The organism is Microbacterium daqui, assembly GCF_050408675.1.
Taxonomy (GTDB): Bacteria; Actinomycetota; Actinomycetes; order Actinomycetales; family Microbacteriaceae; genus Microbacterium.
On the sequence record NZ_JBNTKF010000007.1, the window covers coordinates 1 to 57671 of the forward strand.

A 57671-nucleotide genomic window follows, 5' to 3' on the forward strand; every position below is an offset into this window, starting at 1 on the left:
CGCCTGGTACAACACCGAACGTGTCTCACTCACGCTCGAGGGCATGAGCCCAATGGAATATCGCGCTCATGCCCTCGCAGCGTAATGCTTTAATTAAGTTGTCCAACTTCCGGGGAGCAGTTCACATCGGGAGCCGCCCTTTTACGAATACTGCGAAGCGCCTACTTCAGCGATTCGTACACTTCTTTGCACTGCGGGCAAACCGGAAACTTCTCGGGATCGCGGCCCGGAGTCCACTTCTTACCGCACAGCGCACGCACCGGCTTACCGGTGAGCGCCGACTCAAGAATCTTGTCTTTCTGCACGTAGTGCGAGAAGCGCTCGTGGTCGCCCGGCTCGATCGTCTCTTCCTGCAGCAGCTCTTCTAGCTCGCGGTCAAGAAGCGCGATACCACCGGTGTCTGGAGAATCTAGGGGCGTGCTCATGCGACAATTCTAAACCGTCTGCGAGCAGTTGGCGCGCCTAGGTTGCCTCAGCGAACTCCATGATCTGCATGCCACGGCGGTCAAAGATCAGCGCACCAATCACGATTCCGACCCCGAGCACGAAAACGCCAATGCCGATTCCGGCCCACAGTGCCGAGTTGGCCTTCGTGATGTCGTCCGTCAACGCCTTCACCGCGAGCAGAATGGTGGGCGTACTGACGGCAATCGTGCCGAGGAGGACGAGCGACTGTGCGCCGACACCGGAACCAGCACGTTGCGGCTGCTGGAACGGGCTGTCACCCGGGCGCGACACCGCATACGGCGCCACGACGCTTGAAATCGACGAGAGTCCGAGCCCCGCCAAGAACAGGTTGGCTGAAACACCAACGAGTGCGGGGGCAAATGCCCAGCGGCCGTAGAACGCAATCGATATCGGGATCGCGATGGCAAGAACCGGCACGGCGACCACAATGATCGGCACGAGGCGCCCGACGCGGTCGGCGATGCCGCGCACGCCAGAAACCACGTGCATCCAGACGGCGGTCGAGTCGTAGGCGATGTCGTTGTGCGGAATCCATCCGAAAAACAGCGCCATGATCGGCACCGGCAACAGCAGCACGATCCCGAGCGGTACACCGGCAATGAGTAGCGGGAGCGACGCGGCGACGGCGGCAATCGGAACCACGACAAGGTTGGCAACGTAGCGCCGGTCACGGAACCAATAGATCATGCTGCGCGCGGCCACGGCACCAGCCTGCGTGCGCGGGAACACCGAGAACCAGCCCATGCCCGCGCGCTCGCGCACGCTGATCGGCTTGTCGACGGTGTGCATCGCGTACGCGACGGCGATATCCCAGACGATCGCTCCGACGAGCACTGTGACAACCGCAATCGTGATGTACAAACCGGCGAGCGAGCTTCCGCTAGCGACGGCAAAGGGCACCGCCCACACCGCACCGAACGGCGTGAGGCTCGCAATATCGGCGACCTGCGCGAAGGCGGGCGGTATGCCGTCGCGCCAGTCAAGTGACGCGAGGAAGATGATGACCGGAACCACGAGGATGATTCCGATGACGAGGAAGGTACTTGTCAGCTCACGTGAGCGATGAGCCCGCCACAGCGTGCCTATCAGCATGCTGGTGCGCGCCATGAAGACGAAGGTCACGACCGCCATCGCCGTGAAGATGACGGTCAGGGCAACCGGGGCTCCGGCAGCCACGGCGTTGCCAGCGACAACAATAACGACCGCGATCAAAATCATGATCGGAATGCTGATTAACGAAGCCAGCATGGTCGACCAGGCCACCGCTCGCGGCGACGAACCGAACGACGCGAACTTGCGCGGATCCAGCTGGTCGTCAATCCCGCCCATCGCTGGCACGAGTGATGCCGCACCCAGCAGCACTGCACCGCCAACGATCGCCAGCGGAGGCGCATACGGGTGGCCGCGGAGAGCGAGAAGACCGACGATAACGCCGCCCGCAATCAGGAGCATCGCCGTGACCACAAACACGAGACGCGTCACTGCGCGGCGCGAGCCGCGCAGACCACCGAAGAGGAGCGCGAGCCTTAGGCGGAGTACGTGTGCAACCACTCCAGGCCCTCCGCATCGCTCACGCCGCCTGACAACTCGACGAAGCGTTGCTCCAGCGTGACGCCGCCACGCACATCTTCAATGGTTCCTTCGGCGAGCACTTGGCCCGCAACAATAACCGCGAGACGCGTGCACACGCGCTCAACGAGATCCATGCCGTGGCTCGAGAGAATGACCGTGCCGCCGTTATTGACGTATGCGGTGAGGATGTCGAGGATCACCGTTGATGACACCGGGTCTACCGACTCGAACGGCTCATCCAGAATCAACAGGCGCGGGCTGTGAATGAGCGCACCCGCCATCATGATCTTCTTCGTCATGCCGGCCGAGTAGTCCGACACCACGCGTCCGAGTGCCTCGGTGAGGTCAAAGGCCTGAGCGAGATCGGCCACGCGCTGATCGATCGTGCGGCTCGGTAGCCCGCGGAGCGCACCAAAGTACGACAACAGTTGCTTGCCGGTGAGGCGATCAAACGTGCGTAGTCGGTCGGGCAATACCCCAATGAGGCGGCGTACGGCACGCGGATCGCGCTGCGCGTTCGTTCCGTTCACGACGATCGTGCCCTCATCGGCCTTCAAGAGGCCGGCAATCATCGACAGCGTCGTGGTCTTACCAGCCCCGTTCGGGCCGACGATGCCATAAAAGGTTCCGGCTGGAACGGTCATATCAATCGCGTCGACGACACGTTGCCCGCCAAACGACTTGGTGAGGCCGGTGACCTGGAGCGCGATGCTTTCGGGCTGCTTCGGGGCAACGGTGGGTGCAGACGGCGCCGGAACCACTTCTATTGCGGGTGTTTCTGCCGCGGGCGCGGCGAGCGTCACCACCTGCTCGACAACGGGGGCCACAGGTTCCGGAACCACAGCGACGACGGTCTGCGGCTCAACGTCGGGAGCCTCGGGCTCGACCACGGAAACTTCGGGCTGATCTGCGGGGGCGTCGGGCTCAGCCGCGACTGTCTCAACCTCGGTTGTGTCGGCAACCGGAACCTTCACGTCTGCCACAGGAACAACCGGGTCGACGGGAGCGTCGGTGTCTGCGATTGCGACGTCAGCCTCATTAACGGGCGGCAGTTCCACGGGAGCATCGACGCCGCCGAGCGAGAGATCAGGGCTGTGGTCGATCGCCGGAACCGCGATGATGTCGGCCGTAACCGGCGCGTTCTGGGCCGCCGTTGGGAGTCGCTCGGGAGCAACCTTCTTCGCGGGAGCAACCTTCTTCGCGGGCGTCGCCTTCTTCGTAGGCGCACTCGATACCGACGTGTTCGCCGTAGCCTTCGGCTGCGCGGCCTTCGTCGACGCAGTCTTCTTCGCGGGCGTCTTCACAGCGGGCTTCGGCGTCGTCTTCACGGCCGATTTCGCCGCTGGCTTCGGGGCTGGTTTCTTCGTCAGTGGCGGCGTCGCGCTCTCCGCTGTTTTTACCTGGTTGGCCGCTTTCTGCTTGTGCGACGGCACGTCAGCATCCCCGTGGCTCATCGTCATCCCCCTGCCCTTGGGTAAGCCGCTGTCCCGAGTGCGGCCGTTCGCGTACCAACCTACCAACGAGGGCGACTGAGTTCGACCTGAAACCCCCGGAATTCCGCCCTCTCAGCGGACACTCAGGTGTTACGGTTCCACAACGTCAAGCCCAATTTTCAGGTTTGTTTACCTGCCCTTCGCTAATCTGTAACAGGCACGAAGGTGTGTCGAGCCGGAAAAATCCGGCAAGTACATCCTCACCAAGGAGCATTCGCAGTGACTCTTCAAACCGTTATCCTCGCAGCTGGCATGGGCTCGCGCCTCGGCCGTTCCCTTCCGAAGCCGCTGACTGAGCTGGGCGACGGCCGCAGCATCATGCAGCAGCAGCACGACAACATTCGTGCCGCCTTTGGTAGCGACGCACACATCACGACGGTTGTTGGCTACCGCGCTGAGACGATCGTTGAGGCTTTCCCGCAGGTTTCCTACGTTCACAACGAGCGTTACGACCAGACCAACACTTCCAAGAGCCTGTTGCGCGCACTCGCCGCAACCGGCAAATCGGGCGTGCTGTGGATGAACGGCGACGTGGTCTTCGACCCGCGCGTTCTGGGTCGCGCGATCGCACTGATCGAGGCTGAGCGTTCGTTCGTCACCGTCAACACCGCCAAGGTGAGCGACGAAGAGGTCAAGTACACCGTGACCGCTGAGGGCTACATCAACGAGCTCTCCAAGATCGTCAAGGGTGGCATCGGCGAGGCCGTCGGCATCAACTACATTTCGGCCGCTGACAAGAAGGCGTTCATGCGTCAGTTGCAGCGCGTCGACGACCAGGACTACTTCGAGCGCGGCCTGGAGCTGGCGATCGCTGAAGACGGTATCCGCATTCAGCCGCTCGACATCTCTGACCTGTACGCGGTCGAGGTTGACTTTGCCGAAGACCTGGAACGCGCAAACCTTTTCGTTTGATTCTCGATCGGCCCCCACTCGTGGCTGACCGCGTTCACAAGATTCATTCGCTGCCGTCAGACGCGCCCTGGCAGGGCGGTCTGCCGCCAGCAGGCTCGACCGAGCATCCCCTCCCGGTGCGCATGCTCGACAAGGTGCTGTTTCTGCAGCGCCCGGCTGTGCTCGCGCACTTGCGCAGCATTCGATTGCGTTACCCCGACGCGAACGCGGCAGAAATCTCGACGATCCTCGAGCGCCGCTATCTCGCCGCCGTTACGAGCGGAGGCGCGGCTGTCGGCGCAACAGCCGTGGTGCCGGCGATCGGAACCGGTGTGACGCTTGCGCTGTCGGGTGCAGAAACGCTCGGGTTCTTAGAGTCAACAACGCTGTTCGCGCAATCGATCGCCGAACTTCACGACATTCCAGTGACCGACCCAGACCGCGCCCGCGCGCTCGTATTGACGCTCATGCTGGGCTCTGAAGGCACGGCGCTCCTCAAGCAGCTCTCGAAGCAGTCGGGCGGTGCGGGAGTAACACGGCCCGAGTTTTGGGGTGAGCTGATCACAAAGTCGCTCCCTCAAGCCGCGATCGGCCCGACGGTTGACCGGCTGAAGTCGGCATTCTTGCACCGCCTGGCGACGCACGGCAGCGCGTCGATTGTGGGCAAGGCGCTCCCCTTTGGGATCGGTGCTGCTGTCGGTGCTAGTGGCAACTTCATTCTTGGCCGCCGCGTCGTCACGGGTGCACGAAAAGCGTTTGGTGTTCCCCCAGCCACGATCCCACCCGCGCTGAACCCGCGACCGGGCGCACGCAAGCTGGAGAGCCACGCCTCGTCAATCGTGGTGCGCACCGCAAAATCCGCAGCGCGCGTTGCGGGCGCTGTTTCTGGTTCCGCTCAGTCCGCAGCCAGTCGCGTCCTCGCGCGCACGCGCCGCGCTAAATCAGGCGCGGCAGATCCCGCTGTCACCGACGAGACGGCGACAGCACCGAGTCAGCGCGACGAAGACTAGTCTTCGTCTTCGGCTTCCGGGTCGTCCTCTGACTCTTCTTCCTCCGCCTGGCGGAGGTGCTCTTCGTAGCACGCTTCCCACGTCTGCATGAGTTCTTCAATCGCGCTGTGGAAGGCGGCGGTCGCGGAACCAGGGCTGGTGTCGCCGAAGTAGTGCTTGACCCAGAGTCCCAATCGCGCGGTCGACGTGGGGTCGTTGAGCACCCGATCAACTTCCGCAACGATGTCACCGGCGCCGTCGACCGTGAGCCACTCACAGTCAGACAGGTAGCCTGACTCATCGATCGAGGCCTTTTCGTCGCGCGGACGCGTCACGAAAAGCGGGCGACCGGCGGCGAGGCGGTCGTAAACCATGGCTGAAATGTCGACGATAGCCACGTCTGCGGCAGCGAGCTGCCACCCCAGCTCAGGCTTGTTGTCGTACACGTGCTGCGCGGTGGGGTCAGCGGCATTGGCCGCTGTAATCGCCGCGATGATGCGCTTGTTGGCCTCACCGTAGGGCGCGTACACGACACCCGAGCGCGGGTGCGGGCGATAAATCACACGGTGCTGACCGGTGGCGAGCAGAGCGTTCACGATCTTCTCGCCGTGCGAGTGCACCGAACCATAGTGTGCCGCAGGGCGGTCGCCCTCCCAGGTGGGGGCGTACAGCACTACCTTGCGGGTGTCTGGCGTGTACGGCAGAGTGCCGGAGTAGTGGTCAGCCTGCGGGCGGCCAATTTCGCGGGTCTGGCGATCGAGGTCGTAGTTCCACAGCACGCGGCTCAGGCGTTCACGCGCGGCTTGACCGGCGATGAAGGCGTAGTCGTACGCCTTGTACTGGTTCGTGGTCATGTACATCTTGTCGGACTCGCCGTGGTTGATGAACACATGCCAGCGGCGCCCGTACCGGAACATCTGGAAGTTGCGGGTGTTCTGGTTGACGTACAGCACGATCTTGAGATCTTGGGATGCCACGAACATCTCGAGGTCTTTGACCGTCGGCACAAAGGCCACCGGCAATGCGTCGTCAGCGATGAGCTCGCGCGCGCCGGTCGCCGTGCGCGACAGCACGATCACGGGGTGCGTCTTGGAAAGCTCCTGCAGAGGCTTGTACCACTGACGCATTTGGTACATGTTGACCGCACCGTCAGCGAAGTAGACGCCGATGCGGTAGTGCTTGCGCTCCGGCTTCGGGCGCGCGGCCAGGGTGCGGCGAACGCTCTGCACCGCCTGGCGGGATGTGAGTGCTTTGCGCAGCAGCGCGGTGGCCTTTTTAGCGTCAGAAACAATACTCACCCCTCTAGAATACCGAGGCCGCTCAGCTTCAACATGGCATGATCGAGGGGTGCAGTCTGATGACACCCCCACCCACGATCCAAAACTCGCGCCTGAGCGTGGTGTCACTTTTGTCATGCCCGTCTTAAACGAGGCCGATTACCTGGAAAACGCCGTAATGTCGGCGTTGGAGCAGGATGTCGATGGCCCGATGGAGCTGATTCTGGCTCTCGGCCCGTCGAGTGACGGAACCACGGAGATCGCGAGAACGATAGCGGATCGTGATGCACGTGTGCAGCTCGTCGACAACCCCGAAGCTGACATTCCCAAGGGCTTGAACGCGGCGATTCGCGCATCGATGTATCCGACAATCGTTCGCGTTGACGCGCACTCCGAACTGGCCCCCGGCTATACCAAGCGCGCCGTCGAAACGCTCGAGCGTACCGGCGCCGCCAATGTCGGCGGCATCATGCACGCGGAGGGCCAAAAACCCTTCCAGCGTGCTGTCGCTCGCGCCTACAATTCCCCCCTCGGCCTCGGCGGCGGTGCTTATCACAGCGGCGGCCCCGAGGGCGAAGCTGAATCGGCATACCTCGGTGTCATGAAGCGTGAAGCGATCGAACGCGTCGGACTCTTCGATGAGTCCATCCGTCGCGGCGAAGACTGGGAGCTCAACCTCCGCCTGCGCCAAGCGGGCTACACCGTGTGGTTTGACCCGCAGCTGTCGGTGACGTACTGGCCGCGTGAAAGCTGGACGCGACTTGCCCGCCAGTTCTTCGCGACCGGCACGTGGCGCGCCGAGCTGGTGCGCCGCTTCGGCCGCCGCAACTCGATCCGCTTCTTCGCACCGCCAGCGCTCTTGCTACTCGTGGTGCTCGCTGTCGTCGTCGGGGCGCTTCAACTGACCGGCGTTTTCAGCGGCGTTATGTCGCTCATCACGTCGCTCGTCTACGTGCCCCTCGCACTGTACGCCGTGCTCATCATCGGCATGGCGCTGACTTCAAAGGGCGGCGGCACAACGCTCGCCGACAAACTATGGACGATCGCGGTCGTGCCCACCATGCACGTCGCCTGGGGCGCCGGATTCCTCGCGGGCACAATCCGCGGCGCGGGTGAAACTGTCGACACGTCGCGCCTCGACGGCCGCAACACTCCGCTTCCGTAACCGTTCCGCGGCTCCAGCTGATGGTTCCGGAACCATCACTCGCGTCGCCGAGGAAAGGGGCGGCTGCCGAGATTAGTCGGTAGCGAGCCAGTTCTGGTCGATGAGGCGTGCCACGACGCGCTCGGAGGCGCGGCCGTCGTCACGACTGTTGAAGCGCTTGCGCCACGTCGCGTAGCGCTCGGCGAACAGCGTTTCGCGCTCGGGGTTCGCCAGCGCCATGTGTAGGTCAGACTGGCTCGATACCACGGGGCCCGGGGCGTGCGCGACGAGGTCGAAGTAGAAGCCACGCAGGGCTCCGCGGTAGTGCTCGATGTCGGGCACGAGGAATGACATGGGCTTGCCGGTGACCGAGAAGTCGAACATGACCGAGGAGTAGTCGGTGATGAGTTCGTCTGCGGCAAGGATCAGGCGCGACGTGTCAGGGAACGACGTGACGTCGATCACGCGGGGCCCCGCGGTATCACGGCCCGGCAGCAGCGTACGGGAGTGACCACGCACCAGCACGACAGCGTCGGCGGCGTGGGCGAGCGCGTCGAGATCGAGGAAGTCGACCATCTCGGTGCGGTCATCGCGCCACGTGGGCGCATAGAGCAGCACGCGCTCCGTCGGTTCGATACCGAGGATGTCGCGGACCTCGTTGCGATTGCCTGCGACGAGCACGTCGTTGCGTGGGTAGCCTTCGGTCCACAGCGCACCGCGGAACCGGTAGGCGGCTTTCAGAATTTTGGCGGCGTACGCGTTTTGTGCGAGCAGGCCGTCCCAGCGCCGTGACTCACGAATGACCGCGACCATGCGGCGGGGGTCGAAACCGGGGCGGTGCAGGGCGAGCCGCTTGAGCGGCGTGCCATGCCACGTCTGCAGCACCTTCTGGCCGGGGTGTCGCGCGAAGGCACGGCGCAGCCAGTCGTTGACGATGAGGAGGCGCGATTCGCCGCGGGCACGCCACCACTCGGGCGAGCCTTCAACGACAGCGATGGCGCCGCCAGGCACGTCGACGGAGAGGTCGACGACGCTCCAGTAGCGGGTGACGTTCGGCAGTCGGCGAGCGATCTCGCGATCGAGGGCGAGCGGGTTACAGCTGGCGTTTCGACCGTAGAAGCTCTCGAAGAAGACCGCGTTTTCGAGCTTTTCGCCGGATGCGGTGTAGCGACGCTCCAGCGAGCCTTGTCCGTCGGCGGAGCGGTAGACCGGGTCGATGGGGGCCGAAATCGTGACGACGCCACCGGCCACCTGCACGCGCATCACCGTGGCGTTGGTCTCTGCCAGCGTCACGCTGTCGAGGTCGGCATCGGTTTCGATGCGGTACTCCCCCGCAGGCAACGGCAAAACCGAACCACCCCAGCGCGACTGCGTGAGCGCGAAAACCAGCTCCGTGGTTCCGTCGACCTCATGAATGGTGCCCAGCACGCGCGCACGGGCACCCACCAGCTCAGCCTTCGTGGGCGGCACGGTGATGCCAGAAATAACGAGACTCGTATCGCGAACGAGTATCGAGGTCATAACGTGCCTTTCCGGGGCGAGAGTGACAATCGCCGTTGAATCTCACGGTACACACGTTGCGTGTTGTTTCCGTCGCGGAAGTCGTGAACACGCGAAGAAAGTTGTGCGGCGCGGGTGCGGCGCGCATCAAGAACGGCGTCGTCAGACAGCATCTCGTCGATCTGTGCGGTGGCTTCGTGCCACGTGGTGGCGTAGTCGGAGCCGGCGATGTCGCGGTAGGAACCATAAAATCCGCGGGTGCGCGCGTATTCTTCAACGTCGGGAGCGAGATAAACAACGGCAGACGGCGTGAGACCAACGTCGAAGAGCATTGATGAGTAGTCGGTGATGAGCGCGGTGACGGCCGGGAGCGCGGGCGTGATGTCACGAATCACGTCAGAACCGACCATGCGAACGCGGTCGGTGTCGAGGTCTGCGGGCGGCGTGTAGCGGCCAGCACCAAGCGGGTGCGAGCGCACGAGGAGCACGGTGTCATAGCGATCGAGCACGGCCACGATGTCACGCCAGTCGTCGCCGGTCGGAATCGCGGCATCATCGGTGCCGTCACGCCATGTCGGGGCGTACAGCAGCACGGTCTGCGGGAGGGCGCCGACAATCGGTTCGAGAATGCCGCGAGCGCGCGCGACGCGCGTTACGGCGTCATCGACGCTGAGCGGGTCGACGCGGGGTTCGCCCGTCACAATGACACGTTCGTCTGGCAGCCCGAAGGCAGATTCGAGACGCCCGCGAATCAACTGGGAAGCCGCAGGAATCACGGTAATCTGTGACGTGGTTCCGCGATACAACCGCGCCATCAGCCCACGTAGGAGTTTCGAGCCGTTGCCGAACGGGAGTTTGACGGTCTCTGGCGAATCCAGGCCAATGCGCTTGAGCGGAATACCGTGCCACAGTTGCGCGATGAAGGCGCCGCCGTTGGCGTAGCGGTTGACGTCGCCGAGGCCGTGGGTCACGACAAGCACGCCAGCGCGGGCGGTCAGCCAGAAGCCGCGGGCTGAGTGCTTGCGCACCGTCGGGACGCCGAGGGCACGAGCGTCAGCCTCGTCACGATCGCTATCGACTAACCAGACCGCATCGACCCGGTCGTTCTGGGCTGCATGCCAGAGGCGAAGGGCCCCGTCACCGATACCGGCGCCGCAGCCAAATACCCACTGTTGCCCGCGGGGAATCACGAGCGTGGCGATGCGCCCGAGCCCGTAGAGCGGGATGCGCAGGAGCTTGGCGACGTTGCCTGCGCCAAACGAAAAGGAAGCCACCCCGCGAGCCTATCGCGGGGTGGCTTCTGGTTCGGGCTCGTTATTTGAGCGAACCCAACGTCACGTCAACTTCAAAGGTTTCGCCACCGCGGATGTAGGTCACCGTGGTGTCGGAGCCAGCCGCGAGCGCACGCACCTGGGCAGTGAGGTCGATCGAGCTGCTGATGCGCGCATCGCCCAGCTTCGTGACGACATCGCCCTCCTTGAGCCCAGCCTCGTCGGCCGCACCGTTCTTCACGATCTCGGCGATGTAGGCACCGGCGGTCGTGGCATCCTTCATGGCGGAGGCATTGGTGACACTGGCGCCCAGCAGGCCGTGGCTCGCTTCGCCGTTCTCGATAATCTCCGTCGAGATGCGCTTCGCGATGTTCGACGGGATCGCGAAGCCGAGGCCGATGCTGCCAGCGCTGTCCGAGTTACCACCAGCGGTCGCGATGGCGACGTTGATACCGATGAGGTCGCCCTCACTGTTGACGAGCGCACCACCCGAGTTACCCGGGTTGATCGCCGCGTCGGTCTGGATAACCGCGATCGAGATGGACTCCTTCGGTGTCGACCCCTGTGCTCCTGGGACGTCGAACGTGAACGGCCCACCCTGCGAATCGTTGTTGTCGTTGGAGTCGCCCGAATCGGGCGTCGAGGGCGCTGCCGACGACGCGACGCTGATCGAACGGTTGAGTGTGCTGACGATGCCTTCGGTGACCGAGTTCGCGAGGCCGAGCGGCGCACCCAGCGCGACCGTTGTGTCACCGACGTTGAGCGCACCCGAGTCGCCCCACGTGATGACGGGCAGGTCGCTGGCGTCTTTCAGCTTGATGACCGCGAGGTCATAGATCGGGTCAGTTCCGACGACCTCAGCCTGGTAGATCGTGCCGTCGCTCAGCGTGACGCGCACGTCAGCGGCACCGGTCGCACCATCGAGGGTCACAACGTGCGTGTTGGTGAGCACGTAGCCATCTTCAGAAATGATGACGCCGGAGCCGGAACCGGCCGCCTGGTCAGTGCCCACGTCGATCGTGACAACGCTCGGCAGCGCCTCGGCGGCGATCGCCGTCGTCTGCGTGACTGATCCGGGGTTGTTGACCGTGATGGTTCCGCCGTCACTCGTCGTGACGGGAAGGGCGCCGTCATCGACGAATGAGTTGTAGGCCCACGAGCCGCCGAAGCCGGCGCCTGCCGCGATCAGCGCGGTTGCGGTGATCAAGCCGATCGTTGCGCCCGCGCGCTTGCGCGGCTTTTTCGCTGGTTCCGGAGCCGTGGGCTCACCAAATGTGTTCGACTGCGGCGGAATCGGGGCACCGGGCGGCAATGAGCCGCCGGTTGCGGCATAAGGGGTGGGAGTCGCTGCGGCACCGAAGGCGGCGCCGGGTGCAGCGGAACCATGAGTGTGGGTGGGAGCGGCGGAACCAGCGGTTGCGGGGTCTGCGGAAGCGTGCGACGTCGGCATGTGGGCGGTTGCCGGTGGCGTCTGAACAGCGGCGGGTGGCGTCCATGCGCCACCGAGCGGCGTCGTGGGCTGGTTGTCGGCGCGGAACGCGTTCGCCAGCTCAGGCGACAGCGGTGTCGTGGGAGCGTCAGCGGCCGGCATCACCGGTGGCGCGGGGCGCGGCGGAATAGCGGGGGTGGCGGCCGGCTGGTCGTTGTTGTTCGTATCGCTCATGATCTGCTCCTTCTGCAAGCTCCTTCAGGTTGCCGCGCAAGTCTGTGTTTTTCCTATGCCAGCGCCTGGATCCGGCTATGACTTAGTCTGACCACATGACTACTGTCCCCGGAGCCTGGCGTCGTGCTGTTGCAGGAGCGGGACTCCTCGCGCCTGACGGAACCATTGCTCAAACGATCTTCGCAGAGATGTCGGCCCTCGCGGCCCGTACCGGCGCGATTAATTTGGGGCAGGGTTTCCCTGACACGGATGGCCCTGCCGAGGTTCTGGACGCTGCACGTGCGGCGATTGCCAGTGGCGTGAACCAATATCCGCCGGGGCGTGGTTTTGCTGATCTGCGCGTCGCGGTCGCCGAGCACCAGCAGCGCTTTTATGGCCTGACCGTTGATCCTGAAACGGAGGTGCTGGTCACGGCGGGAGCAACCGAGGCGTTGGCTTCGGTTCTGCTCGGACTCGTTGACGGCCCCGACGATGAGGTTGTTGTTTTTGAGCCGTACTACGACTCGTATGCCGCATGTGTCGCGCTTGCTGGCGCAACGCTTCGCACGGTTCCGCTGGTGTGGCCGTCATTTCAGCCCGACCTTGATGCGTTGCGGGCGGCGGTGACCGATAGCACCCGGTTGATTCTGGTGAACAACCCGCACAACCCCACCGGAGCCGTCTTCTCGACCGAGGTGTTGACCGAAATCGTGCGGCTCGCGCATCAGCACGATGCCGTGATCGTGACCGACGAAGTCTACGAGCACCTTACGTTTGATGTGCCGCACGTTCCGGTGGCGACGCTGCCCGGGGCTGCCGAACGTACCCTCACGATTTCGTCGGCGGGAAAGACGTTCAACACCACCGGGTGGAAGGTGGGCTGGGTTTCCGGCCCCGCTGACCTCGTCGATGCGGTGCTCGCGGTGAAGCAGTTCTTGACGTATTCCGGCAGCGCCCCATTTCAGCCGGCGATCGCGACCGGGCTACGCCTGGGCGATGACTTTTACGCCTCAATTCGCACGGCGATGCAGAGTCAACGCGACATTCTGGTGGCGGGCTTGCAGGCCGCCGGGTTCGAGGTGTCGGTGCCGCAGGGTTCGTACTTCACGGTGGCCGATGCCGCGCCTCTCGGGTTTGACGATGCCACCGTTTTCTGTCGAGAACTCCCCCACCTTGCGGGCGTTGTCGCGGTTCCGGTGACCGCTTTCACCACCGAAGCGAACCGTTCGCAGTACGCTTCACTCGTGCGCTTCGCAGCGTGCAAGAAGCCGGAGGTGATCAGCGAAGCCGCCACGAGGTTGGCGACGCTGGCACCGCGGTAGGGGTGGAGCGTGAGGGGCACGCTCCAATAGATGGAGACGAGCGCAAGGGTGCGCCATAGGGGGCAACATGGCCAGCGACCGGTTCTGGAGCGCGTGGCGGTGGCTGGCGTGGGTGCTGCCGGCGCTGCTAATCGCGGTCAAGGTGATGCTCGGTCGCGGTGGGAGGTCTTATTCCTCCTGATTTACTCGCCGCTGGTCGTTGGCATCGTCGGGTTCTTGGGGTGGTTACCGCGGTACATCCTGAAGAAAAAGGGATTCACCACCGCACCCGCCCCGTTTGTCGTTCTTCTCCCCCTCTATTGGTCGAGCATGGCGTGGTACTTGCTCTCCATGACGGCGGTAGGAGCTTCATCAAGAACGCTGGCAAGCGCTTCAACAGAAGCTGATACCGCTCCGCGAGCGCATTGCCGAAGGGGGATGGTCACCGGCTGGGTCTCGTGGCCCAGCCGCGGTGGTCAATTGGCAGCCCATTGACCCCGACGGCACCAGCACGGAGAAATTCCGCTTCGACGAGTGGCCGCCGCTGCGCCCCGCTGGCTAAGTGCCGCGTTGCGCGAATGGACGCTAGCGCGGAACCACGCGGTAGCGTCGGGCGCTGAGTGACGGGTTGCGCTCGCGTACGGAGTCGATCATCGCGGCGCTAACGTGCGCGACGGCCACGCGGCGCTCGGCACCGATCGCCGCGATCTCCACGCCCGTCGGGTCGACGATCATCGAGTTGCCGACGCCGAGCGGCGGCATGTGATCGGCAGCGGCAACGTACACAGTGTTCTCGATCGCGCGAGCGTGCAGCAGCGTACGCCAGTGATGTTCTTTCAGGGGGCCACGCACCCACTCGGCCGGCACCAGCACAACCTGAGCGCCAGCGTCAACGATGGTGCGGGTGATCTCGGGGAACCGGAGGTCGTAGCAGGTCTGCATACCGAACGTCACGCCATCGACCTCGAAAGTCTGCGGGTCTTCAACGTCTCCGGGAGCAACCCAGTCAGACTCCTTCTGCCCGAACGCGTCATACAGGTGTTGCTTACGATACGTCGCAAGAATGCCACTGGGGCCAACGGCGACCGCGGTGTTGTGAACCCGCTCCCCCGATGCTTTCTCCAGCAGACCAACGACAATCGTGGTTCCAAGCCGCGCAGCAAGCGCTCGTACACCCGAAATGAACGGTCCGTCGAGGGTCTCGGCGTGCGTCACGAGAGTTTCATCGAACGGATTTGAAAAATAGCTTGTGTATTCCGGAAACAACACGACGCGCGCGCCCCGCTGGGAAGCTTTCGTGGCGAGCTCTTGAACGGCAGGCAGGTTATCGCCCGCGATCGGGGAAAACTGAGCGACGGCAATTCCGACGGCGTCATCCGACATGGCGTGAGGCTCCTGTTGGCTGGGCGACAAGGCGTCTGCTCACCCTACCGAGAACCCGCGAAAGCCGCCTCATGGTCTTTCGCACCTGAAACCCGTGATAGGCTATTTCATGTGCCGCGGGGTGGAGCAGCTCGGTAGCTCGCTGGGCTCATAACCCAGAGGTCGTAGGTTCAAATCCTGCCCCCGCAACCAAGAAAAAGGCTCCTGATCAGAGATTTCTGATCAGGAGCCTTTTGGTTTTCCCGCCCGCCCGTCGGCCAACGCCGCGGCGGCGGCAACGACAGCTAAACCATCTGCAGGTGAATCTCTTTCACGAGCGGGTAAACCTTCTGCCCCTGCGTCTTGATCGCCTTCGACAGCAGACCATGAAGGTCTTGCGGTCACTTCGCCTCTGCAAACGCTCGGTAAATCGCGGAGTAGTCCGAAGGATTCAATTTGAGATCTTTGACAGCGGTACACACGGCCCGTTTCGTCGCCTCGCTCGTTTGGGGTGCTGTTGCTGCCGTGCTCTTCGGGGCAGGCTTCACGGTGCCCTTCGGCGCTGGCTTCTGCACTGGATTCTGCGCTGGCTTCACGAGCGTCTCGATGTTGATCACCGGTGCGACAGCGATCGTCGGTCGCACCGCGATCGTGGTGTCTTTGCGTCGGTCAGCCCAAAAATCATTGGCCGCTTCAAAGCTGCGGTCTTTGCTGACGATCACGTACTCGGCACCCACTTTAGGGCTTCTGTTCCGCCGCTCCCCACGATATTGCACGCCATGGTTCCGCTCTATGCCCGTTATGCAGGAACACACGGGCCCTCCTGCGGGGCGTCGGGCACCACACGCCGCAGGTGCGGCGCTCGGTTCCTGCGTAACGGGATGCGGAGGGCACGGAACCACGTGCGGGCACCGGAACCGCGGTGCGGCTTGCGAGGGCACGCAGACACAACAGTGGGCGGGTACCCGGAGGTACCCGCCCACTGTTGTGCAGACTTACTGGTTTTCGAGTGCGAGAAGCTTCTCGATCGCCTCAGTCAGCTTCTTGTCCGCCTCGGCGTAGGCGACCATGTCGCCAGCCTCAAGTGCTGCCTGCTTGGCAGCCAGCGCCTCAGATGCGTCTTTCAAGAGCTGCGCCTTGTCGGCGGCCGGCTCGTCGGTGGCACCCGGGTCCGGCGTTGCACTCGGGTCGGGGGTGCTGCCGCCCTGGTCATCCGGGTCGGGTTCGGTCGGAGGCGTGGTCGGCTCGGTCGGCGTCACGTCACCGTCACCGGTCTGAGCACCAGACTCACCGCCGAACAAGTCGTCCAGAGCCGCAGCCAGGGTGTCTTCGAACGCAACCTCGTCACCGAATGCGACGAGCACCTTACGGAGCACCGGAAGCTTCGTGCTACCCGAGGACTGCACGTAGACCGGCTGCACGTAGAGCAGACCGCCACCGACGGGCAGCGTCAGCAGGTTACCGCTGAGCACCTGCGAGTTACCCTGCTTCAACAGGTTCAATGCCGACGAAATTGCAGTGTCAGAGTCGAACGAGTTCTGCACCTGACCGGGGCCAGGAACCGTCGTGTCCGAGTTGATCTCGAGGAGTCTGAGCTTGCCGTAGCCCTCAGCCGGCTTACCCGCCTCGGAACCGGCGTCAGAGTCGACCGCGAGGTATCCCATCATGACCGAGCGCGAGTTCTGGCTCGATGCCGACGGGATGAACGTGGTGAACATCGAGTAGCTCGCCTCGTCCTGACCGGGCATCTTCATGGTCAGGTAGTACGGCGACTGCAGGTTCTGGTCCTTCTGCGGGTCGTTCGGCGTCTTCCAGACGTTGTCACCGCGGTAGAACGATGCTGCCGACTCGACGTGGTAAACACCGAGCATCGAGCGCTGCACCTTGAACAGGTCAGTCGGGTAGCGCACGTGGCTCATGAGCTCACCGCTCATCTCGCTCATCGGCTTGATGGTTCCGGGGTAAATCTTCTGCCACGTCTGCAGCACCGGGTCTTTATCGTCCCACGCGTAGAGCGTGACCGAACCGTCGTACGCGTCGACCGTAGCCTTAACCGAGTTACGGATGTAGTTGATGTTGTCGATCGCGAAACGCGGCTGATCGTTCGACGAGTCTTGAATCGCATTCGACAGGCTCACGTGGCTCGAGTACGGGTAGTTCGCGCTCGTCGTGTAGGCGTCAACGATCCAGACGATGCGGCCATCAACAACCGAGGGGTACGGGTCAGAGTCAACCGTCAGGTACGGAGCAACAGCTGCCACGCGGTCTGCGGGGTCGCGGTTGTAGAGAATCTGCGAATCTTCGTTCACGTAGTCAGAGAACAGAATCTGCTCTGACTGGAACTTCATCGCGTAGATAAGCTTCGTGAAGAAGTTGCCGATCTTCGGGCCACCGTCACCCGTGAAGGTGGTCTTCGTCTCGGTCTCGCCTTCCTTGCCACCACGCGGGTAGTCAATTTCGACGGGCTCGGTACCTTCCGGGGCACCAACGATCGAGTACAGCGGCGACTGCTCACCGAAGTACACGCGCGGCTCAAACTTCTCGTCAGACAAGAAGCCCTGCGCGGGAATACCGCGCTCCAAGAAGACGGGGTTGCCATCGGGCGTGCGCTTGTTACCAGCGGCAGCAACAATGCCGTAACCGTGGGTGTACACGATCGACGTGTTCTGCCAGTCGGACTGACCGAGCGCGCCAGTGTTCAGCTCACGAACCGACACCACGACGTCTTGGCTTTCGCCATCGATGTCGTAGCGGTCAACGTCCATCGTCTCTGCGAACTGGTAGTAGCCACGGTACTGTTCGATCTGCTTCACGGTCGGGCTGATGATTGCCGGGTCCATGATGCGAATCGAAGCGGTCGTCTCGGCGTCGGCGCGCAGCTGACCAGCGGTGGCCTCGGTCTCCGCCTTGAAGTCGGTGACTTCGAGATCGTCGATGCCGTACGCCTTCTGCGTCATGTCGATGTTGTGCTGGTAGTACTCCTCTTCCAGCGCAAGCTGGTTCGGCTTCACCTGCACCGTGTCAACAAACCACGGGTAGCCCATGCCGAGCACGAGGGAAGTGACCAGCAGCAGCGCGGTACCGATAAGCGGGTAGCGCCAGCGACCGACGATTGCGGTCACGATGAACAGCACGGCAACGACAACTGCGACGACCGACAGAATCGTCAGGCCCGGAATGACAGCGTTAGCGCCCGTGAAGCCGGGGCCGGTGATGCGGTCGCCTGCGCGCCTCTCAATGAGCGTCGCGTAGCGGTCCAGCCACAGGCTCACAGCCTGCAGTGCCAGGTAGAGGCCAGCAGTAACAGCGAGCTGAATGCGTGCGGCCTTCGAAATGCGCAGTTCACCGTTGCCGACACGAACGGAACCATAGAGGTACGACACAAAAGCGGTGACGAGCAGGCTGACAATTACGACGGCCGAAGCAAACGCGACGAGGCCGCGCCAGAACGGCAACGCGAACATGTAGAACGACAGGTCGAGACCGAACTGCGGGTCAACCTCACCGGAGCTCACGCTGGAGAAGAACAGCCACACCGTCTCCCACGTTGTTGCGGCGCTGAGGCCGGCAAACAGACCGAAGAAGATCGGGATACCCCACATCGCGAGTCGGCGCAGCGGTTCAACGACCTCCTGGTAGCGGTCCAGCTGTGAGCTGAGACGCGCGTAGACCGGGCGCAGGCGGTATGACAGGTTGATCGCAATAGCGACCGGTACTGCCATGCCGACGAAGCCGACGACGAACATGATCACGCGAGCGATCCACTGGGTCGTCAGCACGGAGGCGAATCCGAGCTGGTCAAACCAGAGGTAATCGGCAAACAGGTTGGAGAACAGGAAGAACGCCGCAACCAGCGCCGCGATGACAACGAGTGAAATGACAAGCACTCGTCGACCGGGGCTGGGCGCGTTCAGATTCGGCGCAGGGGTGGTGGTCACCGTTTCATCCTACGGAACCTCGCCTGGGCATGCGCCCGGTAGGCGTCCGCTCTCAGCGCACTCTCCGAAACGACTACTCCCGCATGGCCTTCGCTGAAGGCTCCGACGTTACTTCGAAGAGCAGCTCAGGAGCTTCGCGATGGCGTCTGTGTCGCCCTCGCCAATCGTCTCGACCGCGTCGCGTGCTTCGCTCAGCTTGGCCACCTTCACGACGGTCAACCCGTCGGGCACATGACCGACGACCTCGTTGCAGTTTGCCGCGGGCGCGAGGAAGTACTCGGAACCAGCACGCACCGCTCCCTGCATCTTCTGCTGGATGCCACCAATGGGCCCCACCTCGCCGACGTAGTTGATGGTTCCGGTGCCCGCAATCGACTTGCCGCCCGTCATCTCCCCCGGCGTCAGGCTGTCGATGATGCCGAGGGCAAAAATCATGCCGGCGCTCGGGCCGCCGATGTTTTCCAGCATGATCGAGACGTCAAACGGGAAGTCGTACGCGGGGCCTGCGCTGACACCGATCATCCAAATGGTTTCGCCGTCGGCGTCGCCCTTGACTGGTGTAATGACAACGTCTTGTGCCTCGCCGTCGCGGACGACGTTGACGGTGACGTCAGCCCCGTTGCCCGCCGCGATGGCGTCACGCATGTCGAGCACGTCTGCCACGGGAGTGCCGTTAATGCTGTTCACGACGTCGCCCACTTCGAGCTTGCCGACAGCGGCACCGTCATCAAGCACTTTTCCGATCTGTAGTTCAATCGGAACGTCGTAACCCAGCTCGATGAGCGCTGCCGCCGTCGCGTCGTGCTGTGAGTTCGCCATCATGAGCGCGTCTTGCTCTTGACGCTCTTCGCTGGTCTGCTCTTTCGGGAACACCTGGTCGATGTTCATGACGGCCTTGCTGGGGTCGAACCACGCCTGTGCGAGCTGGAACCAGTTGGGCGTGCTCTCGCGGTTGCCGACAATCTGCACCGTCGTCAGACTCAGCGCACCGCTCGTTTCGAAGGTCTCAACGTCAGCCGGCATCTCGATCAGGGGGATCTCGTTGCCGTCCGCGTCTTGCACCTCACCGAGCGTGTTGACGACGGGGCCGGGCTGACGAATGACGAAGCCGGAAGGAAGAATGCTCGCGAGAAACAGGCAAATGATCGCGATCGTGAGCGCGGTGATCCCTGTGATCGTGCGCTTACGGCGACGGGCTGCCGCCAGCGTCGCGTCGTCGGTCATCGTGACAGCGTCCGGCTGCCCAGAGTCATACGTGGGGATCACGTTTTCTTCCTTCCTTTCCCGCTCGTTCGCGGGAGGCGTACACGGATCCGGCGAGCAACCGCCAAGCGGCATAGCAGTGGGACTAGCGTAGAACGAGACCTGATCAACCTGCTGAAAGGCGGCTGAAGTGGCAGATAACGATTCTCCCGACCCCGAAGACTTTGAGGAACTCCTCCGCCAGCTTTTTGGTAGCGGCATGGGGGCGATCGACCCTGAGCAATTGCAACGTCTGACCGGTGGCGCGGTTGACCCCGCCATGCTGCAGCAGATGATGAGTAGCTTCCAGGGCATGTTCTCCGGCATGGCTGGCGCGGCCGGTGACACCGACGACGGCACCGTCATCAATTGGGAGACGGCCCAGCGTCAAGCGCTCCACATCGCGAATCAGAGTGGCCTCGGCATCACTACCGGCCAGCGCACCGATCTGGACCAGGCGTTTGTGCTTGCCAATTTGTGGCTCTCCGATGCCACCACGATTGCCGAGCTCACGCAGCCCGCCAAGACTCTGACGCGCGGCGAGTGGGTCGAGCACACGATGCCGGTCTGGCAAGAGCTTGCCGAACCGTTCGCAGCAACCATGACCAACTCGTTCATGTCGACGCTTGACGAGCAGGTGCCAGAAGAAATGAAGGGCATGATCGCCGGAGCCGGGCGTCTGATGCGCTCCCTCGGCGGTGCTGCCTACTCCACGCAACTGGGCCAGATCATCGGTCGCCTGTCCACTGAGGTGGTTGCCGGTGGCGACGTAGGTTTCCCGCTTCTGCCTTCCGGCGAAGCCGCGATTCTTCCGCAGAACTTTGCCGACTTTAAGTCCGGGCTCGAAGTCGCGGATGACCAATTGGCGCTGTACCTCGGCACGCGCGAGCTCGCGCACGCACGCTTGTTCCGTCACGCGAAATGGCTTCGCCTCCACGTCATCTCGCAGATCATCGAGTTCACTCGTGGTGTCGCGATCGACACGGAACGGGTCGAAGAAGCCGCCCGTGAATTCGATCCGGAGCACCCCGAACGTCTCGGCGAAATCCTGCAGAACGGGAGCTTCTTGAAGCCCGAGTCCGCTGAGCAGAAGGCTGCCCGCTCGCGCCTCGAGAACCTGATCGCCACGGTCGAAGGCTGGGTCGATGTCGTGACCACGGACGCCACGGCTCGTCTCCCCGAAGCTGTTCGCATCAGCGAGGCTGTGCGTCGCCGTCGCGCCGTCGGAAACCCCGCCGAAAAGGCACTCGGTTCGCTCATGCAGCTGGAGCTGCGCCCCCGCCGCCTCCGCGAAGCCGCCGCCATGTGGCGCGCCGTGACCGATGCCGTTGGCATCGCCGCTCGCGACGCTTTGTGGGACTACCCCGACTTCATGCCAACGGCGGAAGACATCGACGACCCGGCCGCGCTCATCGCACGTCTTCAGGCGAACGCCCGAGGCGACGAGCCGGTGCGCGACGAAATGGATGATGCTCTCGCGAAGCTCCTGGCTGGTGACGAAACGAGGCTGATTGAAGGCGAAGACGGAACCATCACGCCGCGTGAAACGGAACCGCCGGCTGATGAGGATGGTTCGGCAGAACCGCCGACCGGCCCCCACCCCGTCTAAGACAGATAACTGGCCACCCGCTGATTCGGCGGGTGGCCAGTTCTCCACAGATTGCCCTTGCGTTCACCGCAGGGATGCGGTCGCGCGCCATCATGAGGCATGACTTCAGAACGCCTCAGTCTCATCGCCCCGCCGCTCTGGCGCGACGACACCACGATGCAGTTCGGTGTGAGCGAGAGCGTGCACATCGAGCATCCGTCGCCGTGGCAGATCGAACTCCTCATGGCGCTCGAGCACGGCACCACGCGTTCCGAGCTCGGCCACCTCAGCACGCGTCTCGGGGTTACTCGGCAAGCGCCGGGGTTTCTCGACCACATCGCCTCGGCAATCGCCGTCACGACCGCACCCATTCGCGTCGGCGTCATCTCGCAGGGCACACCCACCGAAGACGCTGATGCCGCAGACGCCGCAGAAGCGTTGCGGTCGTTGCCGACGGCGACCTTCGACAGCACTCACCCCGAGGTCGTGTGGGTCGTTGCTCGCGACGTCGTGGTTCCGCGTTCATGTCGCGAACTCATGGCAACAGACACCACGCACCTCCCGATCGTGATCACCAGATCGAGCATCGTCGTTGGCCCCGTCATCACCCCCGGAGTCAGTGCGTGCGCGTCATGCCTTGCCCTGCACGAAACCGACCGCGATGCCGCATGGCCGGTGCTCGCCTCTCAGCTCGTGGCGCGGTGGGCGCAACCATTGGGTGCGGCCACGTGGGGTGAGGTTGCGCGCACGGCAACACGGCTGATGGCGATGCCAGCCTCGGCCGAATCGGTGGGCTACGAGCTCAGCGCGATGAACCAGCCACGCGTCCGGCAGTACCAACTGCACGCAGACTGCGGCTGCCAATCTCCTGCAGGAAACGCGAGGGCGAACGGCGCTGACGACCTTCGCCACGAGCCCACGACAACGCCAGCGTGCGCGCCGCTCGCGTGACGGCAACGTACGCGAGGCGGCGTTCTTCGTCGACCGCGTCGAACCCCTGCGCGTAGGCAATCGGCAACAGGCCCTCCGACCACCCGACGCTGTGCACGTGCTCCCACTCCAGGCCCTTAGCCGCGTGCATCGTCGCGAGCGTCACGGTCTGCAGCACCGGTTCGTGCTGATCCTTGCTTCGCGCCAGAAGGTCTTCGGCGAAAGCCGCCAACGTGGTTCCGGGCGGCGCTTCTTCAGCCAAACGCAACAGCGCGCGACGGGATTCCCACGCGTCGCGAAGCGCACCCCCCGCTTCGGGCGGCGTTTCGGTCAGGCCGTCTTCGGCCAGCACCGTGCGCACCGTCGGCAAGAAGCCGTGGTTGTTGGGGGCGATCGCGGCTCCGCGAAGCTTCAGTACGGCACTGCGCACTTCGGGCAGGTCAAAGAACCGCCGACCACCCATCACCGTGCACGCAATGCCCTGTGTGGCAAGCGCCTGCAGGAGCGGCGCGGACTGCGCCTGCGCGCGGTACAGCACTGCGATGGAAGCCGGTGAGACGCCCTGCTGAATCTGCTTGCGAATCGCCAGCGCAACGCCCGCGGCTTCATCGTGCTCAGTTTCGTAGGCCGTCACTGCCGGAGTCGGCGACTCGGTCTCCGCCGACGGGGTCAGCGTGAGCGCGCCCTCGCGGCCGCGCATCAGATCGTTGGCCACCGCAAGAATGGCACCGTCGGAGCGGTAGTTGCGTTCCAGCTTCACGACCGTGGCATCGGGGTATTCCCGCCCAAAGTCGAGGAGGTAGCGGTTATCAGCGCCGGCGAACGAGAAGATCGTCTGGCTCGCGTCACCCACGACACAAATGTCGCGGCGCTCCCCCAGCCAGAGCTTGAGCAGGTGATGCTGCAACGGCGAAACGTCCTGGTACTCGTCGACCGTGAAGTGCCGGTACTGTTCCCGGATCGCGGCAGCAACACGTGGTTCCGCCTCGATCATTCCGGCGCATGCCAGAAGCACATCTTCAAAGTCGAGTTGGCGACGCTCATCTTTGAGCTTTTCGTAGGCGTGCTGCACGCGCGTCATGGCTTCGGTCGACAGGTGAGCCGCGCTACGACCCGTGGCGGCGTACTGCTCGATCGAGCGCATCTGCACTTTGCGCCACTCGATTTCGCTGGCGATGTCGCGCAGTGCTGGCGTGCTCAGTGACATGCCGATGCCATCGGCGGCGTGGGCAAGCAGTCGAACCTTGTTATCGACGATGTTCGGCGCATTTTCGCCGCCAGACACCTGGGGCCAGAAGAAGTTGAGCTGCGACAGCGCAGCAGAGTGGAACGTGCGTGCCGCAACACCCGGCACGCCGAGTGCCCGCAACCGCCCGCGCATTTCACCGGCAGCCTTCGACGTGAAGGTAACGGCCATCATGCGGTTCGGGCTGTAGGCGCCGGTGTCGACGCCGTGCGCGATACGTCGCGTGATGACACGCGTCTTGCCGGTACCGGCACCGGCCATGACGCAAACGGGCCCGCGCAGGGTGCCTGCGGCTAGACGTTGCTGGTCGTCGAGTCCGTCAAGCACGCTCACGAGTGGGCCCACGACGAGATCAGTGCGTAAGCGATGGAGGCGGAACCAGGGAGAATGACGTCAGATTCGCCAGCGTACGCGGCGCGAACTTCAGCCTTCGTGAACCAGCGCACTTCCAGAATCTCTTCGCCGTCGGCCTGGGCCGCTTCGGCGGCGTTGACGTCGGCGAAGAAGCCGAGCATCAACGAACGCGGGTAGGGCCACGCTTGCGATCCGAAGTAGCGCACGCCGTGCACGGCGACCCCGGCTTCTTCGGCCACCTCGCGGTGAACGGCAGACTCGAGCGATTCACCAGCTTCAACGAATCCGGCAAAGCACGAGAACCGGTTGCTCGCCCACAGCGCGTTGCTACCGAGCAGAATATGGTCGTCGTCAACAACGGCGACGATGATGGCGGGGTCGGTTCGCGGGAAGTGCTGACGACCACAGTCGTTGCACTCGCGCATCCAACCGGCCTGCTTGAGGGTGGTGGCGGAACCACAAAATGCGCAGAACGGGGCATCGACGTACCAGCGGGCGAGGCTCAGTGCCTCAACGAAAACATCGGCATCGAAGGCAGGAATGTCGCCGCCGCAGACGCGCAGGCTCTGCCATTCGCCGCCCATTTCGTCAACGGTCGTGCCCTCGTCAGGCACGCAGACGACATAGTTCAGGCCGTTGGCGGCACCGAGAAAGCCCCAGTTCGCGCTGCCTTCAATCGCAAACGGTGATCGGGCGGCCAGCGTTCCGGCTGGTGAAAACAAGGTCTCATCGCCACGGACAACAATGACGCGCGTTGCCGGGTCTTCCTGCAACGTCGCCATCAGATCGTCTTGCGTGCGTCGCTCGGCAGCACGATCAAGAACAGATCGCGAGAGCGGCGGCAAGAACTTCTCGGTACGCATCGACTACCTTTCTCGCCGGAGTGGCGCGTGCTGACATGCGGCTGGCCGCATACCCTGGGGACATGGCACGCTCACCTCTCACTCTAGCCGCGTCCGTCAGCGCAGCCCTTCCGGGTGCGGAGGCCACGAGGGTGCAGGCCCTGACGACTCATTCGGCCGGGCGCAACGAGTCCGCCGTTGTCACGCTGACCGATGGTCGCACCGTTGTGGTGCGTATCCCCGTCGAGGAGAGCACCGCGAGCGAGCTCGCCACCGAGGCCCTCGCCCTGCGCGCCCTCACCGACGGTGCCCGCGCTCTCGCTGACTTCCTCATTCCCGAGTTTCTTGGTTCCGCCGCCACTCCCCCGTCCCGCGCATTTGTGACCACGTTCGTGCCGGGATACCAGGTCGACACCGCGCAGATCCCGGCGGGCCCGGGAGTCGCGTACTCCCTGGGCGCGACGCTCGCGCAGGTGCACGCCCTGCCCATTTCGATCGTGCGTAATGCGGGCTTGCCGGCGCGCACGGCGCAGGAGGTTCGGGCCGATCTCGAAAAGGTTGTCGAAGAAGCATCGGCGACCGGGCGTGTTCCGGTTCGTCTCATGGTGCGGTGGCGTGAAGCATTGGGCAATGACGCGCTGTGGCAGTTTCAGCCGACGATTACGCTCGGCGGCGCCGACGCGCTGGCGTTCGTCTACCACGACATTGACGACGTCCCCACGGTCGCTGGCGTGATCGACTGGCACAGCTTGAGCATTGGCGACCCGGCCGTTGACCTGCAGTTCTTGCAGACGGCCCCCGATGCCGCCGACTCCGTTCTTGACGCGTACCGGGCGCGTGCCGCGCGGGCTGGCGACGAATACTTGCGTGCCCGCGCTCGCCTGCACGCCGAGCTTGAGTTTGCCCGCTGGCTCCTGCATGGCCGTGACACCCACGATGACGCGATCATGGACGACGCTGGGGCCATGCTCGACTCGCTCGCCGAGAACGTGCGTGAGGAAGATCTCATGCCCCTCGACGACAAGATCGACCTCAATGACGCGCTGGCAGCGATGTCGAACCTGCCGGAACGTGCTCCCGTCGGCGACACCTCGATGCACACCGACGCCTACGATCCGGAAGAGCTCGCACTCTCTGGCGTCTCACAGTCTGAACTCAGCGCCGTTGACCCGGCACGCGAATCGCGCGTTCGCGCCGCGGCAGCAGACACGCAAGCGCTGAGCCGGGAAGAGCTGTTGGCCGCTGACGCTGATTTGCGCGAGAGCGCCGGAACCAACGGCGCGGCAAAGAAGCACACGACCGGTGAGATCGTGGCTGAGGCCAGTGCCGACCTGCCGTTTGGCTTGGAGCCGCTCGAAGAGGAAGACCCGAACGCGACACAACCGTTGTCGCCGGAGGCCCTCGCCATCATCACGAACGATCAGGAAGAGGCGGCACGCGCTGCGCGCGCCGCGATCGACCGCTGGAAAACGGGCCCGATCTAACCGACGCTCGCCGGCTGCGGCACGCTTTCGCGATTCGCGAGTGCTGCCCGCCACCGCTGTTTGAGTTCGTCTTCGGTTGCCGGGTTTTCTTCCCGCAGGATGAGGTTGTCGCCGACGTAAAACAACGCGGCATCAATGTCATCGAGGGGCACACCGTGGGCCTTGTGGTAGGCCAGACGGTACTGCGCGAGCTGAAGCATACGCTCGTCGCGCTCCTTCTTGGTCACGGGTGGCTTGCCCGTCTTCCAGTCCACGATTTCAATGCGACCGCCACGGTCGTCGCGGCGATAGACGGCATCGAGCTTGCAGATGATGATGTGGGAATCTGCGCCGTCTCCGGGCTCGAATAGGTAGTTCACTTCGGTCTCGACGGCGATCGGCTGTAGATCAGCCCACTCGCTTGCGAGGAAGATCGTGCGCAGCTCGGTGAGCCGTTCTTCGTCTTCGCGCGCAACCGTTGTCATCTCCGCTTCGTCGTCGCGCTCCCACGTGCCGTCGTCGAGTGACGCCGCGGTCGCCACGAGGTCAGAACGTTGCTCGACCCACTGGTGGAAGAGCGTGCCGATTCGGGTCTGTCGGTACGGACGCTCCGGCATCGGCCGCAGCACATCGGCAGTCGTCGCGTCGAACGCCGTGACGTAGTCCTTGAACCGCGACGCCGGAATACGCGTGGGCGGCGTGAGTGCGAGCGTACGAGAACGGGCCTCGCGTTCGGCGAGCAGGAGCGCCAGCACGCCGTCTTTTTCCGCCGGTTCGGCGTCGCGCACCGCGCTTGCCGCTGCTTCGACCTGTGGCCGACGGCTTCCCAGCGCATCGAGCGGCCATTGCAACGTGCGGCCCTCAGCTCCGGCGGGGTTCTCCCCTTCCGGCTCGTCGGGTGGCATCTCATCGTCCCGGCCGAGCGCGGTCAGCATTTCAGCGAGGTAGCGGCTGGGCTTGCGGTGCTTGGACTGCCCACCCCAGAACGAGCCCGACAGCATGAGGGCGCTCCGGGCACGCGTCACCGCGACGTACGCGAGACGACGCTCTTCCTTCTCCTGGTGATCGCGCTCCTGCTCCTTGAACGTCTTCACGGCGTCGTTGACTACCTTCGTGGTCGTCGTCTCATCAACGCTGAGGTCGAGTTGCGGGAGCGCCGCACGGTCGCCGCGGAACGCATACGGCAGCGTTCCGAACGACAGCCAGCCCATGGTTCCGCCAGTCTTTGGCAGTTCGTCTGCAACGAGGCGCACGACGGCAACCGCATCCCATTCGAGACCTTTGGAACCGTGAATCGTGAGCAATTGCACGACGCCCGGCTCGGGCGGCTCGGTACGCGGCATGAGCTCGTCGGTTTCTTCAGCGTGATCGAGCCAGGCCAGCAGCGACGCGATTGTGCCACGGTCATCGGCGGCGAGGAAGCTGCGCACTTCGTCGACGAACGCACGCAACTGCGTGAGTGCGATTCGTGCCGGGCCACGGGATTCGTTGGCGGCGAGTTCGACATCGAGGCGCAATTCGAGCTCGATCTGGCGGATGATCTCCGGAATCGACGTGCCCGCACCCCGTCGCAGGCGCTCGAACATCGCCCCTGCCTCCTTGAGACGCGCGCGGCCCTCGGGCGTGAAATCACGCAGCAGCCCGTGCTCGCTGCCGACGGCGCGCACGAACTCGAGGGCGTCAATGATCGACAACTGTTCATCGGCACCGGCCGAGCCGCGAAGCTTCGCGATCATCTCCGCGGGCAGCTTGCCGAGCGACTCATCACGTTGCGACAGTGTCGACGCGAGCGCGTGTAGCGCCGCCATGTCAGCAACGCCGATGGCGAAACGCGGGCCCACCAACAGGCGAATCAGCGCCGAACCCTGAGTGGGGTCAGACATGACGCGCAGGGCGCACACCACGTCGAGTACTTCGGGCGTTGACAGCAGGCCACCGAGACCGAGAATGCGGTGTGGAACGCCGTGGCGGCCGAGCGCTTCGGCGAATGCCTGCATGTGGCGCTTCGCGCGGAACAGGATGGCACCGGTCTGTTCGGTGCCGGTGGCGGCACGGTGTGCGGCTCGAGATTCACGGAACCACGTGGCTACGGCGTCGGCTTCGTCGTCGATGCTCTCTTCAAAACGGCACTCGATGGTTCCGTCTTTCGCTCCGGGGCGCGCATCAAGCTCTCCAACGGTGATCTTCGTCTGGTGGCGGAGCGGCTCGAGCAGGGCGTTAGCGGCACGAAGAATCGACGTGTCGTTGCGCCACGAAATCATCAGCGAGTAGTTGGCCGCCGGGGTTTCGCGGGCGAATGCGGCGGCGAATGCGTCGAGGTTATCGGCGCTGGCACCGCGCCAACCGTAGATCGATTGGAATGGGTCGCCGACCGCCATGACCGGGTGGTCGTGGAAGATCGCGCTCAGCAGCTGGGTCTGAATGACGGACGTGTCTTGGTACTCATCGAGCAATACAACGCGGAATTGTTCGCGGAGGTTCTGGGCGACAACCGGTGCAGCCTCAATGATTTCGAGGGCGCCGGCGACCTGATCGGCGAAGTCGAGCACTCCGCGAGCGTCTTTGGCGGCGGCATATTCTTGCGCGAGTTGCGCGAGCAGCGGCATCGCCGAGAGTGCCTCAATACCCTTTGCCGGGTCGGAGGTTTTCGCCGTGATGATGGGTCGCAATGCTTCGGCGGTGGCCTGCGAATACTGCGCAACTGCGGTCAGGTCGGCACGGTGATCGAGGGCGTCGCCGGCGAGCTTTTGCACGGTGTTGACGATCGTGCTGAACGCGCGATCGGCTTCGGCGAGGCGCGCATCATTGGAGCGCACCACAACGCTGCGTGCAAGCAACCATGAGCCGGCGGTCGACAGGAGCGCGGCTTCGCTGTCGCGGCCGATACGAGCCGCGTTCTCGCGCACAATCGAATCGGCGAACGAGTTGTACGTTGCGACGCGCGGGCGCAACAACATGTCGTCAGACGCGGGTGCGCTGGCTGCCGAATACCCGGTTTGATAGCGGTCGGCGAGGCTATCGAGAGCCTGCGCAAAGTTGCGCGGCTCCACCTTGTCCAAAAAGCCGAGCTCCACGATTTCGGGCAGGTGCGGGAGCAACCCGCGCCGCTTGAACTCGTCAATGCGAGCGAGGCGCACCATGATGCGTTCGGCCAACTCCCCCGCGGCCTTGCGGGTGAACGTCAGACCCAGGATTTCATCGCGCTGCACGTGGCCGTTGGCGACGAGCCACACCACGCGCGCCGACATCGTTTCGGTCTTGCCACTGCCGGCACCAGCCACGACGAGTGCCGGCGTCGGGGGCGCCTCGATGACACGCTGCTGGTCAGCGGTCGGAATGGGCAGGCCGAGCGCCTGTGCGATCGTGGCTGCGCTGAGGGACAGCGGGCCGGTCCAGGTTGTCGTCATGATGCGCTCACCGCGCCCACCGTGTGGATGCGGCACACCGCGAACCTCTCGTCGTTACAGTGCGTGTCAATGTTGGCTGTGAAGGAGTCAGACGCCATCGTTTGCGCGCTGTGAACCACTTGCGCGATAAACGCGGCTTGCTGCTCCGCCGTCATCGATGGCTGGTGCGCAATGCGGTAGTGCGTGTCTTTCAACGTTTGTGAAATCACGACGAGCCGAGCGCCGGCCCCCTCATCGGGAGCAACGTTATTGACGGCGCCCGCCCGCACCGCGAGCTGGTAGGCCGCGAGCTGCGGATCTTCGGTCACCTTGTCGTTGCTGACGCGCTTTTCGCTCTTGCCGGTCTTCAGGTCGACAATGACGACGCGGTCTTGCCCCTCGCGCTCTGAGTCGAACGGGAGCGCCTCGCCGAGCTTCGCAGGGTACCGCTCGACACGGTCAATCGACCCGCGCACGACAGCCGCGGGCAATGCGGGGGCGTCGTCGCCACGCACATAGACGTCTGCCGGCGACGTGGCAGAAAACGGCACCACGACTTCGAACTCAGCCTCCGCCTCGACACGCTGGCCCTCGTTCTTGCGGAAGTTCTTTTCGTAGGCCGCGAGGCGTTCGATGAGCGTTGCCGCCCACTTCTTTTCTTTCTCCGCGATCCAGTCCGCTTCGAACTCCAGCTCGGGCCATCGGCTCTCGACAATGGCCGTCAGTGCCGCGATGTTGCCATCCGGAACCTCCTCCATCGCCGCGTGCAGAATGGTTCCGAGCCCCGTTGAGAAACTGCTCGTGTTGCCGCCGAGCGAGCGAATTGCCCAGTCCACCGGGCAGTCGTGCAGGTTCTTCATGCGAGACGGCGACACCGAAACCGTGGCGCGCTCCGGGTCGCGCAGTGGCGTGATCGATGAGAGGGGCGCGACGCCGTACCACTGCTGCGGATCAGCGCCCGGAACCCCCTCGTGCGCCAAGAGGGCAAGCTCGGTCGTTGCCTGGGTGCGTGTCACTTCATCGACAGTTGCCGGGTCACTCGTGAGGGTGCGCCGGTGCTGTGCGACGAGTCCGCGTAGCGTCAGCGGGTGCTCAACGAGGTCGTCGTTGAATGACGGCTCGGGCAAAAACGCGAACAGCGCGCTCGGGCCCGTGTCATCGTCGTCGACCGCCGTCACCACAAGACGCGAGCGCGCGCGCGAAACGGCACGCACAAACAACCGCAGCTCATCGTGCAGTGCAACCTTGCGGCGGTCAGTAGCGGGCGTCGGCGTGTGGTGATCGTCCAGCCGGAACGCTTCAACCGCCCCGGGCAACTGCCACGTGTCGAGCAGAGTGCCGCGCAACCGCACGTTGGGCCACACACCGTCTTGCACGCCCGCGATGATCACCGCTTCATACTCGGCGCCGAGCGCCGTTGCGGGGGTCATGACGGTGACGGAACCAGCACGCGCGGGTGAAGCGAGTGAATCTTCTGGCACGTCGCTGCCGAGCAGTTCACGGATAAACGCTTCAGCACCGGCTTCGGGCGCGCGCTCGACGGCGCGTTTGGCCGCGTCGAACAGGGCGACGAGGGCATCGAGCGAGCGTGAGGCTTCAGCCGCCGTCGCACCGGTGCCAGCCGACTGTTCGCGCCACACTTCGGCGAGCGGCCGCCCGAAAATGCGTGCGCTCTCCCACACCAGCCACAGCAGGTCGTGAGCGGTGTCGCCTCGGAGATATGCCTCGCGCGCGTTCGCTAACGTCTGCGCGAGGCGCTCCGCGGCGCGAGCCTCGGGGGTGTCAATAACGCTCAACTCGAGCGGTGATGCGACGGCGCGTGCCAATAGCGCAACCGCACCCGTGGTTCCGCCCGCCGCCAACTCGCGGTGACGGAGTCGAGCTCGCAAGCGACGCAGACCCACCGCGTCGAGCCCACCAAACGGCGACAGCAACGCGAGCGCAAGCTCTTCGCCATCCCACTCCTCCGGCACCGTCATGGCGATTTTCAGCAGACGCAGGATGTCGCGCACCGTGGCCTCCCGGCCGAGCGGACGTTGGATTCCGGCGGCACGGGTCGGAACCTCGCGGGCGGCCAGCTCGGTCTCCAGCGTCGAGACCTGGCGGGTGTCGTGCGCGAGCACCGCCATGCTCTCCCACGCGATGCCGTGCAGAACGTGCCATTCGCGCAGGGTGCGCGCGATGATGTCGGCTTCGGCGTACGGACTATCGGCGAGGCGGGCAATGACGGAACCATCGGGCTCGGGTGCGTCGCCGGGTGGACGACGGTGCTCCACGCGCCCGGAAACACCAATCGCCTGGGTGAGAGAACGCGTGACGTGTACGAGGGCATCACTCTGCCGGTGCGCGCCCGTGAGCACGTACAGCGTGACGAGTTCGGCCGCGAGCTCAGCAAAAAGCTGCGGAGTCGCGCCGCGGAAGGAGCCCGAGCTGATGTCAGGGTCACCGAATGCCAAGACGGCGACACCTCGGCTTCGCAACGCGCGCAGCAGGTCGATGCCGCCGCGCGTCAGTTCTTGCGCGTCGTCGACAAGAACAACGCGCAAGCGTGCGAGAGCGCCGAGCGCTGCACCGTCAGCACCGGCGTCACGCACAATCTGCGCAGCCTCAGAAATGAGTTCAGCCGACTCGCGATGCGCGGAGCGCATGTGCGCCAAGACCGCGCGGTAATCGGCAAGGAAGGACGCGATCGCCGCCCAGTTTTCGTTGCCGCTCTGCGTCGCAATGGCCGCGAGCTCGGTGGCGTCAATGTCAAGCTGCGCGCACTCCGCGAGAAACGCGCGGAGCTCGGAGCGAAACACTTGCGAGCCGCGAGCAGCCGGCGGTAGCGAATCGGGCCAGCGGAACGTACCCACTGCTTCGTCTTCAGCATCGCTGGCCAGCAGGTCGGCGATCAGGCGGTCTTGATCAGCACCGGTGAGCAGTTGCGGCGGCGGGGCCGACGTGTAGGCGGCTGCGGCCCGCACAACCTGGAACGCCAGGGACCCGACGGAACGCGCGAGGGCTCCGGGCGTCGCGATCGCGGTTTGCACGCCCAAAACGTCACGCACGCGGGTCGCCGTTTGGCGCGACGGCGTGAGCACAATAATCTCGTCGGCAGACACATCGTGCGACTCCAACAGGCGTCGCGCACGCTCCACGACCACGCGCGTCTTGCCCGCGCCGGGCGCCCCAATAACGACGCCGCTCGCCATCGTGGGCAGCGTCACGACGTCGTTTTGCGAGGAATCCCACACGGGTGTGGGCGCGGCAGCTTCGGGCATGATTCCACGGTAGCCGCAGCCTCCGACATCGTGGCTCTGCACCCGCAGTCTTCGTGGTTCCGCACCCGCAAAATTGCGGCGTTCGCCCTCAGCGTTCAGCGGGGCTGACGTCGTTCGCTACCGTTAGGCTGGTCACGTGGCCCCACGATGGGGCACTACGAAGGGATTAACCGTGGAGATTCGCGTCGGCATTGCCAACATCGGTCGTGAGCTGAGCTTCGAAACCGATTCCCCCGCAGACGAAATTCGCGCAGCCGTCGCTGACGCACTCGAGTCGAAGGCCGCATCGGTCTCGTTTACCGATTCGAAGGGCAGCAGCTACATCGTGCCCACCGCGTCGCTCGCCTACGTTGAAATCGGAACCGAAGAGTCCCGTCGCGTCGGATTCGTCGCGTAACGAAGCTTTTATAAAAGAGGCAGGCACCACACAAGGTGCCTGCCTCTTTTGTTGCTTGGGCGGGAAGCCTAAGAAGCGAGTCCCATCGCATCCATGCGGCGGGCGTGGCTTCCCATCAGCGCCGTGAACACGGGTTCTACGCGCTCTTCGTCTTCGGTGTCGAGTCGCTCGGATGCGAGAGCACCGCGGGCGACCAGCAGGGTGTCGCCGACGAGGCGACGCCCCCACATCGACAGCAGCCAGCGCCACTCGTCGTCGCTCGTGATGGTCTGGTGAATGATGTCGGCGATCTGCGCGCGGTCGTTATCGACGCCGAGAATTCGTGCGACGCGACGGCCCGTGTCGCCGTAGCTGGAGGCGAGGGCAAGGTAGAAATCGTCGAGCATGCCTGCGGTGATGTGTACCGAGAGCATCGTTTCGCGCGGCCGCTTGCCAATCGTCTTGCGACGGAAGGCATCGAGCTCTTCGCGGAACGGCGACATCAGCGCAGTCGGCTCTTTACCGCGCTCGACAATGAGGTCGGTAAGGCCGCGGTGCTTGGTGAGGGCCGCGCCCGCCGCTCGAGACAGGGCCTCTTTCTCGTCGAGGTTGTCGGTGGCGCGAATGAGTCGCGTGATCGTCTCGAAGTAGCCGAGCTGCAAATAGGCGGCCTGCCCCAAGAACCGATCGATATCGGGAGCAAGCTCCGCAAAATCAACTCGTACGGCGTCACCAAAGTCGCCGCGCGATCGCAATGTGAGCGCTTTGCCCTCAGGCCGGCGCTGCCAGAACCACTTCACCACGTGTTCAGCCTAGTTGCCCCGGCCCTCGGCCGTGGCTATTCACGCGGTGGCTGACACGCAGAAATCGGCTGGTCATCGGGCGGCGCGCCCGCCTCCGGTACGATGGAACGGTTCCAGCGTTGGATTGGAACCCCCGCGCCCGGAGCTGAGAGAACGGCGTGGACCACTGAGCGGCAGACTTTCACTGCCAGACAGGCGCACATTACGTGACCACTTTCTCTGACCTGGGTATTGACCAGGACATCGTCGACGCGCTCGCAGCGCGCGGCATCACCGAAGCTTTCCCAATCCAGGAGCAGACCATTCCGCTCTCGATGCCTGGCCAAGACGTTATTGGCCAGGCAAAGACCGGAACCGGCAAGACATTTGGTTTCGGAATCCCCGTCGTACAGCGCATTGGCGCGAATCCGGAACCCGGCGTCAAGGCGCTCATCGTGGTTCCGACTCGTGAACTTGCCGTGCAGGTTTACGAGGACATGGACCTTCTGACCTCGAACCGTGCGACGAGCGTTGTCGCGATTTATGGCGGCAAGGCATACGAAGGCCAGATCGACCAGCTGAAGGCTGGCGCGCAGATCGTTGTTGGTACGCCGGGTCGTCTCATCGACCTCGCTAACCAGCGCCTGCTGAACCTCAGCGAAGCGACCGAGGTCGTGCTCGATGAGGCTGACAAGATGCTTGACCTCGGGTTCCTTCCCGACATCGAGAAGATCTTCTCGAAGGTTCCGGCTAAGCGTCACACGCAGTTGTTCTCGGCAACCATGCCGGGCACGATCGTGACGTTGGCTCGTCGCTTCATGTCGAACCCGATTCACATTCGTGCGACGGACCCCGACGAGGGCCTGACGCAGGCGAACATCAACCACCTCGTATACCGCGCGCACTCGCTCGACAAAGACGAGGTCATCGCCCGCATCCTGCAGGCTGAGGGTCGCGAAAAGGTCGTCATCTTCACGCGCACGAAGCGCGCCGCCCAGAAGCTTGTCGACGAGCTCGGTGACCGTGGTTTCAACGCCGCCGCCGTGCACGGCGACATGAGCCAAGAGTCGCGTGAGCGCTCGATGGCCGCATTCAAGGCCGGTAAGCGTGACGTGCTGATCGCGACCGACGTCGCCGCCCGTGGTATCGACGTTGACGATGTCACGCACGTCATCAACCACACGATTCCGGACGACGAGAAAACGTACCTGCACCGCGCTGGCCGTACCGGTCGCGCGGGTCGCACGGGTACCGCTGTCACGTTCGTTGACTGGGAAGACTTGCACAAGTGGGCGCTCATCAACCGCGCCCTCGAGTTCGGTCAGCCCGAGCCGACCGAGACCTACTCGTCGAGCCCGCACCTGCACACCGACCTGAACATTCCGGCCGGAACCAAGGGTCGCATCCGCAAGGCACCGACGACGCAGGCCGTGCAGACGCAGAAGCCGAAGCGTGATGGCGATGCTCCGCGTCGTCGTCGCAGCGGTGAGGGCGCAGCTGCCGGAACCACGGGTGCAGCTGAGCACACTGCTGGCGAGGGTGCAGGAACGCACGACGGCAAGGGTAGCGAACACCACGATGGCAACCCGGCACCGCAGCGCCGTCGCCGCCGTCGTCGTCCGTCCAGCGGTGGCGCACCGCAGGGTGGTGGAGCGGCTTAAGACTCCAACTTTTCCTCCGTGTCAGCTTCGGCTGGCACGGAGGTTTTTTGTTTCCGGGGCGGGTACACGAGCGTCACGAGCACAACCGAAATGATCATCAACAGGAACCAACTCGAGAGTTTCGACAGCGACACCATTTGCCAGCCGTCGAGCTGATTCGGGTAAAGCCACGCGCCCGCACCCGTCCCGATGTTCTCGGCGATCCAGATGAAGCCCGCGGCACCGACGAAGATCACGATGAGCGGCAGTTTGACGCGTCGGCGCCAGAACCGCGCGTGCATGATCGTCGGGCCCCACAGCGCCACAACGGCCGCCGTGAGCCACCAGCGCATGTCGGCGATCCAATGGTGCGTGAAGAAGTTCGCATAGATCAGCGCGGCAACGATCGCGGTGATCCACACCGGCGGGTAGCGCGTGAATGTGAGGTCGAAGAGCCGGTACACGCGCACCAGATATGAACCAACGGCCGCGTACATAAAGCCGGAGAACAGCGGAACAGCGGCGATCCGCAAGAACCCCTCGGCTTCGTATTGCCAAGAGCCGACGTCTGTCTTGAACAGCTCCATGACGGTTCCGACCACGTGGAAAATCATGATGACCCAGAGCTCTCGCCCCGCCTCGAGCCGCGTGACCAGCATCACAATCTGAATGGCGATCGCAATCAGTGTCAGCAGGTCGTTGCGGGTGAGCGCGAGGTCGGCCGGGTACAGCGTACGTACCAGCACGATCGCGACCAGCAGCAGCACACCGAACAGGCAGGCCCAGGCTTGTTTGACGAGAAAAACGCCAAACTCGACAACGCCGGCACGAAAACCGGTCGTCGGCGTGGACGCCAAGATGCGGCGCGCCCACGCATCAATGCGTTGTTCGAGCCGAGTAGGTTGCAGCACGCGCTCACCGTAACGCACCTCACCCGGGAACTTCCCCGGGAGTCAGTCGGGGTAGACCGGTTCGGTGCCGGTCGCCTGGGCGATGATGCGGGCGACGTTTTTGTCGGTTGTGGTGTTCTCGCCCGGCAGGTTCGGCTTGCCGGAGCCGTGGTAGTCGCTCGACCCGGTGACGATGAGGTCGTGCTTCTCGGCGAGCGCCGACAGCACGCGCTGGCCCTCCGGCATGTTCTCGCGGTGACCAATTTCGAAGCCGCCGAGACCCAGCTCGATGAGCTCCTCGATGATGGGCATCGGCAGCATGCGGTTGCGTCCGGCCGGGTGCGCGATGACCGAGACTCCGCCAGCTGCCGCGACAAGGCGCACCGCATCACGCGGGTCCGGCGCATACAGCGGGATGATGTAGCCCATGCGCGGGTGCAGAATGCCCGCGAACGCCTCTTCACGGCTCTTCACGATGCCGCGGGCGATCATGGCATCGGCGATGTGCGGGCGACCGACGCTCGCGTCTTCCGTGCGTTGCGCGAGCACGTCTTCCCAGTCGAGCGCGTAGTCGGCACGAATATTGCGCACGATGCGTTCGGCGCGGGACAGCCGATCGGCACGAATCTTCTCGCGCTCCGCCAGAATGCCCTCGTGATCCGGATCAAACAGGTACGCCAGCATGTGGGTCGAGCCGCCCTGGTATCGGGTGGAGAACTCCATGCCGGGCAACAGGGTCATGCCGAGTGCCTGAGCGGCCCCGGTTGCTTCGTCCCACCCGGCAGTAGTGTCATGGTCGGTCAATGCGACCGTGCGCAGCCCATATTCGTACGCAGATGACAGCACTTCGGCCGGCGGTTGCGTGCCGTCGGAGCGCGACGAATGCAGGTGCAGATCACTCGGACCACTCCAACGCTGCGCATTCGCCATATCTGAACAATATCGGAGGGAAGGAACAGGCGCTCTCGACCGTTCTCCCAGGTGTCTCCGCGTAGGCTCGAACCGTGCGGTTGTTCGGTGTTCTTGTCTCGATTGCGTTGGCTATTGCCACGGCAATCGTCACGTGGCCTCAGTTCTTCAAGCTCGAGAACACCTTCCCGTTTGCGCAGCTCGTTGCCGTGCGCGGCCCCCTCGCTGTGGGCTTCGCCACGCTCACGCTGATCGCGCTCCTACTGTCGATGGCAAAGCCCATTCGCGGATTCGCGGCCAGCGTCGCCCTCATTTGCTTTCTTGGTGCGGGCGCGAATGCCGGCATCATGCTTCTGCGTGGCGTGGGCACGGAGAGCCTGCCGCCGGCAACCGAGACGAGCCTGCGCGTTATGACGTGGAACACCGCGGGCGAAGCGACGCCGGCTGACACGATCGCCAAGACCGCAGTCGCCATGGGGGCTGACGTCATTGCGCTTCCGGAAACTTCCGAAGAGGTCGGCGAACGCGTCGCTGAACAGATGAGTGCTCTCGGTTCGCCGATGTGGGTTCACCACGTCGCGTACAACGATGAAATTGCCTACGGACCACAGGCGTGGGAAACGACGCTGCTCATCTCCCCCGATCTTGGCGATTACTCCGTTATCGCGTCGTCAGAAGATGGTTCCAGTAACACCGGCACCGTCCCGAGCCTCGTCGCCATGCCTGTTGACGGCGATGGCCCGATCATTGTCGCCGTTCATGCTGTCGCACCCCGCACGGACGCGATGGACGCCTGGAAGCACGATCTGCAGTGGGTCGCCGACCAGTGCTCCACCGACAACGTCATCATGATCGGCGATTTCAACGCGACCACCGACCACATGAGCCGCTATGGCGTTGACGACGGACTCATGGGGCTGTGCACCGATGCCGCGATGGCAACCGGCAATGGCTCCATCGGCACGTGGCCCACGTCGTACCCCGCACTTGCTGGCGCTCCCATCGACCATGTGATGACCTCCTCCGAGTGGGTGGCCACTGGTTCCGTCGTCCTGAAATCACTTGACGATTCGGGTAGCGATCACCGCCCGTTGATCGTGCAGTTGGAGCCTGCCAGCGCCGTCTCCCCATGAGAGGATTGAGCCATGACCAGTGGTGAATCAACGACGACAACCGAGCCCGAAGCCCCGGTAAACGTCAATCGCAAGCAGCCGTTCCCCCAGGGGTTCCTCGACACGATTTCGACGGGATGGGCAGAAGCGGACAACACGACGCCTGAGCTCATCGAGCAGGCACCGTTCGCGGCTCGTCGCCGTGCCGCTGTCAGCACAGCTTTTGCTGGCAAGCGCCTCGTGGTTCCGGCTGGCGCTCTCAAGCAGCGCAGCAACGACACCGACTACGTTTTCCGCGCGCACTCCGCGTTTTGCCACCTGACCGGCTGGGGCGCGCACTCCGAGCCCGACGCGGTGCTGGTTTTCGACCCGACCGCCGATGGCCACGACATCACGCTGTTCTTCCGCGAGCGCGCCGACCGCACCACGAGCGAGTTCTACTCGGACGCGTCGATTGGTGAGTTCTGGATTGGCCCGCGCCCGTCACTCGAGCAGGTTGCCGCTGCCCTCGGTGTCGCAACCGATCACCTCGACAAGTTCGAAGCAGCCGAAGGCGACCTGGTCGTTGACGAGAGCGAACAACTCACGCAGTTTGTCTCTGAACTCCGCCTCGTGAAAGACGACTACGAGATCGCTCAGCTGCAGCTCGCGGTCGACGTCACCGCTTCGGCGTTTGACGACGTGCTGGCAGACCTGAAGGCTGCCACCGAGCACCGCCGCGGTGAGCGCGTCATCGAGGGCGTCTTCGCCCGTCGCGCGCGCATGGACGGCAACGGTGTCGGCTACGACACGATCGCTGCCGCGGGCCCGCACGCCTGCTACCTGCACTGGACCCGCAACGACGGCAAGGTCGTCGACGGCGAGCTCGTGCTGATGGACGCCGGTGTTGAGGTCGACAGCCTGTACACCGCCGACATCACGCGCACCTTCCCCGTGAACGGCACCTTCTCCCCCGTGCAGCGCAAGGTTTACGAGGCTGTGCTCGAGGCTGCCGATGCCGCATTCGCAATTGCCCGCCCGGGCATCAAGTTCAAGAAGCTGCACGAAGCCGCGATGACGGTTATCGCCGCGAAGGTTTCGGAGTGGGGCCTTCAGCCGCTCAGCGCTGAAGACCTGCTGCACCCGGAGACCGGCGGTCAGCACCGTCGCTACATGGTGCACGGAACCAGTCACCACCTGGGTATTGATGTTCACGACTGCGCACAGGCGCGTCGTGAGATGTACTACGACGGCATTCTTGAAGAGGGCATGGTCTTCACGATCGAGCCCGGCCTGTACTTCCAGGCTGACGATCTGACGGTGCCGGAGGAGTTCCGCGGCATTGGCGCGCGTATTGAAGATGACGTCGTCGTTGTCGCTGATGGCGTTCGCAACCTGTCGGCCGCGATTCCGCGCACGGTCGACGAGGTTGAGGCTTGGGTTCAGCGCCTGCGCGACTAAGCCGTTTGCTTGACCAGCGAGGCCCCCGACAAACATATTGTCGGGGGCCTCACTGATGTCTGGGTGTTAGTCGGTGAGACCGTCCACCCACTCCTGGTTGTCAGCCATCCACGCCTTCACGATCTCCGTGTAATCGGTAACGTCTTCTTCACCCGAGTTGTACATGGCGTTCTCCAGCGAGAACAACACGTCGGAGTCCATCTCGAAGTCAGAGAGCCACGCGTGGACCTCGGGGAACTCTGTCTTGAAGTCGGTACCCGCGATCGTGTGGATCTCTTCCGCCGCACCCAGGGTGCCTTCCGGGTCTTCGAGGTCCTTGATGTCGAAGGCATCGTAGGCCCAGTGCGGGCGCCACAGCGTGACGGCAACGTCTTCGCCTGCTTCAAGCTTGGTCTGCAGCTCAGCCAGCATTGCCGGCGTCGACGACGTGATGTAATCCATGCCCTCGAGGCCGTACGTCGGAATCACGTTGTCCTGCGTGGCCTTCGTGAGGCCAGCACCCGGCTCAATGCCGATGAGGCGGTTGTCAAACAAGTCGGCGTTGGCTGCCAACTCGGTGAGCGAGTCGATCGGCGCGTCAGCGTTGACCGCGATGGTCAGCTTGGCGTCGGTGTTCCAGGCGCCGAGGTCATCGATCTTGTCGCCGTACTCGTCGAAGTAGTCGGCGTGCGTGAACGGCAGCCACCCGTCGAGGGCGATGTCGTAGCTGCCGTCAGAGACGCCGAGGAAAACGGGGCCGGCGTCAGCGTACTCGAGGTCGACGTTGTACCCCTTCTCTTCGAGCACGATCTTCCAGACGTACGAGGCTGCCTCACCCTCGGGCCAACCGTTGAAGACACCGATCGTGATGTCTTTCGATGCGGCAGCGTCGCCGCCGTCGCTACCGTTGTCGCCACCACCGTTGTCGGTGCTGGAGCAACCCGCGAGCGCGATGCTCGCGACGGCTCCGAGAGCCAGGGCGCGAAGAATGTTTCGCTTCTTCATGATGTTCCTTTCCTTCCGCGTGCTGTGTGCGCGGGGGTTGGGGATACCCACGTGTGTCGCGGGCCGTTCGCACGCATGCGCGTGCGGCAGATTGAATTTGAGTTATGCAGTCGCCGTAGCCTTGACAGCTACCGCGCTTCGTGTGCGCTTGGACTGACCAAACGCACCGGTAATGCGGTCGAGAATCATCGCGATAACGACGACCGAGACGCCCGCTTCAAAGCCGAGCGGAACATTCACCGAGCTGAGCGACGCCACGATCGGCTTTCCGAGACCGGGAGCGCCAACCATGCTGGCGATAACCGACATCGACAGCGACAGCATGATCACCTGGTTGATGCCCGCCATGATCGACGGCATCGCCAGCGGCAACTGGATCTGTCGCAGAATACGGCCGGGGGTCGCACCGAATGCGTGTCCGGCTTCCACCACCTCTTTGTCGACGCCACGAATACCGAGCTCGGTGAGACGCACGCCCGGAGCGACGGCGAACATGATGGTCGCCACGATGCCGGGAACCGGTCCGACGCTGAAGAGGAAGATGGCGGGCAACAGGTAAACGAATGCCGGCATCGTCTGCAGGAAGTCGAGAATTGGTCGCACGATATTCGAGACACGCTGGGAACGAGCAGCCCAAATACCGACCGGAACGGCGATCGCGGTCGCAATCACAACGGCGACAACCGTGAGAGCCAGCGTGTACATCGCGTTTTCCCACTGCGCGACCGTGATGATCAGCGTGAGTCCCAGCGCGGTGCCAATCGCCAACTTGTAGCCCTTGGCAAAGTAGGCGATGACGGTGAGCACCAGAATGATGACCCACGCGGGTGGCGCGGTGAAGAGCCACGACGCTCCGTCATAGATTGACGTGAAGATCTGGGCGACGACGTCAAAAAAGCCGCCCAGATACTCCTTCAAGAAGTTAATGACCTCTTTGACCGCCTTGCCCAGCGGAATGCGGGCGCCCTCGGTCAACCACTCCCAGAAATCCATTACTCGGCCTCCCCTGCCGTCGCTGCGTCAACAAGCGGGGTGAACTGGGCCACCATCTCGATCGGCGTTTGAATAATGGGCATTTCACGCGTGGTCGCGGGCACGTTGCCGAGCGCAGCCAGGAGCGTCACGCGCGGAATCACACCAATAAGGCGCTTGTTCTCGTCGACCACGGCGAGCGGCACCGGGCTCTCGACAGCGGCCTCCACAATGTCGGTCAGCAGGTCATCAGGACCAACGGTGAGCACGTTGGCGTCGACAATGGTGCGGAGGTCAGTCGTACCAGCCTTCACGGCACGAATGACGGCACGGTCGGTGACAACGCCGACGAGGCGACGGTTCTCCACGGCGAAGACCGCGCCGACCTGCTCTTCACGCAGCACGCGCAACGCACCACGCACACCCGCGCTCAGCGGCGTTGTCAGGTGTGGTGGTTCCATCACTGCACTCGCTGTGAGCACCCGCGTGCGGTCGACGTCCTGCACAAACTGGGCAACGTAGTCGTTCGCCGGGTCCGTGAGGATCTCTTCCGGCGTGCCCTGCTGCACGATGCGGCCATCGCGCATCACCGCGATGCGATCGCCGAGGAACATCGCCTCGTTGAGGTCGTGCGTGATGAAGATGATGGTGCGGCCCAGCTCTTGCTGCAGTTCGACCAACTGCTCCTGCATTTCGCGGCGGATGAGCGGGTCAAGGGCGGAGAAGGCCTCATCCATGAGGAGAATGTCGGTGCCCGCCGTGAGCGCACGGGCAAGGCCAACGCGTTGACGCATTCCGCCGGAGAGCTCATCGGGGAAGGCATCGGCGCGATCGCCCAGGCCCACCTTGTCGAGAATCTCGGCAGCGCGAGCCAGGCGCTCAGCCTTCGCGACCCCCTGGATCTCGAGCCCGTAAGCCGCGTTGTCGATGACGGTGCGGTGCGGCAACAGCGCAAAGTGCTGGAAGACCATCGAGACGGCTTTGCGGCGAACACCACGCAGCTCGCTGGCCGATGCTTTTCCGATGCTGTGCCCCTGCACGACGACATCGCCATCGGTCGGCGCCAACAGCCCGTTGAGCATGCGGATGATGGTGGACTTACCGGAGCCACTCAGGCCCATGATGACGAAAATCTCGCCTCGATTGACGGTAAAGCTAGCGTCGATGACGGCTGCGGTTCCGGCGTCAGCGACGTCGGCGCGACTCTCCCCCGCCTTCAAGCGCTTCACAGCTGACGCTGGATTTCTCCCGAAGACTTTGTAAAGATTCTGCGCAACAAGTGCGGTTTCGGACACGTTTCCCCCGGCTCGCCTCAACGTTCGAGGGGAGCTTTTCGGTCACGTCCGGGTGATGTCTACGGGGCCGCTTCGACAGCGTGTGTGCTGGCAGCTCGGGCACCAGATTTCGGATCTGGCACAAAAGACAACGACCATACGCTCGGGTTTCTTCACTGCACTGAAGTCGAAAGAAGAACCCGGCCGCGGACTGGTCTTAGGCGCAAGGCCTTCTTCCACGCTAACGATGCGCGTGGGCCAGGGCAAATTCCGAGACCGAATCGAGACTTAGACGGAGTGGTCGCGCATGAGCGTTGCAACGAGCGGCGCCAGGTCTGCGCCAATCTCATCGGCGGGGCGTTTCTTGCCCGCGACTTCGAACGAATGGCCGCCGCCTTCGATCCACGAAATGGTGGCTGCGGGCAGCGAAGCGACGATATCTTCGAGCTGCTCGTGCGGGTCGACGAACGCGTCTTTCGTGCCCTCAATGAAGAGCTGCGGAACCACGATGGCGGGCAAATGCTCGGCTCGCGGAGCCTCCGGCTTACCCGGTTGATGTAACGGATAGCCGAGGTACACGAGCCCCGCGACGCTCATATCGTCGGCGGCGGCCATCGATGCCATACGCCCGCCGTAACTCTTCCCGCACGCCCACAGCACTGGTTGCGCCGCCAGCTCAGCGACAACTGTGCGCCACGTGGCGATGGCGTGCGCGGCCGGCCCCGGCATACGCCGACCGGCCTCGGAGTAGGGAAAGTTAAAGCGCGCTGTGGAGACACCCTGCGCGCGCATGCCCTCCGCGAACCCGACCAGGAAGGCGTGGTTCATGCCTGCACCGGCACCGTGCGCGATTGGCATCATCGCCCACGCGTCGCTCGCACGTTCAACGTCGATCGTGATGGCCGCGTCGCCCTTGGGCAGCGGAACCATCAACTGACGCGTCGTCATGACGTGTGCGGGTCAGTGGTGGGGCGGTTCGCCGTGTTGTCGTGCGACGGAACCTCGTGTGCGGCGGACGACGCCGGCTGCCGGTATCCGGGAAGGCGCTCGCCATACTTGGGCGGCGAATTGTCGATGAACTTGGGTGCGCGCGGACGCATGCCACGAGCCTCATTCATAATCTGACGGGCTTTGTGAATGCTGGTCATCTTGACGGTGACGTCGTAGTGGTCAGCGACAACGGCCATGACACTCGCGAAGGCACGGCGACGACGCATGATGAAGTACGACATGAACGACAGCGCCATACCGATCGTCATGCAGATGAAAAGCGTCGCGAAATATACCGCGCCAGGAATCTCCGGGTTCACGATGGCCTGAATAGCCCAGGCGCCGATACCGAGCATGAGGCCGTTGATGAGACCGCCGCGCGCAGCGGTGAGGTAGCCGAGGCGACCGGTGATGCGTTCAACCGAGCGCAGACCGTTGCCGACGATGGCAATATCGCGCGGTGGAATATCGGCTTCGATCAGTTGTGATGCCGCCTTCTGAGCGGCTTCATACTCGGGAAATGACGCGACCGTTTCACCAATGTCGTTCTTGCCGATATTTGCACCCATCATGCTCATGAGGCCATTGTTCCACGCGCCGTGTGGGACTGCCTGACAGTTCAGTATCAGGACTACGCTGGAAGCGTGAGCACTCAGAGGGTTTTCGTTGCGCGCCTGGTCGGGTGCACCGTTTTCGACCCCTCCGGCGATCGTCTCGGTAAAGTCCGTGACGTCGTCGTCGTTTACCGAAAATCTGACCCGCCCCGTGTCATCGGTCTCGTGTGCGAGATTCCCGGCCGCCGCCAGGTTTTCGTCTCGATCAACCGCGTGACATCCATTTCCCAAGGTCAGGTCATTACGACTGGCCTCATTAACGTGCGCCGCTTTCAGCAGCGTGCGGGTGAGATCCGCGTGATGGCCGAGCTCATTGGCCGTCGTATCAACTTTGCCGATGGTTCCGGCACCGCAACGATCGAAGACGTCGCGATTGAGCGTGCCCGCTCGGGCGAGTGGGATGTGAGCCAGCTCTTCCTCCGCAAGCCGAAGACGAGCGCTTCCCCCTTCGCGAAGGGGGCGACGACGTTCGCGACGTGGCAAGAGGTGCGCGAGCAGCACAGCCCCGGTCACGCGCAGTCCGCCGAACACCTCGTGCAGTCAATGTCTGACATGAAGCCTGCTGACCTTGCCAATAGCCTGCTCGATCTGCCCGAAGCGCGCATGCTGAGCGTCGCCGTCGAGCTACCCGATGAGCGTCTTGCTGACGCCCTCGAGGAGATGCCGGAAGACGAACAGGTGCACATTCTTGAGCAGCTGGGCGATGAGCGCGCCGCCGACATTCTGGATGCGATGGAACCAGATGACGCGGCTGACCTGCTGGCTCAGCTTCCTGAAGGTCGCCTGCAGCAACTTCTCGAACTTATGGAGCCTGACGAAGCAGAAGACGTGCGCGCGCTGCTGCAGTATGGCCCCGACACCGCCGGTGGCCTCATGACAACCGAGCCGATCATTATGTCGGCCGACGCCACCGTCGCCGAAGCCCTGGCATTGATTCGACGCCACGAACTGCACCCCGCGCTTGCCGCGGCCGTGTTCGTGACGCTGCCGCCGTATGAGACGCCGACCGGGCGCCTACTGGGCGTCGTGCACTTCCAGAAAATGCTGCGCTATCCCCCGCACGAGCGTCTTGGTTCCATCATCGATGACACGGCAGAACCCGTGTTGACCTCGGCATCTGCGGTTGAGGTGGCGCGCATTTTGGCGTCGTACGACCTCGTGTCGTTGCCCGTTGTCGATGTCAGCCACCGACTCGTCGGCGCGATCTCTGTCGATGACATGCTCGACTACCTGCTGCCAGATGACTGGCGTTCGCACGACACCGAAACGCAGCACGGAGCGCGCTCATGATGGCGCGCGGACAACAGCTCGAGACGCCCCTCGGGCGCGTGAGTCGTCGCACGTCGGCGGAGTCGAAAGATCGCTTTGGCCGCTTCACGGAGTGGATCGCGCGTGCCATGGGTACGCCGATGTTCCTCGCGATTCTGACGCTGTTCTGTATCGCGTGGATCGCGTGGAACACGCTCACGCCGCCGAGCATGCGCTTTGACTCGGCCGCCAATGGATTCACTGCGCTGACCCTCATGCTGTCGCTACAAGCGTCGTATGCTGCTCCACTCATCTTGTTGGCGCAGAACCGTCAGGATGACCGCGACCGCGTGCAGATTGAGCAAGACCGTCAGCGCGCTGAGCGTAACCTGGCTGACACCGAGTACCTGGCCCGCGAAGTCGTGGCGCTGCGCATGTCGATCGACGACATGACGAAAGAGGTCATGACGCGCGACATGCTGCGCCAAGAGTTGCGTTCGCTGCTTGACGAGCTTGACCGTCGCGACCAGCCGTCGGACAGTGCTGAGGAGACCAGTGACCACCGCTGATGCCGTCCGCGCTGCTGTTGGCAGCGTGACCGACCCAGAACTACGTCGCCCGCTGTCTGACCTCGGCATGATCCGTGGCGTGCAGGTCGACGGAACCACGGCTCGTGTCGACATGGTGCTCACGATTGTGGGGTGCCCGGCAGCGACGCGCATTGAGTCGGATGTGCGCGCGGCGGCACTGGGCGTTGCCGGGGTGACAGACGCGGAGATTCAGGTCGGCGTGATGACACCTGCCGAGCGTGCTGAGCTGACCGAAAAGCTGCGTGAAGGTCGCGCGGCTCGCGTCATGCCGTTCGGCCCGGAGTCGTTGACGCGCGTCATTGCGGTGACGAGCGGTAAGGGTGGCGTCGGCAAGTCGACGATCACCGCAAACCTTGCGATTGCGCTCGCCCAGCAGGGGTTGCGGGTCGGGCTGATTGACGCTGACGTGCACGGATTCTCGATTCCGGCGCTCATGGGAATTCCTGCCGGTACGACGCCGACGCGGCTCGACGACATGATCTTGCCGCCGATTGCGCACGACGTGCGGGTAATTTCCATCGGCATGTTCTTGCAGGCGGGCGAAGCGACCGGCGCCGTCGCGTGGCGTGGCCCGATGCTGCACCGCACGGTGTTGCAGTTTCTCACCGACGTCTATTTCGGCGATCTTGATGTGCTGTTGCTCGACATGCCTCCCGGCACCGGCGATGTCGCGATCTCGGTGGGCCAGATTCTGCCGCACGCCGAGGTTCTCGTCGTGACGACGCCGCAGGCCGCGGCGAGTGACGTTGCGGTGCGCAGCGGACTCGTTGCCCGTCAGACCGGCCAGAACGTTATTGGAGTCGTCGAAAACATGGCGGCGATGACGCTCCCCGATGGTTCCGTCTTGGATCTTTTTGGTGCTGGCGGCGGCGACGAGGTGGCGGCGGCCCTGTCGACGCCTGACGCCCCGGTTGAGGTCTTGGCGCGGGTGCCATTGAGCGTCGCGCTACGCACCGGTGGCGATACCGGTGATGCTGTCGTGGTGGCTTCGCCTGATGACCCGGCGGCCGTTGCGATTGTGGCGTTGGCGACCGCGGTGAAGAATCGCGGGCGCGGACTTGGCGGCAAGTCGTTGCCGCTGTCTGTGGGTTAGCTCGCTCTTCCTTCTCACTGCAGAATCTGCTTGACTGTGGCCATGACGATTGAAGAGAAGTCGGCCGCCCTCCTGAAGCTCCACGAAGGCGACGCAATTCTGAGCGTCGTGAATGTGTGGGACGCGATTTCTGCGAAGGTCGTGGCTGAGACGCCCGGAACCACAGCGCTGGCTACTGCGAGTCACTCGATTTCTGCGACGCTCGGGTATCCGGATGGCGAGGTGATTCCGTTTGAAGAGCACCTCCTGATGATTCGTCGCATTGTGGCGACAACCGATCTGCCGGTGACCGCAGACCTCGAGGCGGGCTACGGCGACGCTGGCGAAGCGGTGCGTCGCGCGATTGGTGTTGGTGTTGTCGGCGCGAACATCGAAGACCAGATGAAGCCCATCGCCGAAGCCACGCGCGCCGTTGAGGCCGTCATGAACGCCGGCGACAAGGAGGGCATTCGTTTCGTGTTGAACGCCCGCACCGATGCTTTCTTGCGGGCGGGCGAGCGCGACCCGTCAGCGGTCTTGGACGATGCGATCGAGCGCGGCCAGGCGTATCTCTCGGCCGGCGCTCCCGTTGTGTTCGTGCCCGGCAAGCTGAACGAAGATCAGGTGCGCGCGCTCGTCGATGCGTTTGGCCCGCGCAAACTCACCATGATCGGAGTCCCTGGTTCGCTGTCACGCGACCGCCTGCAGGAGCTCGGTGTGGCACGTGTCTCGTACGGGCCGTGGTCGCAGCGCGTTGCGCTGACGGCGCTACAAGACTTGACAGTTGCGGTTGCCGCCGGCGGTGGTCTGCCCGAGGGAGCGAAGCCGCTGAATTAGGCGCACATGCGTTTTACAGTGGCCCGTTCAGCGCGTGCTGAGCAGGCGACCGCTTCAAACTGGTTACGTCGCTTCGCTGTCGTAGGGCGGGAGTTCGCCGGCCTCGAGGCGCTCGACAGTTCGTGTCGGCGTCATGGCTCCGCCCGGCGCGAGCGCAGCGATACTCCCAACGATGGGCGCACCGGCACCAGCGCCACCACCACCGGGCGACGGCACGACCTCATCAAGAATCGCCTCACGAATGATGCGACGCGGGTCGTATTGACGCGGATCCAGCTTGCGCCAGTCGACATCCTCGAACTCCGGACCCATCTCACTCGAGACACGATCCTTCGCGCCACGCAGATACTCGCCGACCCGCTTCACGAGACGCGCGAAGCCCTCGGCATACTTCGGCAGACGCTCAGGGCCGACGACCATGAGCGCGATCACAGCGATCACGATCAGCTTGTCGGCAGAGAGCCCGAAGTTCATAGCAACCAGATTACCCGCCGCGCCTTAGCGAATGCCAAGACACCACCCCGTAGCCTTAATGCGGAGGAGTCATGAGCGAACACGATGCTATTGCCCGCTTTGCCCGGGAGTCGATTATCGAACCCGAGCACATTCAGCGTGCCCGCACCCATGCCGTTGAGATCGGTGCGCACCCCATCAGCGCGGGCATCGGCGCCCAGTGCGCAGTCATCGCGGCAGCCACCGCCGCCACCAGCATGGTGGAGATCGGCACCGGAGCCGGCGTATCCGGCCTCTGGCTACTCCACGGCGCCCCCGGCGCAATCCTCACGACGATCGACAGCGAACCCGAGAACCTCGGTGTCGCACGCCAATCCTTCCACGATGCGAAGGTTCCGGCATCCCGTGCCCGCTTCATTTCGGGACGCGCGCTCGAGGTGCTCCCCCGCATGAACGAAGCGTCGTACGACATCGTGCTGATCGACGCCGACCCCGAGAACGTCATTTCTTACGTCGAACACGGCCTCCGACTGGTACGCCCCGGCGGTACAGTACTCATCCCCCGCGTTTTAAACGGCGGGAAGGTCGCTGACCCAGTGCAGCGTGACGAAACCACGCGCGCCTACCGTTCGCTCATCCAAGAGACCCAGGCATCCCCCGCCGTCGTCGGCGCCCTGTCGACGCTCAACGAAGGCCTCCTCCAACTGACCCTCCTGCCTGAGTAGGCAGCGACACAAATGGCCGGGTGAAAATCACCCGGCCATTTGTGTTGTGAGAAGTTAGGCGGCGTTTACGACGCCACTCAAAACCTCATGCAGTTCCTTGGCTTCGTCATCGTTGACGGAGACAACGAGTCGTCCGCCCCCCTCCAGCGGAACGCGCACGATAATGAGGCGTCCTTCCTTCACGGCTTCCATCGGTCCGTCGCCGGTCCTTGGCTTCATGGCTGCCATTGCGGGCCCCTTTCGTCCTGGTATACGTCTAGTTTATCGTTTTCCCGGACGCTGCCCATTCGCGGCTGAAATGTTAGGGAATTCGGGTGATGGCATTGCCGTACGCGTACATCTCGAAAATCCAGATGAACTGATAAATCAGGCACCCCACAAGCACCGCGATTCGTCCCCACAACGGCTTGATCTGTGCGGGCGCGCCCCACAGCGGAGCCAGCGGAACCAGCAATCGCAGCGTCGAAGACTGCGGAAAGAAAACCGCCACCAGATACAGGAGGTAGCTCGCCGAAAACAGGCGAACCTCCATACCCAGCGCACGCACCGCACGTGCCCGCACCAGCAGCCAGATGGTTCCGGCCACCAACAAACCGAACAGCACCCACCCCAGTACGGCCGGAATCTGCCACTGCCCAAACCAGAAGTTGAGGCCCAGAATCCACCCGTCAAACGGCAAGAAGTGCGGTGCCGAATCGGGCAGCCAATTGCGGCGCCACGACAGTTCCGTCTGCAAATATGCAGTCGGATCCCCCATTGCGATGCCCGCGATGACCGGCCAACTCAAACCCACAACCGCGGCAAGCAAGCCCGCCGCGATGATGTGGTTGATGTGCGTGAGCGGCAACGGGTCGCGGCGGCGACGGAACCATCGCCAAATGCCGTAGAGCGCGAGCATCAGCGAGAAGGCCAAGACGCCCGGACGCGTGTACCCCATGAGCGGAATCAGCAGGTACAGCCACGCGAACTGCCGAGTCACCAGCACATACAGCGCCATCAGCAGGAAGAAGAGGAAGAGCGCTTCGGCATAGCCGACGTGAAAGAGCGCGGCGAGCGGTCCATTCGCGAAGAAGACCACCGCCCACAGCGATTGCGTTTCGGTCAGCCGCGTGCGCATCAGCAGGTACAGCGCATAGCTGGCGCCAAATCCGGCCGCCAACGACACGATCGCGGCGCCGACGACCCACGAGCCGAATGGCAACGACACAATCTTCGCGAGATAGGCGTACACCGGCATGAACGCCCACGCGTTCTCCATCGGCCGGCCATCATCGGTCATCGGGAGGTCGGAGGGGTAGCCGACGTCGGCGACGATCCAGTACCAGTTCGCGTCCCACCCGAGAATGAAGTCACCAACGGTCGCCGCCGCGCCAAAGCGCGACAGCGGGCCCGATGCGGAGGCCCCAATAAACAGGATCGTCAGCGTGACGACACGGGCGACGAGATAGATCGCCGCCACCTGCACCAGCGCCGAGGGGCGAGCGGGCGCATCAAAGCGTGCGATTATGCGAGCCACGCGCGCAGAGCAGTCTCGACGGCCACGATCTGCGCGATCTCCACGCGCTCGTGATCGTGGTGTGCGAGCGAGGGGTCACCAGGGCCGTAGTTCACGGCCGGAATCCCTGCCTCCGAAAAGCGCGCAACGTCGGTCCAGCCGTACTTCGGCTTCGCGGCAGCACCGACAGCGGCCAAGAACTCCTGCGCGAGCGGCGCGTCAAGACCAGGGCGTGCGCCGGCGGCGAGGTCAGTGAACTCAACCTCGAACCCATCGAAGAACTCGCGAACGTACTCCTGCGCGGCATCGGTCGAACGATCCGGCGCAAAGCGGAAGTTCACTTCAACCTCACACAGGTCCGGAATCACGTTGCCCGCCACACCTCCGCTGATGCTGACCGCGTTCAGCCCTTCGCGATAAACGAGGCCCTCAACCTCGGCATCCCGCGGCGTGTACTCGTTTAAACGCCCCAGAATGCCCGCAGCGGCGTGAATAGCGTTCTCCCCCATCCATGCCCGAGCGGAGTGCGCACGCGTACCGTGAGTGCGCACAACGGCGCGCAGGGTGCCGTTGCAGCCACCCTCGACCGCACCATTGGACGGTTCGCCGAGAATCGCGAAGTCACCCAGCATGAGATCAGGGCGGTTGCGAGCCAACCGGCCGAGGCCATTGAGCGAGCTGTCGACCTCTTCGTTGTCGTACCACAGCCATGTGATGTCAACGACCGGCGCAACCAGTTCTGCTGCGAGCTTCAGCTGCACCGCGACGCCCGCCTTCATGTCGACCGTGCCGCGACCCCACAGGTACTCGACGCCGTCGATTTCGCGCGGTTCGGTGGGCAGGTTGTTGTTGATCGGGACCGTATCGATGTGACCGGCGATGATCACGCGACGGTCGCGCCCCAAATTGGTGCGCGCGACAATCAGGTTGCCATCGCGAATTACCTCGAGGTGCGAGTACGCGGCCAGCGCCGCCTCAATGAGGTCAGCCAACTGCTTTTCATCACCGGAAACACTCGGAACATCGCACAGGTCACGAGTCAATTGAACGGAAGAGACGGTGAGATTAAGCGTCGACATGCGAACTACTCTAGCGGCGTGAAAATTGACGAAATACTCACAGCGCCGGCGAATGACGGCCACTACCGTTGAGTTATGAATGATGAACGGTGGATTTGGGGTGAGGGTCTACGGACCACAGCACACGACGGAACGGTGCTTGACGCGCTCTTTCCGTCACCGGCAGTGGGCCGTGCCCCCAACGGCGCACAGCCCACGCTGACGGGCCGCACGGATGACCGCCGCGGCGTGACCGTAGAGGCGATCGTCCTCGAAATTGACCTTGACGCGGCACCCGCCTCCACGGAAGACGCGTACTTGCGACTGCAGGCGCTCTCCCACCTGCTGGTACGCCCGAACGAGCTGAACCTCGACGGCATCTTCGGCCACCTCCCGAACGTCGCGTGGACGAACGCCGGGCCGATGCTTCCCGCTGACGTGGCCGCACGCCGCCTCGACCTGCAGGCCGCCGGCATCCAGGTGCAGGGACTCGATAAGTTCCCCCGCCTCACCGACTACGTGCTGCCCGCGGGCGTTCGTATCGCCGATGTCTCGCGCGTGCGCTTGGGAGCGTATTTGAGCCCCGGAACCACGGTGATGCACGAAGGATTCGTCAACTTCAACGCGGGAACGTTGGGCGCTTCCATGGTGGAGGGTCGCATTTCGCAGGGCGTCGTCGTGGGCGACGGCTCTGACATCGGCGGTGGCGCGTCGATCATGGGCACCCTCTCCGGTGGTGGTTCCCACCGCATCTCGATCGGTGCGCGCACGCTCCTCGGCGCAAACGCCGGAATTGGCATTTCGCTGGGCGACGACTGCGTCGTCGAAGCCGGCCTCTACGTCACCGCCGGCTCCAAGATCATCATGATCGACCAGCCACTCCAAGCCGACGGCTCCCCCGTCATCGTGAAGGGCTCGGACCTCTCCGGCAAAAACGGTCTACTGTTGCGCCGCAACTCACTGACCGGTGCGATTGAGGCTGTCGCGCGCCAGGGCGTCGGCGTCACGCTCAACGAAGCGCTCCACGCCTAAACCAACCAGAAAACAACGAAACCCCAGCAGAGAAAATCTGCTGGGGTTCCGTCTATGTCTTCTTACAGACCCGGGTAGTTACGCTCCGGTGCACCTGTGTACAGTTGCTGCGGGCGACCAATCTTGTTCTGCGGGTCGGTGTTGAGCTCACGCCAGTGCGCGAGCCAACCGGGCAGGCGACCGATCGCGAACAGCACGGTAAACATGCGCGTCGGGAAGCCCATCGCCTTGTAGATCACGCCGGTGTAGAAGTCCACGTTCGGGTACAGGCGGCGCGACTGGAAGTACTCGTCGTTGAGAGCGATCTCTTCGAGCTCCTTCGCCAGGTCAAGCAGCGGGTCTTTCACGCCGAGCTCGGCGAGAACCTCATCTGCCGACTCCTTGACGAGCTTGGCGCGCGGGTCGTAGTTCTTGTAAACACGGTGTCCGAAGCCCATGAGCTTGACGCCGTCTTCCTTGTTCTTGACGCGCTCGACGAAGCGCTTGACGCCCTCGCCCGAGTCGCGAATCTTCGCGAGCATCTCAAGAACAGCCTCATTCGCGCCACCGTGCAGCGGGCCGTACAGGGCGTTGATGCCCGCCGAGATCGACGAGAACTGGTTCGCGCCGGTCGAACCGACAAGGCGAACTGTCGAGGTCGATGCGTTCTGCTCGTGGTCTTCGTGCAGGATGAGCAGACGCTCAAGCGCACGCGACATTACGGGGTTCACTTCGTAGGGCTCGCTGAGCACACCGAAGTTGAGCTTGAGGAAGTTGTCGACGAAGCTCAGCGAGTTATCGGGGTACAGGAAAGCCTGGCCGATGCTCTTCTTGTGCGCGTACGCAGCAAGAACGGGGAGCTTGGCGAGCATGCGAATCGTGTTGAGTTCGACGTGCTCGGGGTTGTGCGGGTCTGACTGACCTTCGTAGTAGGTCGACAGCGCCGAAACAGCCGACGACAGCACCGACATGGGGTGCGCGGTGTGCGGCAGTGCCGAGAAGAAGTGCTTAAGGTCTTCGTGGATCAGCGTGTGGCGACGAATCTTCTCATCGAACTCACCGAGCTGGTCAGCGGTCGGCAGCTCACCGTAGATGAGCAGCCAAGCAACCTCGAGGTACGAGCTGTTCTTGGCGAGCTGCTCGATCGGATAACCGCGATAACGCAGGATGCCTTCATCGCCGTCAATGAAGGTGATGGCAGACTTCGTTGCCGCCGTGTTGACGAAGCCGTAGTCCAGCGCCGTGTGGCCGGTCTGCTTGGTCAGCGTTGCGAAGTCAATGGCGGGGGTGCCATCCGTTCCTTGCAGAACGGGGAATTCAGCGGTTGTACCGCCAATCGACAGTGTGGCCTTCTCGGGCTGGGTTGCCGCGTCCGTCACGGTGCCTCCTTGCGATCTGTATCGACGAGAGTCGTATGTGCCGCGCGGTGACGCGGCCGGTCAGGGCTCCACAAAAGAAGCCACACATTTACAGCCTAGTAGGACTCGGGCAGTACTGTTGACCGCCGCAAAGGATCCTGGAATTCGGTGGAGATAACCTACGAAATTTGGCGCAGGCGCGCAGCCGCCGCCGCGATCCGCTCGTCTGTGGCTGTCAGCGACAGACGCACGTGCTGCGAAAAGTACGGACCGTAGAAGACGCCGGGGCCAGCCAGGATGCCAATTTCGGCCAGTCTTTCGATGCTCTCCCACGCGTCACGACCTTCGGTCGCCCACAGATACAGGCCCGCCTCACTGTTGTCGATGCGAAAACCTGCGGCTTCGAGCGCCGGCTTGAGCGTTTCGCGGCGGGCGCGGTACCGCTCCTTCTGCTGCGCCACGTGTACGTCATCGTTCAGCGCGACCGCCATGGCGTGCTGTACCGGCAACGGCAACATCAAGCCGAGGTGCTTACGTGCGGTGAGCAGGCGATTCACCAGGTCAGCATCGCCCGCCAAGAATGCGGCGCGGTAGCCAGCCAGGTTGGACTGCTTCGACAGCGAGTACACCGACAGCACACCAGTCGCATCACCGTCAGTGACGCGCGGGTCAAGAATCGAGGGAATCGCCTCGGTGTCCCACGGCGCTTCCCACCCGAGCTCGGCATAGCATTCGTCGCCGGCGATGACAGCACCGAGTTCACGGGCACGCGCAACGGCCGCTCGAAGTTCTGCGGCGTTCCAAACGCGGCCATCAGGGTTACCGGGCGAATTCAACCAGATCAGCTTGGTTCCGGCTGGCCACAACGCGGGGTCATCCTCAGCAACCGGGGTCGCCCCCACGACGACGGCGCCGACCTCATACGTCGGATACGCCGCACGCGGGTGCACGACGATGTCGCCTGCGCCGAGACCCAACAGAGTCGGCAACAGTGCGACGAGTTCTTTTGACCCGATCGTCGGTAGAACGTGATCGGGCGTCAGTCCGGTGACGCCGCGACGGCGTTCAAACCAGGAGACGATGGCTTCGCGAAGCGGAACCGTGCCGACAGTTTGCGGGTACGCGTGCGCTTCGGTCGCCGCAGCAAGAGCCTCACGAATAACGGCGGGGGTTTCATCGACGGGTGACCCAATCGACAGGTCAACGATGCCGTCAGCGTGTTCGCGGGCGCGCTGAGCGAACGGCGCCACCGCATCCCACGGGTAGTCGGCGAGGTCGCGAACGCTCATGCCTGCGGCGGCAGAACCGAGACGACCGGGTGATCCTTCGGAATCACGCCAACCTTTGCCGCCCCACCGGGCGAGCCCACGCCGTCGAAGAACTCAACATTGGCCTTGTAGTAGTCGGCCCACTCTTCGGGCAGGTCATCTTCGTAGTAGATGGCCTCAACCGGGCAGACCGGCTCGCACGCACCACAGTCAACGCACTCATCGGGGTGAATGTAAAGCATGCGCTCACCCTCGTAGATGCAGTCAACGGGGCATTCATCAATGCAGGCGCGGTCTTTCACGTCCACACACGGCAGAGCAATCACGTACGTCACAGGATCAGTCTACTTCGGGTTGAGGGCACGGAGCCGTGACGCGCTCGGCCACGCAACGATCGCGACCACCACGGCGGTGAGTCCGAGTGACCAGACCATGCCGAGAACGGAGTCCGGAACCACGACGGAACCACCGGGACCGACACCCGAAAAAAGGAGCAGGGCGCCCAGCATGCCCGCTCCCGCAACGGCGGCGGCAATGCGATCCTCAGTGATCATGCGGATCGCGACGAGAATCGCGGCGCAGCCGACGATTCCGACGACGAAGCCCAGCGGGAGTCCTGCCGGCATCGAGGCGTAACCAATGGTTCCGGCGGCGCCAAAAAGAGCACCGAGCACAAACGCCATGACCCAGGTCAGAATGCGGGAGAAAAGCTGCACCCCGCCATCGTACTCGGGAAGGTTTGGTGCTGACCGAGCGTCAGGCGGCCAGCCCCCATAGCCGGAGCAACGCGGCGGTCACGGCACCCGCCAGCACGACGAGCAGGAACGGCGCACGCACGGTGAGCAGGATGGCCGCGACGAGGACCGCCGGAATGCGGGCATCGAGCACAATGTTCTGACCACTCGCAAGAGTCTGAGTGGCGATGAGGGCTGCCAACAGCGCGACCGTCAGCAGATCGGTGATTCGGGCGGTGCGGGGCTCTTCGAGCCAATGCGTCGGCGTGAGATAACCGGCGAGCTTCAGCAGCATACACGCGATGCACGCCAGCAGCACGGCAGACCAGAGCGTCATGCGGCCTGCTCCTTAGGCTCAAACAGGTTGAACCAGCCCACGATGACCGCAACAGATGCGGCGATGAGCACGGGCGCACCCGGCATCACGATCGGGGTGACAGCCGTTGCCACGACGGCGGCTGCAACGCCCACCGCGATCGCCTGCCGATTTTTCAGTCGTGGCCACAAGAGAGCGACGAACGCTGCGGCGGCCGCGGCATCCAAGCCCCACGCCCGCGGGTCCCCAAGCACGTCACCGACGATCGCTCCGAGAAGCGTCATGAGGTTCCAGCCGACGAAGATGCCGATACCGGTCGCCCAAAACCCAATTCGTCTCGACCGGGTGTCGTTCTGCGCGA

At 63.7% G+C, this 57671-nt stretch carries 50 protein-coding genes and 1 tRNA gene (1 of these 51 running past the window's edge); 18 read left to right on the forward strand and 33 right to left on the reverse strand.

From position 1 onward, the window contains the following. On the forward strand, positions 1–85 hold an 85-nt coding region (locus tag ACQUSY_RS06150; RefSeq protein ID WP_428903460.1), incomplete at its 5' end, for an IS3 family transposase. Between the two features lie 76 nt (positions 86–161). On the opposite strand, the gene ACQUSY_RS06155 is transcribed toward ACQUSY_RS06150, so the two are convergent. Genes ACQUSY_RS06155 through ACQUSY_RS06165 form a run of 3 tightly spaced genes read right to left on the reverse strand, consistent with a single transcriptional unit; the run spans position 162 to position 3494 of the window. After that, positions 162–425 (reverse strand): DUF3039 domain-containing protein, encoded by a 264-nt coding sequence (locus tag ACQUSY_RS06155; RefSeq protein WP_428903633.1) that lies wholly within the window; start codon positions 423–425, stop codon positions 162–164. A gap of 37 nt (positions 426–462) precedes the next feature. Further along, positions 463–2019 (reverse strand): hypothetical protein, encoded by a 1557-nt coding sequence (locus ACQUSY_RS06160; protein WP_428903634.1) that lies wholly within the window; start codon positions 2017–2019, stop codon positions 463–465. Beyond that, positions 1995–3494 (reverse strand): ABC transporter ATP-binding protein, encoded by a 1500-nt coding sequence (locus tag ACQUSY_RS06165; protein ID WP_428903635.1) that lies wholly within the window; start codon positions 3492–3494, stop codon positions 1995–1997. Before ACQUSY_RS06165 ends, ACQUSY_RS06160 begins: the two co-directional genes overlap by 25 nt. Positions 3495–3752: 258 nt before the next feature. Between ACQUSY_RS06165 and ACQUSY_RS06170 the strand changes: the two genes are divergently transcribed. Together ACQUSY_RS06170 and ACQUSY_RS06175 are read left to right on the forward strand one after the other, a co-directional pair. Then, on the forward strand, positions 3753–4445 hold the full coding sequence (locus ACQUSY_RS06170; RefSeq protein WP_428903636.1) for a phosphocholine cytidylyltransferase family protein: 693 nt from the start codon (positions 3753–3755) through the stop codon (positions 4443–4445). Positions 4446–4465: 20 nt separating this feature from the next. Next, on the forward strand, positions 4466–5434 hold the full coding sequence (locus ACQUSY_RS06175; RefSeq protein WP_428903637.1) for a hypothetical protein: 969 nt from the start codon (positions 4466–4468) through the stop codon (positions 5432–5434). On the opposite strand, the gene ACQUSY_RS06180 is transcribed toward ACQUSY_RS06175, so the two are convergent. Further along, entirely contained in the window at positions 5431–6711 is a 1281-nt protein-coding gene (locus ACQUSY_RS06180; RefSeq protein ID WP_428903638.1) for a CDP-glycerol glycerophosphotransferase family protein, read from the reverse strand. The two genes, ACQUSY_RS06175 and ACQUSY_RS06180, sit on opposite strands and share 4 nt — an antisense overlap. A gap of 115 nt (positions 6712–6826) precedes the next feature. Here ACQUSY_RS06180 and ACQUSY_RS06185 point away from each other — a divergent pair, with 115 nt between their 5' ends. Next, complete coding sequence (locus ACQUSY_RS06185) at positions 6827–7855, forward strand: glycosyltransferase family 2 protein (RefSeq protein WP_428903639.1); 1029 nt, start codon at positions 6827–6829, stop codon at positions 7853–7855. A gap of 72 nt (positions 7856–7927) precedes the next feature. Here ACQUSY_RS06185 and ACQUSY_RS06190 read toward each other — a convergent pair whose 3' ends face one another. The 3 genes from ACQUSY_RS06190 to ACQUSY_RS06200 are packed head-to-tail and all read right to left on the reverse strand — an operon-like array spanning position 7928 to position 12268. Continuing rightward, complete coding sequence (locus ACQUSY_RS06190; RefSeq protein WP_428903640.1) at positions 7928–9355, reverse strand: CDP-glycerol glycerophosphotransferase family protein; 1428 nt, start codon at positions 9353–9355, stop codon at positions 7928–7930. Next, complete coding sequence (locus tag ACQUSY_RS06195; RefSeq protein WP_428903641.1) at positions 9352–10608, reverse strand: CDP-glycerol glycerophosphotransferase family protein; 1257 nt, start codon at positions 10606–10608, stop codon at positions 9352–9354. The genes ACQUSY_RS06190 and ACQUSY_RS06195 overlap by 4 nt, the downstream gene beginning before the upstream one ends. Before the next feature lie 40 nt (positions 10609–10648). Then, positions 10649–12268, reverse strand: coding sequence for a S1C family serine protease (locus ACQUSY_RS06200; protein ID WP_428903642.1), 1620 nt, complete (start codon positions 12266–12268; stop codon positions 10649–10651). A gap of 95 nt (positions 12269–12363) precedes the next feature. Here ACQUSY_RS06200 and ACQUSY_RS06205 point away from each other — a divergent pair, with 95 nt between their 5' ends. Further along, positions 12364–13569: an aminotransferase class I/II-fold pyridoxal phosphate-dependent enzyme gene (locus tag ACQUSY_RS06205; RefSeq protein ID WP_428903643.1), complete on the forward strand. Its 1206-nt coding sequence runs from the start codon at positions 12364–12366 to the stop codon at positions 13567–13569. Between the two features lie 564 nt (positions 13570–14133). Here the strand turns inward: ACQUSY_RS06205 and ACQUSY_RS06210 are convergent. Then, positions 14134–14931: a carbon-nitrogen hydrolase family protein gene (locus tag ACQUSY_RS06210; protein WP_428903644.1), complete on the reverse strand. Its 798-nt coding sequence runs from the start codon at positions 14929–14931 to the stop codon at positions 14134–14136. A gap of 115 nt (positions 14932–15046) precedes the next feature. On the opposite strand from ACQUSY_RS06210, the gene ACQUSY_RS06215 reads away from it, so the two are divergent. Further along, a tRNA-Met gene (locus tag ACQUSY_RS06215) sits at positions 15047–15123 on the forward strand. Between the two features lie 188 nt (positions 15124–15311). Here the strand turns inward: ACQUSY_RS06215 and ACQUSY_RS06220 are convergent. The 3 genes from ACQUSY_RS06220 to ACQUSY_RS06230 all read right to left on the reverse strand — a co-directional run bounded on the left by ACQUSY_RS06220 (position 15312) and on the right by ACQUSY_RS06230 (position 20114). Next, complete coding sequence (locus ACQUSY_RS06220; protein ID WP_428903645.1) at positions 15312–15647, reverse strand: hypothetical protein; 336 nt, start codon at positions 15645–15647, stop codon at positions 15312–15314. A 258-nt stretch (positions 15648–15905) separates the two neighbouring features. Then, positions 15906–18848: a UPF0182 family membrane protein gene (locus ACQUSY_RS06225; RefSeq protein WP_428903646.1), complete on the reverse strand. Its 2943-nt coding sequence runs from the start codon at positions 18846–18848 to the stop codon at positions 15906–15908. Between the two features lie 108 nt (positions 18849–18956). Beyond that, positions 18957–20114: a YlbL family protein gene (locus tag ACQUSY_RS06230; protein ID WP_428903647.1), complete on the reverse strand. Its 1158-nt coding sequence runs from the start codon at positions 20112–20114 to the stop codon at positions 18957–18959. A gap of 127 nt (positions 20115–20241) precedes the next feature. On the opposite strand from ACQUSY_RS06230, the gene ACQUSY_RS06235 reads away from it, so the two are divergent. Next, positions 20242–21699, forward strand: a complete 1458-nt coding sequence (locus ACQUSY_RS06235; protein ID WP_428903648.1) for a zinc-dependent metalloprotease — start codon at positions 20242–20244, stop codon at positions 21697–21699. A 781-nt stretch (positions 21700–22480) separates the two neighbouring features. On the opposite strand, the gene ACQUSY_RS06240 is transcribed toward ACQUSY_RS06235, so the two are convergent. Together ACQUSY_RS06240 and nudC are read right to left on the reverse strand one after the other, a co-directional pair. Beyond that, a complete protein-coding gene (locus ACQUSY_RS06240) occupies positions 22481–24199 on the reverse strand; it encodes an ATP-dependent helicase (protein ID WP_428903649.1) in 1719 nt (572 codons plus the stop codon). Continuing rightward, positions 24184–25071, reverse strand: coding sequence for an NAD(+) diphosphatase (gene nudC / locus ACQUSY_RS06245; protein WP_428903650.1), 888 nt, complete (start codon positions 25069–25071; stop codon positions 24184–24186). The genes ACQUSY_RS06240 and nudC overlap by 16 nt, the downstream gene beginning before the upstream one ends. Positions 25072–25133: 62 nt before the next feature. Here nudC and ACQUSY_RS06250 point away from each other — a divergent pair, with 62 nt between their 5' ends. Continuing rightward, positions 25134–26534: a phosphotransferase gene (locus ACQUSY_RS06250; protein ID WP_428903651.1), complete on the forward strand. Its 1401-nt coding sequence runs from the start codon at positions 25134–25136 to the stop codon at positions 26532–26534. On the opposite strand, the gene ACQUSY_RS06255 is transcribed toward ACQUSY_RS06250, so the two are convergent. Together ACQUSY_RS06255 and ACQUSY_RS06260 are read right to left on the reverse strand one after the other, a co-directional pair. Continuing rightward, entirely contained in the window at positions 26531–29920 is a 3390-nt protein-coding gene (locus tag ACQUSY_RS06255; RefSeq protein WP_428903652.1) for an ATP-dependent helicase, read from the reverse strand. The two genes, ACQUSY_RS06250 and ACQUSY_RS06255, sit on opposite strands and share 4 nt — an antisense overlap. Next, entirely contained in the window at positions 29917–33162 is a 3246-nt protein-coding gene (locus ACQUSY_RS06260; RefSeq protein WP_428903653.1) for a PD-(D/E)XK nuclease family protein, read from the reverse strand. Before ACQUSY_RS06260 ends, ACQUSY_RS06255 begins: the two co-directional genes overlap by 4 nt. A gap of 172 nt (positions 33163–33334) precedes the next feature. Between ACQUSY_RS06260 and ACQUSY_RS06265 the strand changes: the two genes are divergently transcribed. Then, on the forward strand, positions 33335–33559 hold the full coding sequence (locus ACQUSY_RS06265) for a DUF3107 domain-containing protein (RefSeq protein WP_428903654.1): 225 nt from the start codon (positions 33335–33337) through the stop codon (positions 33557–33559). A 68-nt stretch (positions 33560–33627) separates the two neighbouring features. On the opposite strand, the gene ACQUSY_RS06270 is transcribed toward ACQUSY_RS06265, so the two are convergent. Further along, a complete protein-coding gene (locus ACQUSY_RS06270) occupies positions 33628–34341 on the reverse strand; it encodes a ferritin-like fold-containing protein (protein ID WP_428903655.1) in 714 nt (237 codons plus the stop codon). 206 nt (positions 34342–34547) lie between these two features. Between ACQUSY_RS06270 and ACQUSY_RS06275 the strand changes: the two genes are divergently transcribed. Further along, a complete protein-coding gene (locus tag ACQUSY_RS06275) occupies positions 34548–35981 on the forward strand; it encodes a DEAD/DEAH box helicase (RefSeq protein WP_428903656.1) in 1434 nt (477 codons plus the stop codon). On the opposite strand, the gene ACQUSY_RS06280 is transcribed toward ACQUSY_RS06275, so the two are convergent. Both ACQUSY_RS06280 and ACQUSY_RS06285 read right to left on the reverse strand, forming a co-directional pair. Then, positions 35978–36871, reverse strand: coding sequence for a DUF817 domain-containing protein (locus ACQUSY_RS06280; RefSeq protein WP_428903657.1), 894 nt, complete (start codon positions 36869–36871; stop codon positions 35978–35980). The two genes, ACQUSY_RS06275 and ACQUSY_RS06280, sit on opposite strands and share 4 nt — an antisense overlap. A gap of 42 nt (positions 36872–36913) precedes the next feature. Then, on the reverse strand, positions 36914–37780 hold the full coding sequence (locus ACQUSY_RS06285; protein ID WP_428903658.1) for a PHP domain-containing protein: 867 nt from the start codon (positions 37778–37780) through the stop codon (positions 36914–36916). 74 nt (positions 37781–37854) lie between these two features. Here ACQUSY_RS06285 and ACQUSY_RS06290 point away from each other — a divergent pair, with 74 nt between their 5' ends. Then, a complete protein-coding gene (locus ACQUSY_RS06290; protein ID WP_428903659.1) occupies positions 37855–38892 on the forward strand; it encodes an endonuclease/exonuclease/phosphatase family protein in 1038 nt (345 codons plus the stop codon). A 12-nt stretch (positions 38893–38904) separates the two neighbouring features. Next, entirely contained in the window at positions 38905–40311 is a 1407-nt protein-coding gene (locus ACQUSY_RS06295) for an aminopeptidase P family protein (protein ID WP_428903660.1), read from the forward strand. Positions 40312–40377: 66 nt separating this feature from the next. Here the strand turns inward: ACQUSY_RS06295 and ACQUSY_RS06300 are convergent, their stop codons facing one another. The 5 genes from ACQUSY_RS06300 to ACQUSY_RS06320 all read right to left on the reverse strand — a co-directional run bounded on the left by ACQUSY_RS06300 (position 40378) and on the right by ACQUSY_RS06320 (position 45109). Then, positions 40378–41295, reverse strand: a complete 918-nt coding sequence (locus ACQUSY_RS06300) for a glycine betaine ABC transporter substrate-binding protein (protein ID WP_428903661.1) — start codon at positions 41293–41295, stop codon at positions 40378–40380. 102 nt (positions 41296–41397) lie between these two features. Beyond that, positions 41398–42288, reverse strand: a complete 891-nt coding sequence (locus ACQUSY_RS06305; RefSeq protein WP_428903662.1) for an ABC transporter permease — start codon at positions 42286–42288, stop codon at positions 41398–41400. Further along, positions 42288–43562: a quaternary amine ABC transporter ATP-binding protein gene (locus tag ACQUSY_RS06310; RefSeq protein WP_428903663.1), complete on the reverse strand. Its 1275-nt coding sequence runs from the start codon at positions 43560–43562 to the stop codon at positions 42288–42290. The genes ACQUSY_RS06305 and ACQUSY_RS06310 overlap by 1 nt, the downstream gene beginning before the upstream one ends. A gap of 267 nt (positions 43563–43829) precedes the next feature. After that, a complete protein-coding gene (locus tag ACQUSY_RS06315) occupies positions 43830–44489 on the reverse strand; it encodes an alpha/beta hydrolase family protein (protein ID WP_428903664.1) in 660 nt (219 codons plus the stop codon). Further along, positions 44486–45109, reverse strand: a complete 624-nt coding sequence (locus ACQUSY_RS06320; RefSeq protein ID WP_428903665.1) for a YflT domain-containing protein — start codon at positions 45107–45109, stop codon at positions 44486–44488. The genes ACQUSY_RS06315 and ACQUSY_RS06320 overlap by 4 nt, the downstream gene beginning before the upstream one ends. A gap of 66 nt (positions 45110–45175) precedes the next feature. Between ACQUSY_RS06320 and ACQUSY_RS06325 the strand changes: the two genes are divergently transcribed. The 4 genes from ACQUSY_RS06325 to ACQUSY_RS06340 are packed head-to-tail and all read left to right on the forward strand — an operon-like array spanning position 45176 to position 48892. Then, positions 45176–46435 carry a magnesium transporter MgtE N-terminal domain-containing protein gene (locus tag ACQUSY_RS06325; RefSeq protein WP_428903666.1) on the forward strand — a complete coding sequence of 420 codons (1260 nt, stop codon included), beginning with the start codon at positions 45176–45178 and terminating at the stop codon, positions 46433–46435. Further along, the gene (locus ACQUSY_RS06330) at positions 46435–46962 is read left to right on the forward strand and encodes a DUF1003 domain-containing protein (protein WP_428903763.1); all 528 of its coding nucleotides are present in this window, start codon (positions 46435–46437) and stop codon (positions 46960–46962) included. Before ACQUSY_RS06325 ends, ACQUSY_RS06330 begins: the two co-directional genes overlap by 1 nt. Continuing rightward, positions 46949–48076, forward strand: a complete 1128-nt coding sequence (locus ACQUSY_RS06335; protein WP_428903667.1) for an Mrp/NBP35 family ATP-binding protein — start codon at positions 46949–46951, stop codon at positions 48074–48076. The genes ACQUSY_RS06330 and ACQUSY_RS06335 overlap by 14 nt, the downstream gene beginning before the upstream one ends. Before the next feature lie 42 nt (positions 48077–48118). Continuing rightward, entirely contained in the window at positions 48119–48892 is a 774-nt protein-coding gene (locus ACQUSY_RS06340; RefSeq protein WP_428903668.1) for an isocitrate lyase/PEP mutase family protein, read from the forward strand. A 63-nt stretch (positions 48893–48955) separates the two neighbouring features. On the opposite strand, the gene ACQUSY_RS06345 is transcribed toward ACQUSY_RS06340, so the two are convergent. Beyond that, on the reverse strand, positions 48956–49366 hold the full coding sequence (locus ACQUSY_RS06345) for a twin-arginine translocase TatA/TatE family subunit (RefSeq protein ID WP_428903669.1): 411 nt from the start codon (positions 49364–49366) through the stop codon (positions 48956–48958). 71 nt (positions 49367–49437) lie between these two features. Here ACQUSY_RS06345 and ACQUSY_RS06350 point away from each other — a divergent pair, with 71 nt between their 5' ends. Beyond that, positions 49438–50070, forward strand: coding sequence for an O-methyltransferase (locus ACQUSY_RS06350; RefSeq protein ID WP_428903670.1), 633 nt, complete (start codon positions 49438–49440; stop codon positions 50068–50070). Between the two features lie 54 nt (positions 50071–50124). Here the strand turns inward: ACQUSY_RS06350 and ACQUSY_RS06355 are convergent, their stop codons facing one another. The 3 genes from ACQUSY_RS06355 to dapE form a co-directional block, all read right to left on the reverse strand. Then, complete coding sequence (locus tag ACQUSY_RS06355) at positions 50125–50298, reverse strand: DUF3117 domain-containing protein (RefSeq protein WP_147824742.1); 174 nt, start codon at positions 50296–50298, stop codon at positions 50125–50127. A 73-nt stretch (positions 50299–50371) separates the two neighbouring features. Then, positions 50372–51586 (reverse strand): hypothetical protein, encoded by a 1215-nt coding sequence (locus ACQUSY_RS06360; protein WP_428903671.1) that lies wholly within the window; start codon positions 51584–51586, stop codon positions 50372–50374. Continuing rightward, positions 51574–52644, reverse strand: coding sequence for a succinyl-diaminopimelate desuccinylase (gene dapE / locus ACQUSY_RS06365; protein ID WP_428903672.1), 1071 nt, complete (start codon positions 52642–52644; stop codon positions 51574–51576). Before dapE ends, ACQUSY_RS06360 begins: the two co-directional genes overlap by 13 nt. A gap of 75 nt (positions 52645–52719) precedes the next feature. Between dapE and dapD the strand changes: the two genes are divergently transcribed. Beyond that, a complete protein-coding gene (gene dapD / locus ACQUSY_RS06370) occupies positions 52720–53655 on the forward strand; it encodes a 2,3,4,5-tetrahydropyridine-2,6-dicarboxylate N-succinyltransferase (protein WP_428903673.1) in 936 nt (311 codons plus the stop codon). Positions 53656–53717: 62 nt separating this feature from the next. On the opposite strand, the gene ACQUSY_RS06375 is transcribed toward dapD, so the two are convergent. From ACQUSY_RS06375 to ACQUSY_RS06400, 6 genes are all read right to left on the reverse strand, one after another. Then, entirely contained in the window at positions 53718–55013 is a 1296-nt protein-coding gene (locus ACQUSY_RS06375; protein ID WP_428903674.1) for a citrate synthase, read from the reverse strand. A gap of 158 nt (positions 55014–55171) precedes the next feature. Beyond that, positions 55172–56281, reverse strand: a complete 1110-nt coding sequence (gene dapC / locus ACQUSY_RS06380) for a succinyldiaminopimelate transaminase (protein WP_428903675.1) — start codon at positions 56279–56281, stop codon at positions 55172–55174. Continuing rightward, the gene (gene fdxA / locus ACQUSY_RS06385; protein WP_428903676.1) at positions 56278–56595 is read right to left on the reverse strand and encodes a ferredoxin; all 318 of its coding nucleotides are present in this window, start codon (positions 56593–56595) and stop codon (positions 56278–56280) included. Before fdxA ends, dapC begins: the two co-directional genes overlap by 4 nt. Before the next feature lie 9 nt (positions 56596–56604). Next, positions 56605–56976, reverse strand: a complete 372-nt coding sequence (locus tag ACQUSY_RS06390) for a histidinol dehydrogenase (RefSeq protein WP_428903677.1) — start codon at positions 56974–56976, stop codon at positions 56605–56607. Between the two features lie 40 nt (positions 56977–57016). Continuing rightward, entirely contained in the window at positions 57017–57331 is a 315-nt protein-coding gene (locus ACQUSY_RS06395; RefSeq protein ID WP_428903678.1) for an AzlD domain-containing protein, read from the reverse strand. Beyond that, a protein-coding gene (locus tag ACQUSY_RS06400) for an AzlC family ABC transporter permease (RefSeq protein ID WP_428903679.1) crosses the window boundary here: on the reverse strand, positions 57328–57671 show its 3' end. 373 nt of this gene lie beyond the right edge of the window; the window shows 344 of its 717 coding nt (coding positions 374–717); its start codon lies beyond the right edge, outside the window; the stop codon is at positions 57328–57330. Before ACQUSY_RS06400 ends, ACQUSY_RS06395 begins: the two co-directional genes overlap by 4 nt.

Coding starts and splice junctions, on each gene's coding strand:
- ACQUSY_RS06155 (WP_428903633.1), bottom strand. CDS start 425: ATGAGCACGCCCCTAGATTCTCCAGACACCGGTGGTATCGCGCTTCTT.
- ACQUSY_RS06165 (WP_428903635.1), bottom strand. CDS start 3,494: ATGAGCCACGGGGATGCTGACGTGCCGTCGCACAAGCAGAAAGCGGCC.
- ACQUSY_RS06185 (WP_428903639.1), top strand. CDS start 6,827: ATGCCCGTCTTAAACGAGGCCGATTACCTGGAAAACGCCGTAATGTCG.
- ACQUSY_RS06190 (WP_428903640.1), bottom strand. CDS start 9,355: ATGACCTCGATACTCGTTCGCGATACGAGTCTCGTTATTTCTGGCATC.
- ACQUSY_RS06200 (WP_428903642.1), bottom strand. CDS start 12,268: ATGAGCGATACGAACAACAACGACCAGCCGGCCGCCACCCCCGCTATT.
- ACQUSY_RS06205 (WP_428903643.1), top strand. CDS start 12,364: ATGACTACTGTCCCCGGAGCCTGGCGTCGTGCTGTTGCAGGAGCGGGA.
- ACQUSY_RS06210 (WP_428903644.1), bottom strand. CDS start 14,931: ATGTCGGATGACGCCGTCGGAATTGCCGTCGCTCAGTTTTCCCCGATC.
- nudC (WP_428903650.1), bottom strand. CDS start 25,071: ATGCGTACCGAGAAGTTCTTGCCGCCGCTCTCGCGATCTGTTCTTGAT.
- ACQUSY_RS06250 (WP_428903651.1), top strand. CDS start 25,134: ATGGCACGCTCACCTCTCACTCTAGCCGCGTCCGTCAGCGCAGCCCTT.
- ACQUSY_RS06255 (WP_428903652.1), bottom strand. CDS start 29,920: ATGACGACAACCTGGACCGGCCCGCTGTCCCTCAGCGCAGCCACGATC.
- ACQUSY_RS06260 (WP_428903653.1), bottom strand. CDS start 33,162: ATGCCCGAAGCTGCCGCGCCCACACCCGTGTGGGATTCCTCGCAAAAC.
- ACQUSY_RS06285 (WP_428903658.1), bottom strand. CDS start 37,780: ATGGCGAATGCGCAGCGTTGGAGTGGTCCGAGTGATCTGCACCTGCAT.
- ACQUSY_RS06295 (WP_428903660.1), top strand. CDS start 38,905: ATGACCAGTGGTGAATCAACGACGACAACCGAGCCCGAAGCCCCGGTA.
- ACQUSY_RS06300 (WP_428903661.1), bottom strand. CDS start 41,295: ATGAAGAAGCGAAACATTCTTCGCGCCCTGGCTCTCGGAGCCGTCGCG.
- ACQUSY_RS06305 (WP_428903662.1), bottom strand. CDS start 42,288: ATGGATTTCTGGGAGTGGTTGACCGAGGGCGCCCGCATTCCGCTGGGC.
- ACQUSY_RS06315 (WP_428903664.1), bottom strand. CDS start 44,489: ATGACGACGCGTCAGTTGATGGTTCCGCTGCCCAAGGGCGACGCGGCC.
- ACQUSY_RS06320 (WP_428903665.1), bottom strand. CDS start 45,109: ATGAGCATGATGGGTGCAAATATCGGCAAGAACGACATTGGTGAAACG.
- ACQUSY_RS06330 (WP_428903763.1), top strand. CDS start 46,435: ATGGCGCGCGGACAACAGCTCGAGACGCCCCTCGGGCGCGTGAGTCGT.
- ACQUSY_RS06340 (WP_428903668.1), top strand. CDS start 48,119: ATGACGATTGAAGAGAAGTCGGCCGCCCTCCTGAAGCTCCACGAAGGC.
- ACQUSY_RS06345 (WP_428903669.1), bottom strand. CDS start 49,366: ATGAACTTCGGGCTCTCTGCCGACAAGCTGATCGTGATCGCTGTGATC.
- ACQUSY_RS06350 (WP_428903670.1), top strand. CDS start 49,438: ATGAGCGAACACGATGCTATTGCCCGCTTTGCCCGGGAGTCGATTATC.
- ACQUSY_RS06355 (WP_147824742.1), bottom strand. CDS start 50,298: ATGGCAGCCATGAAGCCAAGGACCGGCGACGGACCGATGGAAGCCGTG.
- dapE (WP_428903672.1), bottom strand. CDS start 52,644: ATGTCGACGCTTAATCTCACCGTCTCTTCCGTTCAATTGACTCGTGAC.
- dapD (WP_428903673.1), top strand. CDS start 52,720: ATGAATGATGAACGGTGGATTTGGGGTGAGGGTCTACGGACCACAGCA.
- dapC (WP_428903675.1), bottom strand. CDS start 56,281: ATGAGCGTTCGCGACCTCGCCGACTACCCGTGGGATGCGGTGGCGCCG.
- ACQUSY_RS06395 (WP_428903678.1), bottom strand. CDS start 57,331: ATGACGCTCTGGTCTGCCGTGCTGCTGGCGTGCATCGCGTGTATGCTG.